Genomic DNA, 55,328 nt, shown 5'->3' with positions numbered 1-55,328 from the left:
TCGCGGACCCGCTCGATCCACACGACCCCGCCGGCGGCGGAGGACGCGCCGCCCGCGTCGGCGATCGCGGCGCGCAGGGCCGCATACGTGGGGTGTGCGTAGATCTCGGCGCCGATGGCGTCGAACATGGGGCCGGCCAGGGCGGGCTGCTGCAGCGCCAGCTTCAGGGCCTCGCGCTCGACGAGGGCCTCGGCGCTGTCGGGCGCCAGCACCTTACGGGCCGGGGTGGGGGGTGCCTCGACGACGCCCTTCGCGGCGGCGCCGACGGCGCGCTGGACCGTCTCGAGCTCCATGCCGAGGTCGCCGGCGAGCTTGCGCGCATACTCGGGGCGCAGGGTGCGGTCCTTGATCTTCGCGACCAGCGGGGCGGTGGCCTTGAGCGCGCCGACGCGGCCCTCGGCGGTGTCGAGGTTGAAGCGCTGGATGACGGAGCGCAGCGCGAAGTCGAGCAGCGGCTGCCGGTCGGCGACGAGGTCGCGCACCGCGACTGGACCCTTGGCCATGCGCAGCTCGCAGGGGTCCATGCCGTCGGGGCCGACGGCGATGAACGTCTGCGCCACGAAGCGCTGGTCGTCCTCGAACGCCCGCAGCGCCGCCTTCTGCCCCGCCGCGTCGCCGTCGAACGTGAAGATGATCTCCCCGCCGTAGCCGTCGGCGTCGAGCAGCAGCCGGCGCAGGACTGCGATGTGGTCGGCGCCGAACGCGGTGCCGCAGGTGGCGACGGCCACGGGCACGTCGGACAGGTGGCAGGCCATGACGTCGGTGTACCCCTCGACGATGACCACCTTGCTCTGCTTCGCGATCTCCCGCTTGGCCTGGTCCACCCCGTACAGGACGTGGGACTTCTTGTAGAGCGGGGTCTCCGGGGTGTTCAGGTACTTCGGGCCGTCGTCGTCGTCGAACAGCTTCCGCGCGCCGAACCCGATCACGTCGCCGGAGATGTCCTTGATGGGCCACAGCAGGCGGCGGCGGAACCGGTCGATGAGGCTGCCGGAGCGCGCCTCCCGCGACAGCCCGGCGGTGATCAGCTCCTGCGCCGTGAACCCCTTGAGCCGCAGGTGCTTGCTCAGCGGGTCCCAGCCCTCGGGCGCGAAGCCGCAGCCATAACGCTCCGCCTCCTCGCGGCCGAAGCCGCGCTGGGCGAGGAACTCCCTGGCCAGCCGGGCACCGGGCGAGCCCAGTTGCTCGGCATAGAAGCGGGCGGCCTCGGCGTGCGCGGCGATCAGCCGCTGCTTCTGCCCCGTCTGGCGGACCGGCGCGCTGCCGCCCTCGACATACTGCAGCTGCAGGCCGGCCCGGCCGGCGAGCCGCTCGACCGACTCGACGAACGTCAGGTGGTCGTGGTCCATCAGGAACTTGATGGCGTCGCCGCCGGCGCCGCAGCCGTGGCAGAAATACACGTTGCGTGCGGGCGACACGTTGAACGAGGCGGTCTTCTCGTCGTGGAACGGGCACAGCCCCTTGAGGTTGCCACCGCCGGCCGACTTGAGCGTCACGTGCTCGGAGATCACGTCCGCGATCGCGGTGCGCTCACGCACCAGGGCGATGTCCTCGTCCCTGATCTTGCCGGCCAACCGAAGCCACCTCCCCTACCCGGGATACATCCTGCCTCGGGCCACCGACAATTTACGACTTCACAGCTCCCACATCACACGGGCACCACCACATCACAACGCCGTGCGATGCTGCCGCCATGCCGAAACTGCGTGACGAGCGCGTCGCCTGGCTCGCCGTCCAGGACCGGTTGCGCCGGCGCAGCCGCCGCCTGGGGCCCCTGGGATGGCTGATGACCTTCGCCACGCTCGGCGCGTGGGCGGTGCTGCGGTCGCGGGGGCGGGGCGCGGCGCGCATGGCGGCGTACTCCCTCGCCGTCGACCACGTCGCCGGCTACCTCGACGACGACGAGCGCGAGACGCTGCGCAGCGACCGGCGGGTGCCGCCGTGGTTCCTGTTCGAGGTCGAGCGGGCCAGGTGGGCGGCGCGGGCCGGGCAGCGGCTGCCGTCCGGGCGGGAGACCCCGCTGGAGCGCCGCCGCCGGATCCTGCTGCGGATCGTGCTCACCGGCAGCGTCGCTGCCGCGCTGGTGCTCGCCCCGACCGCCTGGGTGTGGGCCGGCTCCATGGGCCGGATCGGGCCGGCCGACGGGGCGCCGGCCGCGGACGTGGCGATCGTGTTCGGTGCGCAGGTCGCGCCGGGCGGGCAGGTGCCGATGCCGTTCCTCAAGGGCCGGCTCGACACCGCCGCGCGGCTGCTCACCACCGGCAAGGTCAAGGCGCTGCTCATCTCGGGCGACGCGCAGGGCGGCTCCGGCGACGAGGTCCGGGTCATGCGCGACTACCTCGCCGGGCAGGGCGTCGACCCGGCCAGGATGGTCGTCGACCCGCACGGCCTCGACACCTATGACACGTGCCGCCGCGCCCATGACGTGTACGGCGTGACGAAGGCCCTCCTCGTGAGCCAGGAGCTGCACCTGCACCGTGCGGTCACGCTGTGCCGGCGGCTGGGGGTCGACGCGTACGGGGTACCCGCGCTGTGTGAGGGATGCCAGCGGGTGACGATCTGGTACAACACGGCCAGAGACGTTGCCGCGGGCCCGAAGGCGGCATGGGAGGCGCTGCGGCACCGGCCGGCCACGGTCGTATCGCCGCCGGATCCGTCGCTGCTGGAGGCGACGCGCTGACCCGCCCACCATCGTGGGGTTTTGGGCGTGTCCGACCGGCACCGGCGGCATACTTGACCAGTCCACGGCGCCGGCACCGATCGGCGCTTGTCCATGCTGCGATCCGATAGGTGGTGCGTTTCCGGTGAGTGCCCCGTGCCTGGCGGTGTCCGGCTGATGGTCACCGTGCTGCGCTCCGTCGACGACGTCCTCGCCTGGGCCGGCCTGCTGGTCGAGCCGCCGCTGCGCACCGCCGTGGGCCGCCTGCCGGCACCGTCGCGCGACGTGGCGGAGCTGCAGCTGGGCGGGCTCGACGAGGACCCGCCGGGGGTGCGGACGCGCGCCGCCCTGAGCCTTGTCTGCGCCGGCGCGGTCGGCGGCGACCCGCACGACGCGGTGCCCGGCGCCGTCGCGGTGGAGCTCGTGCACCACTGGTCGGTCCTGCAGCGGGACCTGTTCGACGGCGACCTGACCCGCCGGCACCGCCCGACCGCGTGGAGCGTGGTCGGCCCGCACCCGGCGACCCTGGGCGGGGAGGCGATGCTGGCGCTCGCGTTCGACGTGGCCGCCACCGGCGATCCGACCCGGCGGGTGCCACGCCCGCTGCGCCAGGCGACCCGGGACCGGCAGCAGCCGGGCGGCACCGACGGCACCCGCGCGTTCGACGGCCCCCGCGGTGACGCCGGAGCGCCCGGCGACTGGCCTTCCGGCCCGCTCGGGCACGCCCACCGCAACGACGACCGGGCCACCCGGGACAGGTTCGTCGAGCGGGACGGCCCCGGCGACCCGTGCGCCGACGGCGGGCGGCGGCAGGCCGCGGCGGCACTCGTGGACCGGGCCGGGGTACGCATCCTCGGCGACACCGTCCAGCAGCTGCTGCACGGCCAGCACACCGTGCTCGGCGCGACCCTCGACCCGGACGCGGCCGACCGCTCCGGCAGCGACCTGCTGCGCGACTGCATCACGGCGGTCGAGCAGCGCAGCGGCGCCCTGCTCGGCTGCGCGTGCGCGCTCGGTGCGGTCGCCGGCGGCGGCGACCCGGCGACGGTGGAGCAGCTGCGGCTGTTCGGCGTGCGCCTGGGCCTGGCCGTGCAGTTCGCCGAGGACCTGCTCGGCATCTGGGGCGACCCGGCCGTGACGGGCCGGCCGACGTTTCCGGACCTGCGCCGCCGGCGGCGGTCGCTGCCGGTCGCCGCGGCGCTCGCGGCGGGCGCCGACGAGCTGGCGGACCTGCTGCGCCGCGAGGGCCGGCTCAGCGACGCCGAGCTCGAACGCGCCGCGAAGGTCATCGAACGCTCCGGCGCCCGCTCCTGGTGCGTCCAGCAGGGCGAGGACCTCCTGGCGCAGGCGCTGCTCGCGCTCGACCTGGCGATCCCGGAGCCGGCGGCGGTCGCCGAACTCGTCGCCCTGGCCCGCTGGGCCACCCGCCACCCCGCCTGAACAGCCCGCCCACCGTCCACGCAGACCGCAGACCCGCGGACCGCAGACCCGCGGACCCGCGGGCCGGCGGACCGCAGACCGCCGGTCAGCGAAACCGCGGCCGGCCGGCAACAGCGGCGCGGTCCCGGTCAGGTCAGCGCGCCGACCACCTGCTCCGCGCGCGAGGCGTGCTTCTGGTACGCCCCCGGGAACGCCGAACGCTGCACCGCCTGCGCGGCCGCGGTCACGCTCATCCGCTGCCAGCCCTGCACCCGCGACAGTGCGGAGTAGAACAGCATCGCGGCGTGGGACGGGTCCATCAGCTGCGTCACCGTGCCCCAGCCCTGGCTGGCCCGCTGCTGGAAGAGCCCGACCGAGTCGTGGTCGGACCCGACGCCCTGATGCGGCAGCCGCAGCGAGGCCGGCACGGCGGAGCTGGCGACGTTGTACAGGTCGCTCTCCTGCATGGCGGTCGCGACCGCGATCACGAGGGCCCGGTCGGGCATGCCCTGCGCCCTGCCCTGCTTGACGATCAGCGCCGCGTTGTCCATCTGCTGCTGGTCGAGCCCGGCGACCGGCCGCACGACCGGCGGCGCGGGCGGCACCGGCGGCACGGCCGGCGCCGCGGCGGCGAACGGCCCCGGCGACGACGCGTCCGGCGCGGCGGCGGCACCGGACAGAGCGCCCGGGGAAACGCCCGGGGAAACGCCCGGGGAAACGGTCCGGGAGGCGGCCGCGACGGCGCCCGGCTCGGCGTACGCGGAGCCCGCGAACACCGACGTCGGCGAGTCCGCCGGCACGGTGGCCAGCAGCGTGGCGGACAGCACGGCGACCGAGACGGTGCCGGGTCTCCCGCCGAGCACGAGACGGCGATGTCGCGGCTGGAACTGGCGTGGCAACGGCTTCACTACTGAGAAAGTCCTTCGTGGCAGGCAGCACATGGCATGCGGCATCGGCACGGCGCCGGACGGCGGCGTGCTGGAAGGGGGAACCAGTGGTGAGGCGCTACGACGGCGAGCGGGCGGCCATCATCGGCAGACTCCTTCCGGTGCCGCCTACCGGGTTAGCTGACGGGTTCGGGCGGGAAGTTTCGCCCTACCGTGGCTCGGCCACGGATACACCCCAGAGGACGATGTGGGTCCCCGGCTCGCGAAGTCTCGCGACTCGACGGCGCCTGCCCGGCAGCGCCGATGCGGCGCAGGTCGACCGGAGCAGACATCCCGACCCTACTGGGCGGCTTCCGGGCGGGCCAACCGCAGCACCTGCATACCACCCGGAGCACCCGAACGCTCACCGAACGCTGTCACCCGTCTGGTCACCTCGCCGGCATGACGACTGCCCTTGACCAGGTACATCTCGCGGTCCGCGGCCCGCAGCGCGGCCCCCGCGTCCTCCACCGTGTCATCGATCACGGCCACGCCGACGCTGACCCGTACCCGCATGATGTGCCCCTCGTGCGTGACCGGCGCGGAGACCGACCGCTCGAGGCGGTCGACGAGCGCGCCGAGGTCGGCGACGCTCACGTTGCCGGTCAGGACGACGAACTCGTCGCCGCCGAGCCGCGCGACGGTGTCGGTGGGCCGGACCAGCGACTGCAGCCGGTGCGCGACGGCGACGAGGACCGCGTCGCCGGCGTCGTGGCCGAGGGTGTCGTTGACCACCTTGAAGTCGTCGAGATCGCAGAAGAGCAGCGCGCTGAGCACGCCGTCGGTACGGGCGAGCCGGAGCGCGGCGGTGAGGGCCTCGGTGAACGCCTCGCGGTTGACCAGGCCGGTCAGCGGGTCACGGGAGGCCCGGCGGACCAGGTCCGCCTCGGTCGCCTTGCGGCCGGTGATGTCCTGCACCTGCGTGATCGCGAACGCGGGCGAGCCGGCCACGACGGACATGGTGGCGGAGATCCAGATCGTCTCGCCGTCGCCGCGCACACAGCGGACCTCGTGGTCGCGGACGGACCCGATGCCGCCGGCGAAGACCTCCCGGCTGTGGTCGAGGTCGTCGGGGTGGATGACGTCGCCGAAGCGCATCGAGACGAGCACGTCCTCGTCCCGGCCGAGCAGCTCGCACAGGGCCGGGTTGACCCGCACGATCCGGGCCAGGTCGGTGCCCTCCAGGCCGATCATGCACATGCCGGTGCCGGCGCCGTTGAACGCGAGCCGGAACGCGGCCTCGCTGGCCGCCAGGTGCCGGCGCTCCCGGCGCAGCGCCTCGACCAGATTGGCGTTGTTGATCGCGATGCCGGCCTGCGCGGCGAGCATCTCCAGCAGCTCCCGCTGGAACGCGCCGGGCCGCTTGCCGTCCGTGGGCAGGTCGACGCTGAGGATCCCGACGAGCGAGCCGTCGGGTGCGCGCAGCGGCGCGAACAGGGCGTCGAGGGGGTGCCAGCGCTCCTCGTCGGGGACGCCGTCGGGCAGGTCGGCGGCGTCGGGGACCCACGACTGGATGCCGTCGTTTGGCCGGTCGTGCGGCAGGTACCGCAGCTGCCCCCACTGGTCGGCGGCGGCGAGGTGCGCGTCGAACTCGGCCGCCGGGTACCGCACGCCGAGCAGCTCGGCGCGGGCCTCCTCGGGGCCGGCGATGGCGACGGCCTCGTACACGCCGTCGGGATGCAGGTAGTTGACCACGGCGGCGCCGAACCCGGCGCTCTCGACGACGGCCTCCGCGATGCGCTCCAGGGTCTCGGTGACGGTGTCACCGGTGTTGATCCGTCCCGTGATCGTGTAGACGGAGCGGATGGCGGCCATTGCCATGTCCCGATCTCGATCCACGGCTCGCCTACCCCGATCCGGCCGACCCTGCGTCTGCACATCGACGCATCGGTTCTGATCCTAAGCAAAACGTGCGCTGTCGCACGACCAAGAACCGCAACCCGGGCCCGGTCGCCGGCGGTGGCTATTGTGCAGGCATGTCGGAGCAGGTCAGGCTGGTGATCGCCGATGACCAGGCGATGATCCGGGCGGGCCTGCGGCTGGTCGTGGAGACCGCGGCCGCCGGGTCCATCACGGTCGTCGGGGAGGCGTCCGACGGCGTGGAGGCGGTCGCGGCCGCCCGCCGGCTGCGGCCCGACGTGCTGGTCATGGACATCGCGATGCCGCGGCTGGACGGCCTCGCCGCGGCCCGGCAGATCCTCGCCGACCCGCGGCCGCCGAGGATCGTGCTGCTGACCATGTTCGACACCGACGAGCACCTGCACGCGGCGCTGCGCCTGGGGGTCAGCGGGTTCCTGCTCAAGGTGTCGCCGCCGGAGCAGCTCGTCGACGCGGTCCGCATCGCGGCGGCCGGTGACGCGCTCATCGACCCGGCGGTGACGACCCGGGTCATCGCGTCGTTCGCCGCCAGGCCGGATCCCGCCCCGGCGCCGGAGCTGGACACGCTGACCGTCCGGGAGCGCGAGGTCCTGGAGCACCTGGTGCGGGGGCTGTCCAACGCGGAGATCGGCGAGCGGCTGCACATGGGCGAGGCGACGGTGCGCACCCACGTCGGCCGGATCTTCGTGAAGCTCGACCTGCGCGACCGGGTCCAAGCCGTCGTGTACGGCTACGAGACCGGCCTCGTGCGCCCCGGCGGATGACCAAGGCTGGCGGATGACCAGAACCACGCCCCGGTGGCGGCCGTCCTGGCTGGACGCCGTGCTCGCCCTCGCCGTCGCCGGCGCCGGGGTCGTCGAGGCGTACGGGCGCGCCGGCCCCGGCCCCGGCGAGGTGCACCGGCCCGGGCTGGTCGCCGCCGGTGCGCTCGTCGCCGGGCTGCTCCTGCTGCTGCGCCGCGCGTCGCCGGTCGGTACCCTGGCCGCGCTGACCGCACTGTCGGCCCTACTCCGGGTCGCGGTCATGGACGACGACTACCCCCTCGCCGCGTGGCAGTTCTACTCGAACCTGATCCTGGTGCACACCGTCGGCAGCGAGCCCGCCGGACCGCGGACCCGGGCGGCCGGCATCGGCGTCGTGCTCGCCGCCTACGCGCTGCTGCAGACCCTGCCCGGGCAGGATCTCGCCGAGAGCCTGATCAGCGCCATCTTCATGGGCGTCGCCTACGGCAGCGGCATCCTGCTGCGCCGGCAGACCCGGCGCACGATCCGGATGGCGGAGCGCGCCGCGGTCGCCGCCGCCGAGGAGCGCACGCGCATCGCCCGGGAGCTGCACGACGTCATCTCCCACCACGTCAGCCTCATGACGCTGCAGGCCGCCGGGGTACGGCTGCTGCTGGCCGACGACCCGGCCCGCGAGCGGGAACGCGACCTGCTGCACGGCGTCGAACGGGCCGGCCGCGACACGGTCGAGGAGCTGCGGATGCTGCTCGGCGTCCTGCGCGACGGACGGGCCCCGGCCGGCCTGGGCAGCCTGGACGAGCTGGCCGCTCCCCTGCGGGCCGCGGGGCTCGACGTGCGGGTCGCCACCACGGGCACGCCGCGGCCGCTCCCGCCGTCGCTGGGGTTGGCGGTGTACCGGGTGGTGCAGGAGGCGCTCACCAACACCCTCAAGCACGCGGGGGCGGGCAGCGTCGAGGTGGCGGTCGGCTGGACGGTGCACGCCGTCACCGTCGAGGTCCGCGACGACGGCCGCGGCCCCGGCGACGACAACGGCCGTGGGCCTGCCGGGGGCAGGCACGGGCTGGCCGGCATGCGGGAGCGCGTCGCGCAGCACGGCGGCACCCTGCACGCGGGGGGCGGGCCGGACGGCGGCTACACGGTCGCGGCGACGTTCCCGCTGGGCGCGGGTGCCTGAGCCCAGTCGGCGTCGCTCATCCGCAGCATCCGTACGCCGATGACGCCCGCCCCGGCCAGGTACAGCAGGCTCCCGGCGATCATGCCGACCGGGTACACCGGCGCGGCGAGCATCCCGGCCACCATCGCGGGCGGCGCCCACCAGGGGACCTGCCGGTCGTACGCGAGCGCCAGGCCGAGCAGGAGCACGCCGAGCAGCCCGAGGAACCCCGGCACCTGGAACCCCCACACCGCGCCGCCCGCGGCGAGTGCCGCGTCGGCGAGCCGGTCGCCCTCCGCGGTGCCGAGGTCCGCCTCCAGCCGGGCGTAGAAGTAGTCGCCGAGCATCAGCGCGGAGAAGTTGACCACGCCGAGCAGCGCGACGACGCCGGCGATGTGCCCGAAGAGCACCGCCCGCCGGCGCACCAGGTGGATCATCCCGATGATGCCGGGTACCAGCAGCACCCAGCTCCAGTGCAGCAGCGCGGCGCTCACCGACACCTGCCCGGGGTGCCGCCCGTAGGCGCCGTCGGCGGCGTCACCGGCGCGCAGGGCCGGGTCGACGACCAGCCCGGCCACATAGACCAGCGGCGCGGCGACCAGGCAGCCCCCGGCCAGGAGACGTCGAAACGTGTATGGCATGACGACCTTTCGGCTCGAACGGATGTGTCGAGCCGGAACCGTAGGCCGGGCCCCGCCGCGCCGTCGTCAGCCGCGGCGCTGACGGGGGTCAGCGGCGCGGCTGACCCCGGCACCCGGGCCCGCCTGGTCGACGCCCGCGCCGCGGCGCCGGAGGCGCCCGGTGCTCAGCCGAGCAGCTCGCCCAGCGGCACCTTCGGGTCGGCGAGACGGTCCAGGTCCACCGTGGTGCCCTCCCAGCCGGCGCGGACCAGGGCCTGGATGTCGTCGGTCACGTCCCAGATGTTGACGTTCATGCCGGCGAGGACCCGGCCGTCCTTGACCCAGAAGGCGACGAACCCGTCCGGCACCGACGTGCCGCCGCGGAACACGACCCGGTCGTAGCCGCCCGGCTCGGCGAGGCCGGAGTACTCCATGCCGAGGTCGTACTGGTCGGAGAAGAAGTACGGCACCCGGTCGTACACGACAGCACCGTCGGGCCCTCCGAGCAGCGACTTCGCCACGACCTTGCCGCCGTTGAGGGCGTTGGCCCAGTGCTCGACGCGCACCCGCCGGCGCAGCCCGGGGTGCTCGAGGTTGGCCACGTCGCCGGCGGCGTAGATGTCGGGGTCGGAGGTGCGCAGGGCGGCGTCCACGACGATGCCGTTGTCGACCTCCAGGCCGGCGTCCACGGCGAGCTCGGTGTTGGGCTGGACGCCGATGCCGACGACGGCGACGTCCGCGGGCAGCTCGGTGCCGTCGGCGAGCACGACGCCGGTCAGCGTGCCCTCGATGCCGCGGAACTCGGCGACGGAGGCGCCGAAGCGGAAGTCGACGCCGTTGGCGCGGTGCAGGTCGGCGAAGACCGTGGCGACCTCGTCGCCGAGCACGCGCTGCAGGGGCAGGCCGGCGAGCTCCACGACGGTCACCGTCGCGCCGTGCTTGCGGGCCGCGGCGGCGGTCTCCAGGCCGATCCAGCCGGCGCCGACGACGACCACGTGCGCGGCGGCGCGCAGGTGCGCCAGCAGCGCGTCGGACTCGTCGACGGTGCGCAGGTAGCGGACTCCGGTCAGGTCGGCGCCGGGCACGTCGAGGGTGCGCACCCGCGAGCCGGTGGTCAGCAGCAGCTTGTCGTAGTGCAGCTCGTCGACGCCGTCGAGGGTGACGGTGTGCGCGGCCGGGTCGACGCGGGTGACCCGGGTGGCGAGGCGCAGGTCGACGTCGTGCTCGGCGTACCACGTCTCCGGGTGGACGAAGGCCTTGCCGCGGGCGTCCTCGTCACCCTGCAGGTAGCCCTTGGACAGCGGGGGCCGCTCGTAGGGCCGCTCCGTCTCCTCACCGATCAGCACGATCCGGCCGGTGAAGCCCTCGGCGCGCAGCGTCTCCGCCGCCTTTGCCCCGGCGAGGCTCGCGCCCACGATCACAAATGTCCGCTCGTCAGCCATACGTCCAGCCTTCCCTACCGGTCCGCGATCTGCCACAGGTCATACGCCTGCGGGGGCGCCGGGTTCAGCCGCTGGTGCCACGCCGTCGCGGACAGGTCGGTGAGGCTGGCGACCTGGTCGATGACGACCCGCAGCCGGGCCGCGTCGTCGGGGGCGGCCCGCCACATCGGGGCGAAGACCGCGTCCAGGCCGTCGGGTGCGCGGTCGGCGAGCGCGGCGACGAGCTCCCGCAGGATGGTGATCTCCTGCGCGTAGCGCTGTTCCGAGCCCGGGCGGCGCATCACGTACCGCAGCGCCATGCCTTTCAGCAGCGCGCACTGCGCCCGCACGGCCGGCGGGACGAGCAGGTCCGCCTCGTAGCGGCGCACCAGCGCGCCGCCGTGCACGGCCCTGGTCGCCGACACGGCCGCCGCGGCGAAGCGGCCGGTGAGCACGCTCGTCACCCGCTTGAGGGCGACCTGCGCGGCGTGGCTGCCGTCGTAGTGGTCCAGCGGCGCCAGGACCGGGTCGGCGAGCAGGTCGAGCAGCACCGTCTCCAGGTCCGCGGCGGACTCGGTGGAGTAGGCGGCGGCGACGTCCTCGCACAGCGCGGCCCGCTCGCCGGCGTCGGCGCGCAGCGCGGCCAGGTGGACATAGCCGCCGTGGATGCCGTCCTCGACGTCGTGCACGGAGTACGCCACGTCGTCGGCCCAGTCCATGACCTGCGCCTCCAGGCACCGCGCGTCGTCGGTGCGGCCGTCGCGCAGCCAGGCGAATACGGCGGCGTCGTCGGCGTACACCCCGAACTTGCGGCTGCCGGCGCGGCGCGGCCACGGGTACTTCGACACGGCGTCCAGCGACGCGCGGGTGAGGTTGAGCCCGGCCGAGGTGCCGTCCTCCGCGAGGACCTTCGCCTCCAGGCGGGTGAGCACCCGCAGGGTCTGCGCGTTGCCCTCGAAGCCGCCGCACGGCTGGGCGACCGCGTCGAGCGCGTCCTCGCCGTTGTGCCCGAACGGCGGGTGGCCGAGGTCGTGGGCGAGCCCGGCGGTGTCCACCACGTCGGGGTCGCAGCCGAGCCGGGCGCCCATCTCCCGGCTGAGCTGCGCGACCTCCAGGGAGTGGGTGAGCCGGGTGCGCAGGAACGCGTCGGCGCCCGCAGTGTGCACCTGGGTCTTGGCGGCGAGGCGGCGGAAGCCGGCGGAGTGCAGCACCCGGGCGCGGTCGCGCTGGAACGGGCTGCGACCGTTGTCGGCGCTGGTCGTGGTGCGGTCCTTCTGCGGCTCGTGCACGAAGCGTTCCGCATCCGGGTTCACGCTTCGAGCTTAGAGGTCTCCCCCGGCTCCTGATCCCGTGGCTCGGGAAGATCCCGGGCCGTGCCCGGGATCGGCACCGGCGGCTCGGCGGGCGGGTCCCGCTCGGCGGGTGGCTCGTTGAGCGCCTCGACCATCGGGGTCATCAGCACCTTGATCGCCGCCACCACCGGGATCGCCATGAGGGCGCCGACGACGCCGATGACCGCGCCGCCGACGAGCGCGGCGAGCAGCACTGCGATGGAGGACAGGTTGACGGTGTTGCGCAGCACGCGCGGGGCAATCAGGTAGTTCTCCAGCTGCTGGTACAGCAGGAAGAACGTGGCCACGACGATCGCGCTGGGCCACAGGTCGCCGGTCACCAGCGCCACGACGGTGCAGCCGACGGCGCCGACGGTCGCGCCGATCAGCGGGATGAGGTCGGTGACCGCGACGAAGAACGCCAGGGGCAGCGCGAACGGCACGTCCAGCAGGAAGAGGCAGACGAACGACGACACGCCGGCGAACAGCGAGATGATCAGATTGCCGATCATGTACCCGCCGACTTTGTCGACGACGACGTTGATGGCCTGCGCGGCGCGGGGCCGGCCCTGGCGGGGCACCAGCCGCACGATGCCGCGGCGGATGCGCGGCAGATCGGCCATGAAGTAGATGGTGAGCACGGTGACCAGCAGGACGTTGAGCAGCGCGCTGAAGATGCCGGTGATGACGCCGAGCGCGCCGCCGCCGATCTTGCCCGGCAGGGTTTTGGCGTACTCGGTGAGCTTCTCCGTCAGCCCGTAGCGGTCGGCCACCTCGCGGTAGGCCTGTGAACGCTCGGGCAGCTCCTGCAGGTACTGCGGGATGTTGCGCAGCAGGTCGCTGCCCTGCCCGACCAGCGGCGGGACCATCGACCAGAAGAACCCGACGAGGACCAGCAGCGCGAGGACCACGATCGCGGCGACCGCGACCGAGCGGCGCACCCCGCGGCGGATCAGCAGCCGGACCGCGGGGTCGAGGCTGACCGCGACGAAGACGGCGATGATGACCTGCACGAGAATCTGCCGGACGGTGTAGAGCGCGAACGCGCCGGCGGCCACGGTGAGCAGGCCCAGCCCGGTGGCGACGGCCCAGCGGTACGCCCTACCGAAGTCGGTCATGACGTCACCTCGCTCGCCCCGTTCCCTTCCAGTCCGGTCCGGTCATGCAGGTGTCATCCGCGGATCCGCAGGACGCAGAACTCGTTGCCCTCCGGGTCGGCGAGGACGACCCAGGCGGCGTCCTCGGGCTGGTCGACGTCCACGTGGCGGGCGCCCATGTTGACCAGGCGCTCCAGCTCCGCGTCCAGGTCGTCGGGGCGCAGGTCGAGGTGGAGACGGTTCTTGGCGTACTTGGCGTCGGGGTGGCGCAGGAAGATCAGCCGCGGGTGGCCGTCGAGGCCGGAGCCGACCACGACCTCCTGCGGTGACACGCTTTCGACCCGATGGTCGAGCACCTCGGCCCACCACCGCCCGAGCCGCTCAGGGTCGAGCGCGTCGACGATCAAGGCATCCCACCGGCTCCCCATGCGTACCTCCGTGGTCGGCGTGGGGACTCACCATACGCCGCGTCGTGAGGCGTCGCAGCCACGCCGACGCGCGAGGGGGACGCCACTTTAGCGCTTCTCCAGCGACACCGAGGCGTAAACGTGCATTTTGCAAAAGTCATTGACCAACTAGCTCGCGGTAACCACCCGAACGCACGGAGTGCTTGATCAAGTCGCCCGAGGTAATTTGTCGGAAGCGCATCGTTACGCACGCAGCGCACCGGCAAGACCTCCCGGCAGCAACCGAAGTTCGGCAAGGGCGTCACCCCGGCGAAGGCGCTGGAGCAGCTCGCCGCGCTCGGCGTGACGGGCGCGCTGACCGTCGTCGGCGAGCCCGGAGGCGTCATCTTCCTGCGCGACGGGCTGGTCAACGGCGTCGAGTCGCCGACCGCGCCGAGCGTCGACCGCCTGCTCACCGCGGCCGGGCTGGTCGAGGAGCGGGTGTGGGAGACCATCCCGTCCCGCCCGGCCCGGGCCCTGGTCGAGGGCGGGCACGTCAGCGCCGCCGAGATCGAGCTGTGCGCGCTCAACGCCCTGTACGACGCCGCGTACTTCGTCCTGTCGACCGCGCGGGCCGAGCTGCGCTTCGCCCCGGACATCGAGCACTGGCTCGGTGCCGAGTGCACCGTGACGGCGGACCAGGTGTGCGACCACGTTGCCCGGCAGCGGCGCATCCTCGACGAGGTGCACCCCTCCGACGTCACTGACACCGCCCCGGTCAGGCCGGTCCTGCGACCGGGCCTGGACCGTGTGCTGGTGTCCGGGCTGCAGTGGGAGATCGTGCTGCACGCCGACGGTCAGCGCACCCCGCAGGAGCTGGCCGGCCTGCTGGGACGTTCCGCGTACGCGGTGACCCTCGACGTGCGGCGGCTGGCGGCGGCGGGCCTGATCGAGGCGCCGGTCGCCCCGGTGCCCGCGGAGCCCGAGGCCGCGGCGGGGGTGCAGCACCCGGCCCCGGTGCCGGCCGGGCCCGAGGCCGCCGCGGCGCAGGACCCGGACCCTGCCGTGCACCATGCGGCGCGGGCGAACGGCACCGCGCCGGCCGTGGAGATCCTGCCGCAGCGGGTGCCGGGGACGTTCACGTTCGACGACCCTCCGACCGGCACCCGGCGGCACCTGCCGGCGGGCGTCACCGCCCTCGCGGTGCTGCCGGGCGCGATCGACAAGGCGCCGGACGACTCGCTGCTCAAACGGATCCGCTCGGCGCTGCAGTCCCTGCGTTGAGACCGGCCGGAGAACCCCGCGTCGAACCGGCCGGAAAAGGAGAGGTGAACCACCGATGACCACCGAGACGCAGCTGCGCGGCGAACTGCTCGCGGAGCTGCGCCGGCTGCGCCGGACCGTGCCGGAGCTCACCGGCTGCCTGGTCGCCAGCACGGACGGCCTGCTCATCGTCGACGACGCCGACATGGTCGTCGCCGAGGGGGTCGCGGCGCTGGCGGCGGCCTGCCTCGGCGTCAGCCAGCGCATCGCCGACAGCGCCGGCCACCAGGACTTCCAGGAGGTGTTGATCAGCAGTACCGGTGGGCACGTCGCCATGTACATGGCCGGCAACGGTGCCGTGCTGGTGCTGCTCGCCGACCACCGGGCGAACGTCGCGCGGCTGCACCACGAGGCGCGCCGGGCGATCGCGGTGGTGGCCCGGATCGTGGCCGCCGCGGCGCTTACCTTCTCCCCGGTGATCCCGGAGCCCTCGCCGTCGATCCCGGAGCCGGCCCGATGGTAGGCCGCAACGGCGGGGCCCACCGACGGCCGAGACGAACCAACGACCCTGCCCCGAAACCCAGTGACACTCCCCCCACTCACCAGCTCACGGAGGTAGCCATGGCGGACATGGAAACGGCGCTCAAGGAACTCATGACCATCGACGGCGCGATCGGGGTCGCGCTGGTGGACTACAACAGCGGCATGGCGCTCGGCGTCCTCGGCGGTTCGAAGGACCTGGACCTCACCGTGGCGGCGGCCGGCAACACCGACGTGGTCCGCGCCAAGATGCGCACCATCGAGATGCTCAACCTCAAGGACGGCATCGAGGACATCCTGATCACGCTGAACAACCAGTACCACCTGATCCGGCCGCTCACGGGCCGCTCCGGCAAGGGCCTGTTCCTCTACCTGGCCCTGCTGCGGTCCCGGGCCAACCTCGCGCTGGCCCGGCACCACCTGTCCCGCGTCGAGCAGGAGATGGACGTCTGAGCAACGCCCAGCCTTCGCTTCGCCGGGCGTCCTGTCGGACGGACGCCCGGCGAAAGGAAGGGCCTGGCGGGCGTTGCCTAACGGGTGTCGGAGGTCGACTGCTCGGCCACGGCCGCGCGGCCGGCCTCCAACCGTGCCACGGGCACCCGGAACGGTGAGCACGACACGTAGTCCAGGCCCACCTCGTGGAAGAAGTGCACCGACTCGGGGTCGCCGCCGTGCTCGCCGCAGACGCCGAGGTGCAGCTCCGGCCGGGCCGCCCGGCCCTCGTCCACGGCGATGCGCACCAGCCGGCCGACGCCGTCACGGTCGATGGACTCGAACGGCGACACGCCGAAGATGCCCAGCTCCAGGTACCGCCAGAAGAACGCCCCCTCGACGTCGTCGCGGGAGAAGCCCCAGCCCATCTGGGTCAGGTCGTTGGTCCCGAACGAGAAGAAGTCAGCGGCCTGGGCGATGTCGCCCGCGGTGAGCGCCGCCCGGGGCACCTCGATCATCGTGCCGATCTTCACGTCCACGTCGTGCTCGCCGATGATCTTCTCCGCCTCCGCGCGGATCGTCTCCAGCTCCTGCACCGCGCCGACCAGCGGCACCATGATCTCCGGGTGCGCGCCGTCGACCTGCGCCGCGGCCTCGACGATCGCCCGCACCTGCATCGCGAACAGCCCGGGGATGACCAGCCCGAGGCGCACCCCGCGCAGGCCCAGCATCGGGTTCTCCTCGTGCATGCGGCGTACCGCGTCCAGCAGGTCCTTGTCGTGGCCCGGGTCCTGCCCGCGCTCCTCGGCGACGGCGACCTTCACCGCGAGGTCCTCCAGCGGCGGCAGGAACTCGTGCAGCGGCGGGTCGATCAGCCGCACCGTCACCGGCAGGTCCTGCATCTGGCGGAACAGCTCGACGAAGTCCGCCCGCTGCAGGGGCAGCAGTTCGGCCAGCGCCGCGTCGCGCTCCTGCGGGGTGCCGGCCAGGATCAGCCCCTCGACCAGGGCCCGGCGCTCGCCGAGGAACATGTGCTCGGTGCGGCACAGCCCGATGCCCTGCGCGCCGAACCGGCGGGCCCGCGCCGCGTCCTCACCGGTGTCGGCGTTGGTGCGCACCTTCAGCCGCCTGGTGGCGTCCGCGTGGGTGAGGATCCGGTGCACCGCCGACACGAGCGGGTCCGCCGCCGCGTCGAGGGTGCCTTCGAAGTACTGCACGACCGGCGACGGCTGGACGGGCACCGCGCCGAGGTACACGCGACCGGTGGTGCCGTCCACGGAGATGACGTCGCCCTCGGACACCACGTGACCGTCCACCGTGAACTGTCCCTTGTGGAGGTTCACGTCGAGGTCGTCGGCGCCGCACACGCACGTCTTGCCCATGCCGCGGGCGACCACGGCGGCGTGCGAGGTCTTGCCGCCGCGGCTGGTCAGGATGCCCTGCGCGGCGATCATGCCGGGCAGGTCGTCGGGGTTGGTCTCCCGGCGCACCAGGATGACCTGCTCGCCCTCCTTCGCCATCGCGACGGCGTGCTTCGCGTCGAAGACGGCCTTGCCGACCGCCGCGCCCGGCGATGCGCCGACGCCGCGGGTCAGCTGCTCGGGCTCCTGCGACAGGTCGAACGTCGGGAACATCAGCTGCGCCAGCTGCGCGCCGTTGACCCGCCGCAGCGCCTCGTCCATGTCGATGACGCCCTCGTCGACGAGGTGCGTGGCGATGACGAACGCCGCGGCCGCGGTCCGCTTGCCGACGCGGGTCTGCAGCATCCACAGCTTGCCGCGTTCGATGGTGAACTCGATGTCGCACAGGTCCCGGTAGTGCTCCTCGAGCTTGGCCATGATGGCCAGCAGCTCGTCGTACGAGCGCCGGTCGAGCCGCGCGAGCTCCTGCAGCGGCACTGTGTTGCGGATGCCGGCCACGACGTCCTCGCCCTGGGCGTTGGCGAGGTAGTCGCCGTACACGCCGGGCTCGCCGGTCGCGGGGTCGCGGGTGAACGCCACGCCCGTGCCGGAGTCGGCGCCCAGGTTGCCGAAGACCATGGCCACCACGTTGACGGCGGTGCCGAGGTCCGTCGGGATGCGTTCCTGGCGGCGGTACAGCACGGCGCGGTCGGCGTTCCAGGACCGGAAGACGGCACTGACGGCGAGGTCGAGCTGCTCGCGCGGGTCCTGCGGGAAGTCGCGGCCCGTGTGCTCGCGGAAGATCTCCTTGTACCGGGTGACGAGCTGGCGCAGCGCCGCCGCGTCGAGGCCCAGGTCGTCCCTGGTCCGCGCGGCGAGCTTCGCGTCGTCGAGCGCGTGCTCGAACTCCTCGCCGGGCACGTCGCACACGGTCTTGCCGAACATCTGAATCAGCCGCCGGTAGGAGTCCCAGGCGAACCGCTCGTCCCCGCCGGCCTGCGCGGCGAGGCCGTCGACGCTGCTGTCGGTGAGCCCGACGTTGAGCACGGTCTCCATCATGCCGGGCATCGAGAACTTGGCCCCCGACCGGACCGACACGAGCAGCGGGTCGCCGCTGTCACCGAGCCGGCGGCCCATCTTGGCCTCCAGTGCGGCGAGGTGCTCGCCGACCTGGCGGTCCAGGCCATCTGGCAGTTCGCCGGTGCGCAGGTACTCCCGGCACGCGTCGGTGGTGATGGTGAACCCGGGCGGCACGGGCAGGCCGAGATTGGTCATCTCGGCGAGGTTGGCCCCCTTGCCCCCGAGGAGGTCCTTGAGATCCCGGTTTCCCTCTTCGAAGTCATAGACGAACTTTCGCACTGACGCCTCCACTACCCTTACCTGGTGCGGGCTTAGCCATCGTTAAGGGGGTTCCCGTGTGCGGCACACCGTAAAGCGGCGCGGGGGGCTTTCGCAGTGCGATATGACAAGTCGCACAAGGAACGGCACAAGTGGCTCGTACGGGTGCATTTGGGAGCGCTCCACCGAACACTTTCGCGCATCGTTCTATTTCACGTCCGGTTTGCCGCTTTCCACATTCCCGCAGTTCGGGATGCGTACACCTGCTTCGTCTCGATGTATTTCGAGCACCAATGAGCATCGTTTCTGCGCGCTGCCATTCGCCGCGTCCGGGGTCACGCCCGCGGCATGGCATGCTCAACGGGTGACCCTGAAGCTCGGCCCCTACGTCGTCGACCCGCCCGTCGTGCTCGCCCCGATGGCCGGGATCACCAACGTGGCGTACCGGCAGCTGTGCAGGGAACAGGGCGCCGGCCTTTACGTCTGCGAGATGATCACAACCCGCGCCCTGGTCGAGCGCAACCCGAAGACCATGAGCATGATCCAGTTCGGCGCCGACGAGAAGCCGCGAAGCCTACAGCTGTACGGCGTCGACCCCGCCACCATCCGCAAGGCCGTCGAGATGGTGGTCGACCGGGACCTGGCGGACCACATCGACATGAACTTCGGCTGCAGCGTCCCCAAGGTGACCCGCCGCGGCGGCGGCTCGGCCCTCCCTTGGAAGCGTCGCTTGTTCCGCGACATCGTCACGTCCGCCGTGGAAGGCGCTCAGGGCCTGCCGGTCACCATCAAGATGCGCATCGGCATCGACGACGACCACGTCACCATGCTCGACGCGGGCCGCATCGCCCAGGACGCCGGCGTCGCATGGGTCGCCCTGCACGCCCGCACCGCCGCGCAACGCTACTCCGGAACGGCCTCCTGGGACGCCATCGCCTCGCTGAAGTCCTCTTTGGACATCCCGGTCCTCGGCAACGGCGACATCTGGGAAGCGTCGGACGCCCTGGACATGATGTCCCAGACGGGCTGCGACGGCGTGGTCATCGGCCGCGGCTGCCTCGGCCGCCCCTGGCTCTTCGCCGACCTCGCTGCCGCCTTCGCCGGCCGTTCCGACCGCGTCCTGCCCACCCAGGGCGAGGTCGCGGCTCTCATGCTCCGCCACGCCACACTGCTGGTCGAATGGTGGGGCAAGGAAAAGGAAGGCGTGACGGACTTCCGCAAGCACGTCGCCTGGTACCTGAAGGGCTTCCCCGTCGGCGGCGAACTCCGCGCCGCCATGGCCACGTCTTCCTCCTTGGCCGAACTCGGCGCACTGCTGTCACAACTCGACCCCGACGTGCCCTTCCCCCGCGAGATCCTCGGCCAGCCCAGAGGCCGCACCGGCACCCCGGCCAAGGTCGTCCTCCCCCAGAACTGGCTCGACGACCGCGACGACGACACCATCCCCGAAGGCGCCGAACTCGACGACAGCGGCGGCTGAACAGTTACCCACGACGCTGACAGCAGGCGCGGCCGCAATCTCCGCTCATCAGGATTTGCTGCATGCCACGAACGAATCACCAGGCGCCTTCAAGCGGAGGAAGGCTGATCAATGCGGATCATGGCGATGCCCGGCCGCACCTTGGCGATCGAGTCGAAGTCGGCGTCGACGTGGAGCAGCGTCAGGCGTTGCTCTTGCGCCGTCAACGCGATGATGATGTCCATCGGCGAGGGTCCGCGGTGATGGCCGATCTTGATGAGGTCACGCTGGACGGCGAGGACGTGCCGCCAGGGATCTTCGAGCGTCGGGCACCAGCCGAACGTCCGGCGCAGCACGGCGAAGAACGGCTCGTAATCCCGGTCGGCGCGCACCGAGACCATGAGCTCGGCCTCCACCGGTGGGCAGAGCGCGACGACGCCTTGCGCGACGTACCGTGGCCACGGGTCCGGGATTTGGTTTCTCAGCAGCCGCCACGCAGCGGAGGTGTCCGCCAGATAGGTCATCGCCCGGCCCGCTCGCCATCCTCCAGAACGTCGAAGTCAAGGATGAGCTCCGCGTTGTCCTGAAGCCACGCCAACCCTCGGGCACGGTCGTCCGCGCTCGTGCCGGCCGCGATGGCGAGAGCCCTGTTGATCGTCTCGCGCTTGGTCTTCGTGCCGAGCTGCCGCTGCGCGAACGCCAGCGTCGCTTCGTCCAGATCAATGACGGTGCGCGCCATAACGACCCCCGATATACGCAGATGTGCAGTGATACCAGATCAAGCATACGTACGACCGCCGCCCCTGACCAGCCCGCTTCCGCCGGCATCCCGGTCACCATCAAGATGCGCATCGCCGCCCAGCGCTACTCCGGTACCGCCGGCTGGGCCGCCATCGCTGCGTTGAAGTCGTGCGTGCCGGGCCGGGTCGCAGCCCTTTCACGTTCGCGAGCTTCAGAAGGCACTGCTCAGGGCAGTTGGGTGTCGCTTCGCGGAGCGGTACGCGACGGCGGTGGCCAGGAGGGTGGCCGCGGCCGTCGCGACCGCGAGCCCGATGAGTCTGCCGGCCGTCGGGTGGGGCAGCAACTGGGCGCCGCCGGCGAAGAGGACCGTCGCGGCCCACAGCGGGGCGGACGGCCATCGGGCGCCTGCCGCGATCAGGGCATTGACCAGTACGAACGTGAGGCTGTACAGCGCGCCGGAGGCGGCGAAGAGCGGGGCGTGGGCGCCGAGGCCGGTGTACCCGGCGCCGCCGGCCAGGCGCATGGCCAGGTCTCCGGCGAGGGTCGTGGCGGTCACCAGGACAGCGCCGCAGAGGGCGACGGCGCCGGTGGCGACCCGGATGCTGCCCGCGTCGCCCTTCGCGAAGCGGGGAAGGGCGAGCACGGTGACGACCTGCGGGGCCCAGAGGGCGCCCTTCGTGAGGACGGAGCCGACCGCGTACGCGCCGGCTTCGGCGGCGGGCAGCAGCTGGCGGGCGAGGATGAGGTCGACGTAGGAGACGGCGAGCATCGCCAGGGTCGCGCTGCAGGCGACCGCGACCCGGCGACCGAGCTGCCGGGTGGAGACCGGGGCGGCGGTGTCACCGCCGGACATCGCAGTGCCGGCGGCGAGCCATGCGACGAGCGGCAGCGTCAGCCATGCCACCGCCGCCGCGACGGCCAGCGAGGCGGTGACGCCGGCGCCGGCGGCCAGGCCGGCGACGATCCCGCCGTAGCGGGTGACGCCGAGCAGCGTCATCGCGACCGCGAGCCGGGCGAAGCGCTGGTCGCCCTGCAGGTCGCCGAGGTGCCGGCCGGCCAGGACGACCGCGACGGTGAGCGCGGCGAGCAGGGCCAGCTGACCGTACGGCAGCCGGAGCGCGGCGGCGGCGAAGGGGGCGGCCAGCAGCAGGGCGCCGCCGGAGGCCATGGCGGTGACGAGTGACACCGTGCCGACCGCGGGGGCGGGCCGGCCGCCGGCCTGGGCCCGCTGGACGGCGACGGCGAGCTGCAGGCCGACCCCGGGCACGGTGACGATGGCGCCGATCGCCAGGAGTGCCGCGAGCGCGCCCAGGTCGGCGGCGTCGAGCCGGCGGGCGCCGAGGACGGGCACGGCGTACGCCAGGACGTTGACGGCGAACCCGGCGACGGTCACGAGGAGCCCGGCGCGCCCCAGGGCGGCGATGCCCGCCTTTCCGGTGCGTTCCGGGGCGTCCTGTGGATGCACCGCACTCCTTCTGGTGTCGCCGCCGCCGTGCGTCAGCGGTCGTGGGGCACTCAGGGTAGTGGGAGGTCGGGCGTGCGGGAACGGGTCGCGCCGGCCGCGGCCGTCTGAGGCGCGGTCCCCGCGCCGATCGCGGCGGCGAACTTGTCGCCGGCCGCGCTCCAGGTGAAGCCGTCGGCGTAGATCCGGGCCGCCGCGCCCATCGCGGCCCGGCGCTCGTCGTCGGCGAGCAGCGTCCGGACGTGCGCCACGAACTCCTCCTCGTTGTCGGCGAGCAGCCCGGTGCGACCGTCCATGACGGCCTCCGCGACGCCGCCCGCGCCGCGGAACGCGACCGTCGGGGTGCCCTGGGCGCCGGCCTCCACGATCGTGAGGCCCCAGCCCTCCTTCAGTGACGGTGTCAGCGCCAGCCACGCCGAGGACAGCAGCGCCTGCTTCTCCTCGTCGGACACGAACCCGGCGAAGCGCACGCGGTCGCCGACGCCGAGCTCGGCCGCGTACGCCCGCAGCTTCGGCTCCCACCAGCCCTGGCCGGCGACCACGACCGACAGCGCCGGCCACTGCTGCGACAGCGCGGCGAGCGCCCGCAACGCCACCTCGACCTGCTTGTGCGGCACGAGCCGGCCGAGGACCACGAGCGTCGGCTCGGCGGTCTTCGCGGTGCGGGCCACGGAGACCTCCGGCGTGCCGTTGTGCACCACCGTCACGCGCCGCGGGTCGACGCCGAGGACGGCGAGCTCGTCGCGGGTGGCGGCGGACACCGTCACGTACCGGCAGCGGCGGTAGACCCGGATCGCCAGCGACGACTCGATCCACCAGCCGAACCGTGCGGCCCTGGGCGGCAGGACGACCGGCCACTGCTCCCGGTGGACGTGATGCACCAGCGTGACCACCGGGCGGCGGGACCACAGCGGTGACAGGAACGGCAGGCCGTTGCACACATCGACGATCAGGTCGGGTCGTGCCCGGCCGGCCGCGCCGCGCCGGAGCCGGCCCAGCCCGAACCAGCCGGCGAGGTAGGTCAGCGCGGCCCGGGCGTAGACCGTGTGCCGGCCGCCGCGGCGCAGGATCCTTACACCGGCGGCGTTGACCTCCTCGGCCGGCCCGTTGCCGTGCGCGGCGCACAACAGCGTGGCCTGGTGACCGCGGGCCACGAGTTCTGCGGCGATGCGCTCCACAAACACTTCCGAGCCGCCACCCTCGGGGTTGAGAGTGTCGCGCCAATTGAGGAACAGGACGTGCCGGAGGGCAGGGTTGGGTGTCTTCACGCTCGCTCCTACTCGCGAGTAGCGTTCGCGATCGCGTCACACTACGTTCAGTCGGAGCGTCGTTGCAATGGGCTGGACGAGGAGGCTGCATGCCGGAGTCATCATCGACGGGCTTTGATCCAGCGCCGCCCGGTGCTCAGGCGACCGGCCCCGGTGACCCGCCGGCGCAGGTGCTAGGCCGTCCGCCACGGCCTACACGTACGGCCGGAACAGCAGAAACCCGGTAAGCGGCAAGGACCGCGCCACCCCGGCATCGAACCGCGCGAGCCAGGCGCGGCGGGACAGGCAGATTCGCAGGTACAGACATCGACCATCCAGGGGCTCGCGCTGGATGTGACTGAAGAGTAACCTCCGCCATGCTATGGACGGGGGTGAGCGGTGCAACAGGTCCCCGAGGGAGCTCTTGTGTCAAGGAGGAACGAGTGAAGTTTCGCGTCGGCGCCGCTCTTTTTGGGCTCGGTGTCCTGCTGCTGGTTCTTGCGGCCGGGCTACCGCTGTATGTGAAGCCTTCGGTGAGTCGGCTGCCGTATGACCTGAAGCCGTCCACGTCTGTGGCGGTGGCCCCGAACGCGAAGTTCATGCAGACCAAGGTGGAGGACGGCAAGGTCTCCATCGAGGTCCGCGAGGGCACGCTGCAGTCGACGATCGAGGTGGTCCCGCAGGCGCAGACCACCAAGACCCTGCCTGCCGACCTGCGCGACGAGACCGTCGCATGGGACGTCTTCCAGACGGTGATCTGGAAGGAGCAGAACGAGATCATCAACGGCTACTCCACGGGTATCGCGCTCGACCGGGTCTCCGCGGCCGCCGTCGACTGGGACGAGCAGTGGCTGGACGACTCGGGCCAGCAGTACGACCCGCACGGCGGCAAGGCACGCCCAGCGGCAGTGAACATCAAGTACTCGGGCCAGACGTACAAGTTCCCCTTCGGCACCGAGAAGAAGAACTACGAGTACTACGACCGTGATCTGCGCAAGGCCCTGCCCGTCGAGTTCAAGGGCACGGAGAAGATCCACGGGCTCGAGGTGTACCGCTTCGAACAGGTCATCGACAAGCAGGCCCAGGACGTGCCCGCCGATCGGCTCGCCCTGCTGTTCGACCGGTTCGCCAAGGGCGCCACGAGCGGCCGGATCGAGTACAGCAACACCCGCACCCTGTGGGTGGAGCCGGTCACCGGCCAGTACCTGAAGGTCAGCGAGAAGCAGCGCAAGGAGCTGGTGCCCAACACCGGCGGGCCGACCGTGCTGCTCGACGCGACGTTCACCTACACCGAGGAGACCACGAAGAAGGCGGCCGACACGGCCAGTTCGAACATCGACAAGCTCGCCCTGGTCGGCCTGTACCTCCCGATCGGGCTGGGCGTGCTGGCGCTGCTGTGCATCGCCGGCGGCGTGCTCCTGATCCTGCGCGGCAAGCCCGCCACACCCCGCCACCGCGTCGCCGACACCCCAACGGCCTGACTCGACCGGTCCCCGCCGCCGCCCCCTCGGCGGCGGGGACCGCGTCGGCCCTTTCTGATCCCGCCCGCCTGATCTTGCGTCGTGGTCGTCCGGATGGCCGGAACGCGACTTGGATCATCACGGTGGTCCGGCCTGCGGGCCGCAGAGCTCGGGTGCTCCGGGCGCCGCTCGTCATCGAGCCGCGACGAAGTCGCGGACGCTGGTGGGCACCCGTCCGGTGACGGCCTCGACGTCGTGGGTGAGCCGGTCGTAGCGGCCCTCCCGGTGCAGCCGGGCCATCGTGGCGAGGTGGTTCTGCAGGTGCTCCGGCAGGCCGAGCGGGATGAGGTCCTCGTCGATCCACTGCCGCAGCGGCACGTCGACGTAGGTGATCGGCCGGCCCAGGGCGGCGGAGAAGTCCGCCGCCGTCGCGGTCATGTCCTGCGAGCGCGGGCCGGTGAGCTCGTACACCTTCCCGATGTGCGGCGCCGGGTCGGTGAGCACCGCGGCGACCACCTCGGCGACGTCACGGGCCGCGACCGGTGCGGTGCGCCCGGAGCCGAACGGCAACCGGATCGTGTCGTCGCTCGCGATCGACCTGGCCGCGAGCGTCGTGAAGATCGGGTTGTCGAGGAAGACCGTCGGCCGCACGTGTACGACCGGAAGCCCCGACCAGTCGAGCACCTGCTCGCTGAGCCAGTGCAGGCGGTGCTGCTTCGACTCGGTGGTGCTGGTGAGCGTCATCTGCGACACGGTCATCTGCGACATGTTGACCAGCACCGCCAGGTCGCCCCGCGCCCGGGCGGCGGCCGCCACGGTGACCGTCGCCTGCAGGTACCGCGGCGACACACTCATGCCGAAATACATGCGGCCGCACCCGTCCAGCGCGCGCACGACGTCGCCGGCCTCGGTGAGGTCCCCGGCCACGACCTCGGCACCGGCGGCCCGCAGCGCGTCCGCCCGGTCGTCGTCACGGTGGACGAAGGCCCGCACCGGCACGTCCTGCCGCCGGAGCAGTTCCACGACGGTACGGCCGACCGACCCGACCCCGCCCGCCGCGCCGGTCACGAGCACGGGCCGATCTCGGGCTGCGTCCTGAGGCATGGCCGCAATCCTGGCCCGCCGGGAACGCCGCCGGCGCCACCCGGTCCGGGGTATGGCGACGCGTTGCCCGAGCCACCCGGGAACTTCCCCGGTCGTGGCGGCGACTACCTGTCCGTGGAGTGCATGCGGTACCGGGAGGCGCTGTCCGCCCGGATGGACGGCGAGGACGAGCCGGTCGCGCCGGCGCTGGTCGACGCGCACCTGACGCAGTGCGAGGCGTGCCGGCAGTGGCAGGCACACGCGGTGTCGGCGACGCGGATGGTACGGCTGTGGCCGCTGCACACCGCTCCGCTCCCGGCCGAACGCCTCCTGGCCGGCTTCTCCCCGGCTACCGCGTCACCTGCGGCTTCCGGCACCCGGGCGGCCAGGCGGTGGCTGAGCCGGCCCCGGCTGGTGCTCGGGCTGCGGGCGCTGCTCGGCGGGTTCGGGATGGCGCAGTTCGTGCTCGGCATCGCCCAGGCGGCGAACGCCGCGACCACCCACGTGCACCAGGCCGGTCACCTCTTCCACGAGTCGGCCGCGTGGAACGTGGCGATCGGCGCCGGGTTCGCCTGGATCGCGACCCGGCGGGCCACCCCGGCGGGCGCGCTGCCGATGCTGACGGCGTTCGTGGCGCTGCTCGCGCTGCTGTCCGCCAACGACCTGCTCGCCGGGGCGGTGGAGACCACGCGGCTGGTGAGTCACGGGTTCGTCCTCGCCGGGTACGCGATCGTGGTCGCCCTGTCCCGCCCCGCGCTCGACCCCGGCGGCCCGCCCGCCGACCGGCGGCGCCCGCCGCGCCGGTGGGGCCGCCCGCCGGGCCTCGACCTCGACCCCGCCGCGGAGCCGCCGGCGCCGGCGCCGCTGCGCCTGATCCAGGGCCACGCGCAGGTGAAGCGGGCCGCCTGAACCGCGCGCCGTTCAGACCCTGCGCAGCAGGTACGTGTCCATGATCCAGCCCTTGCGGGCGCGAGCCTCGCGGCGGACGGCCTCGATCTCGTCGATGACCTTGCCGAGCCGGCCGGCGACGAGCAGCTCGTCGGGGGTGCCGAGGTACGCGCCCCAGTAGATGTCGAGATCCTCGTCGCGGTACGCGCGGCAGGCCAGGTCCGCGTCGAGCATGACGACGACGTCGTCGCAGCCCTCGGGCCAGCCGGCGGCGAGGCGGCGCCCGGTGGTGATGTGGACCGCTCCGGCGACCCGGTTCAGCATGATCCGGTGCCGGGCGGTGAGCGCCTGCACGCTGGTGATGCCGGGGATCACCTCGTACGTGACCGGGACCTTGCCCCGGGCGGCGATGGTGTCGAGGATGCGGATGGTGCCGTCGTACAGCGCCGGGTCGCCCCAGGCGAGGATGCCGCCGACGCCGTCCTCGCCCAGCTCGGCGAGCAGCGCCTCCTCGATCAGCCTGGCCCGCTCGTCGCGCCAGTCCCGCACGGCGCCCGGGTAGTCGGCGGCGGTCCGGTCCCGCGGCGGGTCGGCGATGACCACCGTCCTGAACGGCCGCTGCGTGGCGAACCGCTCGCAGATCGCCCGCCGCGCCTCGGTCAGGTCCGCCGTCGTGTCCCCCTTGTCCAGGACGAAGAACACGTCGACCGCGTTCATGGCGTTGACCGCCTGCACGGTGACATGCTCGGGGTCACCCGCGCCGATTCCAATGATCAGTACCTTTCGCACCGGCTCATGATGGCAGGCGCCGGGGCGGTGCCGACCCTCCGTCGGCCGCTTCCGCATGATGGACCGATGACACAGGACCGGTGGAGCGAGGTCATGCACCTGCTCGTCGAGGCGATCCCGGCGGGCCGTGCGACGGTGGTGGTCGACGGCACCGACGAACGGACCGGCCAGGTGGCCGACCGTCTGACGGCCGCGCTGCGGTCCGCCGGCCGCCCATGCACCAGGCCGCCGTCCTCGCCGCCCGGCACGCCCGGCGCCGCGGGTACGTCCGCCGTCACCGGCGCTTCGGGCGCTTCCGGCGGTACCGGCGCGGCCGGCGGTACGGGCGATGCGGTCTTGGTGGCTGACGGGCCGGCCGCGCGGGACCGGGCGCCGGCCGGCGGCTGGGACGTCGTGATCTGGTTGCGCACGTCGCGCCGGCAGCACGCCGCCGACGGTGCCCGGGGCGACACCGCGGACGTCGTCGTTGACCTGCACGACCCCGAGTGGCCGGTGATCCGCCACCTCGCCCCGCGGCTGCTGCCGCACGAGCGGTGGCACCTGGCGGAGTCTCGCGCGTTCTTCGGCGTCCGCGCCGAGACCTGGGACGCGAAGTTCGGCGACGACCTGCCCGCGTACGCCGCCGCCGTCGAGGCCGCCGCCCTCCCGTCCGGCGGCGTGGTCGTCGACGTCGGCTGCGGCACCGGCCGCGCCCTGCCCGCCCTGCGCGCCGCCGTCGGCCCGGCCGGCACGGTGATCGGGCTGGACCACACGCCGCAGATGCTCGCCAAGGCCCGCGAGAAGGGCAACGGCGGTCTGGTCCTCGCCGACGCGAGCCGCCTGCCGTTCACCGACGGTGCGGTCGACGCCGTCTTCGCCGCCGGGCTCGTCATGCACCTGCCCGACCCGGCCGACGGCCTGCGCGAGCTCGCCCGGGTCACCAGGCCCGGCGGCCGGCTCGTGCTCTTCCACCCCACCGGCCGCGCCACGCTCGCGGCCCGCCACGGCCGGGTCCTGCGCCCCGACGAGCCGCTCGCCGAGGGCCCGCTGACGGCGACGACGGCGGGCTCCGGCTGGCGCCTCAGCGTGTACGACGACGGCCCCGACCGCTTCCTCGCCCTCGCCGACCGCACCGACCGCCCGGTCCACTGATCCCTCGCCGACGCCCGCGCCCCGCCACCATGCCCGCCGACCGCCGCGGCCCTGAGACCGACCGCGCGGCGCTGTGGCCAGCGGCCGGTCCGGCCGTCGGATCGGCGGCTGTCCGTCCGGCGGGCCGGGTGGGTCTCAGACCTCCAGGGCCGGCTCGCGCCCGGCGGGCAGCATCCCTCGCGCCACCAGGAACGCCCGCACCTTGGCGATGTCCGCAGGCGGCAGCTGCGTCCACGGCACGACGAGCGGATTGATCCCGGCGACCGTCAGCACCCAGAACTCGGAGGTCTCCCGCACCGCCTGGACCGACTCCCAGCGGTACCCGACGTTCAGGCTCCTGGTGTGCGCCTGCACGTCGGCGTCGGTCAGCTCATACGTGACCGTCTCCCCGAGCAGCCCGGTCCTCGCCTGCGCCGCGGCCCGCGACACCAGCCACGGGAAGCACACCAACCCCGCCCCGAGCGCGACGGGCGCCGCGCCGGACGGGATGTCGTTGACGAACATGACCACCCCGACGGCCGCGACGACGGCCCCGAGAACGTACAGCCGCATCAGCTTCCCACCCATCGTGGTGTGGATGGCTCGACGGGCCCGTGCCGGGTCCGGCTCGACCGTGAAGCTGATGTGCATCGTTCTCCCCCATCGACGCGCACACCGTACACCTCGCTGACGTCCGCCATGGGGCACGGTCGGCCCCACTGCCTGTGGCCCTCCGGCCCGACGAGGTCACACGAGCGACTGGCCGCCCGCGCCCCGGGCACGCCAGAGCCACGGCCTGGGCACGCCACCGCGGGCGCCGGGCCGCAGGCGCAGGTCAGATGCCGTCGGTGGCTGAGCCGACCGTCCAGTACACGCGGTTGTAGTCCTCCAGCTCGAGCTGCTCGCCCGACGCGGCCAGCCGGTAGGTCGTCACGCCGCAGTTGGCGGGGGTCTGACCTTCGGGCCAGCGCTGCGCCCGCTGGTAGTCCCAGCGCTCCAGCAGGAACCTGAAGCAGCGCAGCGTGCCGCCGTGGGTGACGACCATGATCTTCTGGCCGGGCCGGTCGCGGAAGAGCGTGTCGAGGAACGTGTGGACGCGACCGGTCACGTCCGCCAGGCTCTCGCCGCCGGGCGGGCGGGCCATGAAGCCGCCGAACGTGTGCCAGTACTCGTTGAGCCAGGGGAACGCCGCCTCGGCCTCGGCGGTCGTCATGTCATAGGCGAACCCGGGGTCACGCTCACGCACGAAGATGTTGGTGCGCACCCGCATCCGGTCGCGTTCCTGCGACGGATACGCCCCGAGAATGCCCTCGGCGGTCTGCACGGTGCGCGCATAGCCGCTCGTGTAGACGTAGTCGAACACCCCGAACCGTTCCCGGATCGCGTGGCCGGTCTGCGCCGCCTGCTTGTGCCCGTCGGCGGTCAGGTCGATCAGGTGGTCGGGCACACCACGGACCACCTGCCGGGCCGCGTCGTCGGCGAAGTAGACGCTGCCCTTCTTCGCTTGGTTGCGCGCCGACTCGGCGTGCCGGACGAGCACGAGCAGCGCTGGACGTCTGGGCTCCATCTACGACTCGTACTGCTCGGCGGGCACCTCGATCAATGTGATCTCGGCGACTTCGATGAAGGGGATGGTCTCCCCGTTGACGGTGTCCTTCGCCTGCCGGCCCGTGTAGCCGCCGGTGACCCGCAGCCACTGCTCCTCGGCCAGCCCGTCGGGCAGCTGCCCCGCCAGCGCGACCTTGACCGGCCGGGCGTCGGCGGCGCAGCAGCTGACCATCATCCGCGCCAGCAGCCAGGTGCCCTCGGGCCCGCGCATCGCGAACCCGGTCAGCTCGACCCGCCGTTGCCCCAGCGACACCCCGCGGTCGAACACCGCCCGGGACGCGTAGTCCAGCATGGTCAGCTTCACCGGGTCGCCGGCCGGCAGCGGCGCGAAGTCGGACTTCTCGACCAGCGCCGACCCGGCCCGCCCGGCCGCATACGACCCGAGCGCCGGCGGCGCCACCAGCAGCAGCCCGAACACCGGCGCGAGCAGCAGCCACGCCACCCTCGGCCCGCCGTGCCCATGCCCGTGCCCGTCGTCCCCGGCCGCATGCCCGTGCCCGTGCCCGTGCCCGTCGTCCCCGGGCCCGTCGTCGGGCCCGTGCGCACCCGCCGACACGAGCACCTGCCCGTCCCGCGCACCCTCACCGTCCATCACGCCGCCGGCCGCCGGCCCGCCGCCGGCCGCCCCGCCGGACGTGGCGGGCCGGGCCGGGCGAAGTTCATACCACAACGAGAACAGCCCGGCGACCACCAGGATCGCCCCGGCCAGGATCAGATACGGCTGCAGCCCGGGCTTGACGTAGTTGAGGTACTGGTCGGTGAGGCTGGCCCGCAGCACCGCACCCCCGACGAGCAGCAGGATGACCGCCTGCGCCTGCCTGTTCACAACAGCACCGTCCCGACCACAGCGGACACCCCGATCGCGAGCACGAACGTCGCCGGCGCGAACCGCAGCGCGAACCCGCGCCCGAAGATGCCGGCCTGCATGGCGAAGAGCTTGAGGTCGATCATCGGACCGACGACCATGAACGCGAGCCGGGCGGTCATGGAGAACTGGGTCAGCGACGCGGCGACGAACGCGTCGGCCTCGGAGCAGATCGACAGCAGCACCGCGAGCAGGCCCAGCACCAGGATCGCGACGAACGGGTCGGCGGCGAGCTGCGCCAGCCACGACTTCGGCACGACCACGGCGATGACGGCGGCCGACGCGGCACCGATGACCAGGAACCCGCCGGCGTGCAGCACGTCGTGCCGGACGCTCGCCCAGAACGCCGGCCATCTGTCCATCCCGTCGAGGTGCGCCCGCGACGGCATCCTCAGCCAGCTGCCCTTGCCGAACGCCTGCCACAGCCACCCCATGAGGCAGGCGACGACGAGGCTGGCGAGCGCCCGGGCGACCACGACCCGCGGCTGGCCGGGGAACGCGACGGCGGTCGAGACCAGCACGATCGGGTTGACCGCCGGCGAGGCGAGCAGGAACGCGAACGCGGCCGCGGGGGTGACGCCGCGGCGGACGAGGGCGCCGGCGACCGGCACCGACGCGCACTCGCAGCCGGGCAGCACGACCCCGGCGACGCCCGCGGTCGGCACGGCGAGCGCGGGGTGCTTCGGCAGGGCCCTGGCGAAGAAGGACGGCGGCACGAACACCGCGATGACCGCCGACAGCATGACCCCGAACACGAGGAACGGGATCGCCTGGGTCATCACGGACACGAACACCGTCAGCCACGTCTGCAGCGCGGGCGCGGACAGCGACTCGGTCAACGGCCCGCGGAACAGCACCACCATTACGAGCACCGCGGCGAGCACCTCGACGGAGCCGATCCGTCGCCGCGGCTTCGCGGCGACCGGCGAGTCCGGCTGCTGGGTCAACGTCACGCCTGGAGGCTACCGTCCTGGTATGACAGAACGGCGAATCCCATGAGTACGGAATCCGAGGCGTGCGCGCTGGCGCACGGCACCGTCCAGCCGGCCGGCGACGGCCGGGCCCTGGTGGCGGTGTTCGACTCCCCGGTCGCCGCGCACCTGCTGCACTTCGCGGCGGCCCTCGGCTACCGGGTGGCGTTGGCCGACCCGGACCTCGGCCGGACGCCGATCGACGCGCAGACCGACGTGGTGGTCACCGACCATGACCGGCCGGAGCTGGGCGCCGTCCTGCGCGACGCGCTCAACTCACCGGCCCGCTGGATCGGCGTGATGGGCAGCCCGAGGCACGCGGGCCCGCACGTCGAAGCGCTGCGCGCGCTGGGCGTCGCCGAGGACGAGATCACCCGCGTCCACCGCCCGATCGGCCTCAACATCGGCTCGAAGACACCGGCGGAGATCGCCCTCGCGACCCTCGCCGGCCTGCTCGCCGACCGCAACGGCCGACCGGGCGGAACGACGTTCTAAGGAAAGCCGGTCAGCAGCCCGGCAGGCGCTCGATCAGGTAGGTCTCCACCTGGTCGAGCGAAACCCGCTCCTGCGCCATCGTGTCGCGGTCACGCACCGTCACCGCATTGTCATTGAGCGTCTCGAAGTCGACCGTCAGGCAGAACGGCGTGCCGATCTCGTCCTGCCGGCGGTACCGGCGGCCGATGCCCTGCGCGTCGTCGAAGTCGACGGTCCACCGCTTGCGCAGCTGCTTGGCCAGGTCACGCGCCTTCGGCGACAGGTCCGCGTTGCGCGACAGCGGCAGCACCGCCGCCTTGACCGGCGCCAGCCGCTTGTCGAAGCGCATGACCGTGCGCTTGTCGACGCTGCCGCTGGTGTTCGGCGCCTCGTCCTCGTCGTACGCCTCGAGCAGGAACGCCAGCACTGCGCGGGTGAGGCCGGCGGCGGGCTCGATGACGTAGGGGACCCAGCGCTCCTTCTTCTCCTGGTCGAAGTAGGACAGGTCGACACCGGAGTGCTTGGAGTGCGTGGTCAGGTCGAAGTCGGTGCGGTTGGCGATGCCTTCGAGCTCGGAGAACTCCTGGCCACCGAAGCGGAAGCGGTACTCGATGTCGACGGTGCGCTTCGAGTAGTGCGACAGCTTCTCCTTCGGGTGCTCGTAGAAGCGCAGGTTGTCGGCGGACAGGCCGAGGTCCAGGTACCAGTTCCAGCGCTCCTGGAGCCAGTACTCGTGGGCCTCCTCGTCCTTGCCCGGCTCGACGAAGTACTCCATCTCCATCTGCTCGAACTCGCGCGTGCGGAAGATGAAGTTGCCCGGGGTGATCTCGTTGCGGAAGCTCTTGCCGACCTGCGCGATGCCGAACGGCGGCTTCTTGCGCGCCACGCCCTCGATGTTCTTGTAGTTGATGAAGATGCCCTGCGCGGTCTCGGGCCGCAGGTAGTGCAGGCCCTCGTCGTTCTCGACCGCGCCGAGGTAGGTCTTCATGAGGCCGTTGAACATGCGCGGCTCGCTGAACGTGCCCTTGTTGCCGCAGTTGGGGCAGTTGATCTCGCTGAGGACGAACGGCTTGTCCGTGCCGTGCTTCTCGACGAACGCCTCTTCGAGGTGGTCGGCGCGGAACCGCTTGTGGCAGGACGCGCACTCGGTCAGCGGGTCGACGAACGCGTCGACGTGGCCGGAGGCGACCCACACGTCGCGGGACAGGATGACGGCGGAGTCCAGGCCGACGATGTCGTCGCGCTGCTGGACCATGGTGCGCCACCACTGCCGGCGCACGTTGTCCTTGAGCTCGACGCCGAGGGGGCCGTAGTCCCAGGCGGAGCGGGTGCCCCCGTAGATCTCGCTGGACGGGAAGACAAAGCCGCGGCGCTTCGCGAGGCTGACGACGGAATCGATGCGATCGGCGGCCATGGTTCCTCCTCGGCCTCACGGCGACTGGCTGTCGGCAAGGCGGGTATCGGGTACTGAAATGTCGGTCAAGACGGGCAAACCGTCAACGTCCACATCGACGGTACGGTTACGCCCGGGCGAGCCGCACCAGATTATCCGCAGTGCCCGGGGGCAGGGTCAGTCGACCCCTCCGCAGATCACCCACCGGGTCGTCTGCTGCAGCATGGTGAACGTCATCAGCGACTCGCCCTGCCCCCGCCGGGTGACGTCCGCCGGGACCTGCACGAGGTTCACGTCGACCCGGTCCTCGTGCACGGTGAAGGCGGTGACCTCGGATCCGCGGTACTCGTCCTCGTACCAGGCGAGCGTGTGCGTGCGCTGCTGCTCGGGGCACAGCTGCGCGCGGGCCGTCGCGTAGTCCTCGGCCCGCAGCGCGGTCAGGTAGTCGTCGACGACGCTGGCCAGCTGCGAGCGGGCGACGCCCTCCAGGCCGGCGAGCAGGAACCCGCCGCCGAGCGCGCCGCCGACGCAGCACAGCGCCAGCACGAGCCCGCCGACGCCGAGGCCGATCCACAGGCCACGCAGGTCCCGGTCGCGCGGCGGCGCCGCGAACGGCGTCACCACGCCGGGGCCCGGCGGCGGTGCCGGCACCTCGGTCGGCTGGGGCATCATGCCCCCAACAGTAGCCAACTACGCCCGGTCGCTCGCGGTGACCGTGAGCGCCCCGCCGGGTGCCACCTCGGCGAGTTCCTCGAACGCCGAAGGCTCGTCGAGGGACTGGGCGAGCAGCGGGGTGGCGTACATCTTCACGTCGAAGGCCGACAATGCGCGGCGGTACGCCCCCACCGACTGCCACTCCGTGACGATGCTCCAGTGCGCCGGGTCGTCGAACGCGCGGGCGAGGCGCCCGCGGAGATACCCTGGGCAGGCCGCGAGCGCACCAAGCGCGGCGTGCGCGCGCTCCACGAAGCTTTCGTCGGCGTCGTCCAGCACGAACCGTGTCACCACCAGCATGCCGCGAGCATACGGACCCGAGGAGCCCGACCGAGATGACCCAGCGTGTTCTGACCCGGCTGGGACGGGTCAACCCGACGGCGGCGTTCCTCGGCGTCGGCGTGCTCGTGTTCGTGGCGCTGGTACTGCCGGGGCCGGTGGGCGCCCTGGTGCTGCTCGCCCTGGCCGCGGGCGCCGGGTGGCTGCTGGCCCAGACGTGGCGGGCGCACCCGCCGCGGGCCCGCGTGATGCGGCTGGTGATCCTCGGGCTGGTCGTGCTGCTGGCGGTCGTGAAGCTCACCTGAAGTTGACAACGATTCCCATTATCGGGCACGCTCGGCACCGTGGTACTTGAGGTGGACCGGGCCGTCGTCGCCTACGACGGCCGACCCGTGCTCGACGGCGTGTCGCTGCGCGTCGACCCGGCGGAGGTCGTGGCGATCCTCGGCGCCAACGGGTCCGGCAAGTCCACGTTGGTGAAGTCCGCACTGGGTCTGGTACCGCTCGCGCAGGGCGAGGTCCGGCTCTTCGGCACCCCCTTGAAACGCTTCCGCGCCTGGCACCGGCTCGGCTACGTCCCGCAGCGTGTCGGCGCCGGCAGCGGCGTGCCCGCCACGGTCGGCGAGGTCGTGGCGGAGGGCCGGCTCGCCCGCCGGGGGTTCCTGCGCCTGCCGTCGAGCGCCGACCGGCGCGCGGTCGAGGAAGCCCTCACCGCCGTCGGCCTCGCCGACCGGGCCCGCGAGCCGGTGTCGGTGCTGTCCGGCGGGCAGCAGCAGCGGGTCCTCATCGCCCGCGCCCTCGCCGGCGCGCCCGAGCTGCTGGTCCTGGACGAGCCGACGGCCGGCGTGGACGCCGCGAGCCAGGAGGCGTTCGCCGGGTGCCTGGACCGGTTCGTCGGCCAGGGCGGCACGGTGGTCTTCGTCGCGCACGAGCTCGGCCCGCTGCGCCCCCTGATCACCCGCGCGGTCGTCGTGCACCACGGCGAGATCATCCACGACGGCGCACCCCCCGAGCCGGCCGGCCACCACGCCGAGCCCGGCCACGACCACGTCCACCCCCACGCCGCCGTCGAGGCGCCCGGCCTCCTGGGCAACGCATGAGCGGGCCGGAGCGCAGCGGAGGACCGCGAACCATGGGCTCAGGGTGGAGCTCAGGCCGGCGCCGGAGCGCAGCGGAGGTGACGGCATGAGCGGCTCGCAGCGCAGCGGAGGGCCGCGAATCAGCAGCTCAGGGTGGAGCTCAGGCCGACACCGGAGCGCAGCGGAGGTGACGGCATGAGCCTGTTCGCGTACGACTTCATGATCCGCGCCCTGGTCGGCGCGCTGATCACCGGCGCGTCGGCGCCCGCCATCGGCATCTACCTGGTGCAGCGGCGGCTGTCGCTGATCGGCGACGGCCTCGGTCACGTGGCGCTCACCGGCGTCGGCTTCGGCCTGCTGCTGCACCAGTCGCCGGTGCTCATGGCGGTCATCGCCGCCGCGCTCGGCGCCGTCGTCATCGAGCTGGTGCGCGAGCGCGGCAAGACCTCCGGCGACGTCGCCCTCGCCATGCTGTTCTACGGCGGCATCTCCGGCGGCGTGATCCTGGTCAACCTGTCCGACGAGCAGAGCAACCGCAGCCTCGTCACGTACCTCTTCGGCTCACCGCTCACGACGAGCCGGCAGGACCTGACGGTGATGCTCATCCTCGGCTGCGCGGTGCTGGCGGTGGCGGTCCTGCTCCGCCCGTGGCTCTTCGCGGTCTGCCACGACGAGGAGTACGCGCGGGTCTCCGGCCTGCCGGTCCGCGCCCTCAACCTCGTCCTCGCCGTGACGACCGCGGTCACGGTCACGGTCGCCATGCGCGCCGTCGGCCTGCTGCTGGTCAGCGCCCTCATGGTGGTGCCCGTCGCGACCGCGCAGCAGATCACCCGCGGTTTCCGCACCACGATGCTGGTGGCGGTCCTGCTCGGCCTGGCCGCCTCCGGCGGCGGCATCTGGGTCTCGACGGCCGCCGACACCGGCCCCGGCGCCACCGTGGTCCTGCTCGCCATCAGCGGCTTCTTCGTCGTCACCGTCGGTGGGTCGGCGTGGCGGGCGGTGCGCCGGCGCACCAGACCCAGCCCGCCGGCCGCGGAACGGACCACGCCAGAGGTGGTGCTCGACCGTGTGGACCATGGTTACTGACAACGGTTACCGTTGCGCATATGTCGAGCATTGAGGGATACGAGGCGGCCGGCGAGCTGTTGCGTGCCCTCGCCGCCCCGTTGCGCATCCGCATCGTGACCGAGCTCGCCGGCGGCCCCCGCTGCGTGCACGAGCTCGTCGACACCCTCGGCGCCCCGCAGCCGCTCGTGTCGCAGCACCTGCGCGTCCTGCGCGGCGCCGGTGTCGTGCGCGGCTCCCGGCGGGGGCGGGAGATCGCGTACGCGCTGACCGACGACCACATCGCCCACATCGTCGCCGACGCCGTGTCCCACGCCCGCGAGACCGGCGGCTCCTGACCCGCATTCCGGCGCATGGTCACAGTGCGCCCACAGCGTCGGTACGTCAGGCTTGACTCGTGAAGCTCTATGCCGACCGTGCCCCCACCGCCCTGCGGCAGCTCCTCACCGACGTGTTCGTGGTCGCCTGGATCTACGTCTGGGTCAAGCTGGGCATGGCGCTGTTCGATGCCATCCAGGGGCTGGCGGCGCCCGGCAGGAAGCTCGAAGGCGCCGGCACGGGCCTCGCCGACAACCTCCAGGGCGCCGGCGACAAGATCAACGGTGTGCCGGGTGTACCGGACTCGGTCGCGGCCCCCTTCGCGAGCGCGGCGAACGCGGCCCGCTCCCTCGCCGACGCCGGCCGCGAGCAGCAGCAGATCGTCAACGACCTGGCCTGGATCATGTCGGTACTGGTGATCGCGGTGCCGGTCGCGCTGGTCGTGCTGCTGTGGCTGCCGCTGCGGATCCGGTGGATGCGGCGGGCCGGCTCGGCGGCGCGGCTGCGCGACGCGACGGCCGGCCGCGACCTGCTCGCCCTGCGGGCCCTGGCGACCCAGCCGCTCGGCAAGCTGGTGAAGATCGACCCCGACATCGCGGCACTGTGGCGCAAGGGCGACAAGCAGGCGGTCGAGGCCCTCGCCACCCTGGAGCTGCGCAGCCTCGGCCTGCGCTGACCGGCGACCATCAAAAGCGCAGCGCCCACAAGGACAACACGGCGACCGCGGTGCGAGGACACGCAACGGCCGCCGGCGCGGACGCCGGCGGCCGTGGTTGTTCAGAAGCGGCGCCGCACGTCCTCGGCGGCCGACTCGCCCGGCTCCCACGAGGCGAGCCACGGCCCCGACGCGTCCGGCGGGACGATGCCCTCCTCCAGCGACAGGTACCGCCCGGCGATGACCCGCTTCGCGGCGGCCGACTCGATCGCGTCGGCGTTGTCCCACAGGTCGCGGAACAGGGCCTCGGCGCGCAGGGTCGCCTGCCGGCAGAACAGGTCCGCGAGCTCGACGCCCTCAGGGCGTTCGGCCTGCTCGCTGCGGGCCTTGACGCAGGCGGCGGACATCGCGAACAGCTCGGCGCCGATGTCGACGATCCGGCCGAGGAAGCCCTGCTTGTGCTCCAGCCGGCCCTGCCAGCGGGCCATGCCGTAGAAGGTCTCCCGGGCCAGCCGGCGCGAGGAGCGCTCGACGTACCGCAGATGCTGCGCGAGCGGGCCGAAGTCGCTGAAGCCGGCCGGGAGCTGGCCCTTGCCGGCGACCAGGGTCGGCAGCCACCTGGCGTAGAAGCCGCCGGCCTTGCCGGCCGCCTTGGCCTTCGCGCCGAGGCCGGCGTCGGGGTCGATGATGTCGCCGGCGACGGAGAGGTGCGCGTCGACGGCCTCGCGGGCGATGGCCAGGTGCATGATCTCGGTCGAGCCCTCGAAGATCCGGTTGATCCGCAGGTCGCGCAGGATCTGCTCGGCGGGGATCGGGCGTTCGCCACGGGCGGCGAGGGAGTCGGCGGTCTCGTAGCCGCGCCCGCCGCGGATCTGGATCAGCTCGTCGGCGACCTTCCAGGCCAGCTCGCTGGCGTACAACTTCACGAGCGCCGCCTCGATGCGGATGTCGTTGCGGTCGTCGTCGGCGAGGCGGCAGGACAGCTCCAGCATCGCCTCCATGCCGTACGTGGAGCCCGCGATGAACGCGATCTTCTTCGCGATGGCCTCGTACCTGCCGATCGGGCGGCCCATCTGGACGCGTTCGGCGGCCCATTCGCGGGCCACGTTGAGGCACCACTTGCCGGCGCCGACGCACATCGCGGGCAGCGACAGCCGGCCGGTGTTGAGGGTGCTGAGCGCGATGCGCAGGCCCTGCCCCTCGCCGCCGATGACGTTGGCGGCGGGCACCCGCACGTTGTGGAAACGGGTCACGCTGTTCTCCAGCCCGCGCAGGCCCATGAACGCGTTGCGCCGCTCGATCGTCACGCCCGGCGCGTCGCCCTCGACCACGAACGCGGTGATGCCGCCGCGGTGGCCCTCGCTCTTCGGTACCAGCGCCATCACCACGAACAGGGTGGCCAGGGTGCCGTTGGTGGCCCACAGCTTCACGCCGTTGAGCAGGTAGTCGCCGTCCTCGGTGGGCACGGCAGAGGTGCGCAGGTTCGCCGGGTACGAGCCGACCTCGGGCTCGGTGAGCAGGAACGCGGACACCTCCCCACCGGCCAGCCGGGGCAGGAACTGCTGCTTCTGCTCATCGGTGCCGACGAGCTTCAGCGGCTGCGGCACGCCGATCGACTGGTGCGCCGACAGCAGCGCGCCGATCGACGGGTTGACCGACCCGACGAGGGCGAGGGCCCGGCAGTAGTCGAGGTTGGACAGGCCGAGCCCACCGTACTTCGTGTCGATCTTCATCCCGAACGCGCCGAGCCCGCCCAGGTCGCGGAGCACGTCGTCGGGGATCCGGGCGTCGCGCTCGATCTGCTGGCCGTCGACGCCGCTGATGTACGCCCGCAGCTTCGCGAGGAACTCCTGCCCGGCCTCGGCCTCCTTGTCGGCCGGCGGCGGGTCGATCAGGTCGAGCCGGAAGCGGCCCAGGAACAGCTCCTTGCCGAAGCTCGGTTTGCGCCATTCCGTCTCGCGGCTGGCCTCGATGACCTTCCGCGCCTGCTTCTCGGCGTGCGTGCCGGTCTTGGCCTCCGTGTTCACGCTCTGGTTGGCGTTCTGCTCCGTGTTCTGGTTCGCGTTCTCGTTCGTGTGAGCTGAGCTGTCGGCGACCTGCGTCATTGCGGCACCCCCAGGTGTCAGTCCAGTACCGACCAGGCTATTACCCGTGAGTAGCGAAGGCCATGCCCCGCGGGGAAGGATCAAGCGCCGTGATTTTGGCGACCGGGGGCTTCGAGTGAAGTTCGTTCACTGTTACCGTCGGGAAACAACTGCACATCCGACAGGGGAGCGCACAGCGCTGAGAGTGCGGCGGCCGGGCCAGGCCGACGCAGACCCTCGAACCTGATCTGGGTAATGCCAGCGCAGGGAGCTCGGTCACCTCACGCCACGCGCCACGTCCGGCCCCCCGGGCGTGGCGTCGCGTCTCCTTCTGGCTCACCCCCGAACCAGGAGGCACTGCAATGGAAACCCGTTGGCGGACCGTCGACATCATCGTCGCCTCGGTCATCGCGGTGGCGTTCGCCGCCGTGTTCTACGCATGGAACAACCTGTGGAACGCCATGGAGAGCGTCGCGCTGCCGTGGCGCGCGTTCATCTACGGCGTCTGGCTCGTCCCGGGCGTGCTCGGCCCGCTGGTGATCCGCAAACCGGGCGCCGGGCTCTACACCGAGTTCGTCGCGGCGCTGGTGTCGGCCCTGTTCGGCTCGACCTGGGGCCTCGGCGTGCTGCTGTCGGGCCTGTTGCAGGGGGTCGGCGGCGAGTTCGGGTTCGCGCTCACCGGGTACCGCAGCTACAGGCTCGGCAACGCGATCGTCGCCGGGGCGCTCGCCGGCGGCGGTGCGGCGCTGCTGGACCTCAACATGTACTACGGCGCCTTCAGCAACACCGACAAGGCCCTGTACGCGGCGATCGTCGTGGCGAGCGGCGCGGTCATCGCCGGCGCCGGCTCGTGGGCGCTGCAGCGGTCCCTCGCCACCACCGGCGTGCTGGACCGCTTCCCCTCGGGCCGCGAACGGGCCGCCGTTTAACGTTCTGTGAGCGGTCCGGAGCGCAGCGGAGGAGCCGCGAACCATGGGCGCAGTCTCGGCTCACGTCGGCGCCGGAGCGCAGCGGAGGTGACGGCGTGAGCACTGTCGAGTTCAAGGGGTTCGGGTGGCGGCACGCCGGGCGCAAGGCCTGGGCGGTCCGCCACTTCGACCTGCGGATCGAGCACGGCGAGCGGGTCCTGCTCGCGGGCGCCTCCGGCGCCGGCAAGAGCACCCTGCTCGCCGCCCTCGCCGGCCTGCTCGCCGAGGACTCCGGCGAGCAGGAGGGTGAGGTCCTGGTCGACGGCCGGCCGGCCCGGGAGCACCGGGCCGGCACGGGCATCGTGTTCCAGGACCCGCAGACGCAGCTGGTGATGAGCCGCAGCGGCGACGACGTCGCGTTCGGCCTGGAGAACCGGGGGGTGCCGCGCGCCGAGATCTGGCCGCGGGTGGACGCCGCCCTGGCCGCCGTCGGGTTCCCGTACGGCCGGGACCGCGACACCGCCGCCCTGTCCGGCGGCGAGCAGCAGCGCCTCGCGATCGCCGGCGTGCTCGTGTCGCGGCCCGGGCTGCTGCTGCTCGACGAGCCGACCGCGAACCTGGATCCCGAGGGTGCACAGCTGGTACGGGCGGCGCTCGGCAAGGCGCTGTACGACGTCGACGCGACAATGATCCTGGTCGAGCACCGGCTCGAGGAGGCGCTGACCCTGGTCGACCGGGTGGTGACCCTCGGTGATCAGCAGCCGACGCTGGTCGTGCCCGACCGCCGGGCCCGCACCGCCCCCGGCGACGTGCTGCTCACCGCGGAACGGCTCGCCCTGCGGCACACCGGCAACGTGGTCGACGAGGTGGTCCGCGCCGGTGAGGCCCTCGCGGTCGAAGGCCCCAACGGGGCCGGCAAGTCGACCCTGGCGCTGCTGCTCGGCGGCCTGACGAAGCCGGCGGCGCCGGGCCGGGTCGTGGCGCCCGGCGAGCGGCACCCGCCGCACCGGTGGAGGGCGGCGAAGCTCGCGGGCAGGATCGGCTCGGTGTTCCAGAACCCGGAGCACCAGTTCGTCACCGCGACCGTCCGTGACGAACTGCTCCTCGGCGGGCGCGACCCGAAGCTCGTCGACGAGCTGCTGACCCGGCTCCGCCTCGACAGGTTGGCGCTTGCCAACCCGTACACCTTGAGCGGCGGCGAACAGCGGAGGCTGAGCGTGGCGACGGCCCTGGCGGCCGCCCCCGGGCTGCTGGTGCTGGACGAGCCGACGTTCGGCCAGGACCCGCTGACGTGGCGGGAGCTGGTCGAACTGCTCGCGGACCTGCGCGACGAAGGGCGTGGCCTGGTGATCGTCACTCACGACCAGCAGCTCGTCGAGGCGCTCGGCGACCGCCGGCTCAGGCTGGACCGCCGATGAGCCAGCATTCCAGTGGGGTTTCCGGCTCGCATACCGTCGGGGTTTCCGGCGGGTCTCACGGCGGGCTTTCCGGCGAACCTCACGGCGGGCTTTCCGGCGGGCCTCACGGCGGGCTTTCCGGCGGGCGGGTCACGGGGTGGATCCGCGACCGGGACGCGACCGCGAAGCTGCTCGCCGCGGCACTGCTGACGGCCGCCGTGCTCAGCACCGTCGACCCGTTCGTCACCGCCGTCGCCATCGCCGTGGAGCTGGCGCTGCTGCCGCTGACCGGCCTGGGCGGGGCGGCCCTCTGGCGGCGCGGCTGGCCGCTGCTGCTGTCCGCGGCCGTGGTACTGGTCTTCACGGTCCTGCTCGGCGCGAAGGAGGGCCCGGTCGTCGGCACCGTCGCCGGGTTCGAGGTGCACGAGCCCGCGCTCGGGTACGCGCTGCGCCTCATCGCGATCGGTCTGCCCGGATTCGTGGTGTTCGCGACGATCGACCCGACGGACCTCGCCGACTCGCTCATCGCGCACCTGAAGGTGCCGCCACGGTTCGCGATCGGCGCGCTCGCCGCGTTCCGGCTGGTGCCGCTGCTCACCGACGAGTACCGGCTGATCCGGCTCGCCCGCCGCGCCCGCGGCATCGACGGCGGCTGGAACCCGGCCCGCCACCTGCGGCTGGCGGTGTCCGCGACGTTCGGGCTGCTGGTCGGGGCGATCCGGCGCGGGATCCGGCTGGCGACCGCGATGGAGGCCCGCGGCTTCGACCGCGGCCTGCCGCGCACCAGCGCCCGCGAGACCCGTTTCGGCTGGTCCGACGCGTCCGTGGTGGCCATCGGCGCGGTCCTCGCGGCGGCATTGATCTTGCTGAAGTTCGTGCACACATAGTCACGTCGCTACCTGCTTCGGGCGGCTGCCGCCGCGGCCGGCCGGGGGATTCCCACCCCGGAGCCCCCCATGCTCGCTGCGCTCGCACTGCCTGCGCTGCGCGCGGCAGCCTCACGCGCGTGCGCGCGGCATCCGGTGGTCGCCGTCCTGCCAGCCGGACCACCGTCGTGATCCAAGTCGCGCCCCGGCCACCTGGACGACCACGACACGACTTCGATCAACGGGCGAGATCAACGGGCGAGATCAAGCGGGCGAGATCACACGTGGGGCGGGCTCAGGTGGTCAGTGTCGGCACGACCGGGTTGGGGATCGCCCCGCCGAAGCGGCGGTCGCGTTTGGCGTACACCTCGCAGGCGTACCAGAGATGCCGGCGGTCGAAGTCGGGCCACAGGGTGTCGACCGAGACGAACTCGGCGTAGGCCGCCTGCCAGATCATGAAGTTGCTGGTCCGCATCTCGCCGGAGCTGCGGATCAGCAGGTCGACGTCGGGCAGGTCAGGCTCGTCGAGGTACCTGGCGAACGTCTTCTCCGTGATCCGGTCCGGCTTCAGGCGCCCGGCCTGCACGTCGGCGGCGATGCGGGCGGCCGCGTCGGCGACCTCGGCCCGGCCGCCGTAGTTGACGCACATGGTGAAGGTGAGCTTGGTGTTGCGCTTGGTGAGCTCCTCGGCGTACTCGAGCTCGTTGATGACGCTGCGCCACAGGCGGGGGCGGCGGCCCGCCCAGCGGACGCGGATGCCCATCTCGTGGAACTCGTCGCGGCGGCGGTGGATGGTGTCGCGGTTGAAGTTCATGAGGAAGCGGACCTCGTCGGGGGAACGCTTCCAGTTCTCGGTGGAGAAGGCGTAGGCGCTGACGTACTTGACGCCGAGTTCGAGCGCGCCCTCGATGACGTCGAACAGGGCGGCCTCGCCGGCGGTGTGCCCGGCGGTGCGGGGCAGGCCGCGCTGCTTGGCCCAGCGGCCGTTGCCGTCCATGATGATCGCCACGTGCTGCGGCACGGCCTCCTTCGGCAGTGCCGGCGGGCGGGCGCCGGTGGGGTGCTGCGACGGCGGACGGAAGTTGCTCACGAGCTTTCCTTTCGGCCCCGGGCGGTGTCGTCCCGGTCTACGAGCGGGAGCGAGCGCAGCGCCCGCTCCATGTGCCACTGCAGATGCGCCGCGACCAGCCCGCTGGCCTCGCGCCGGTGGTTGGGTTCGCTGGCGTCGGCGACCACCCAGTCCGATTCCGCGAGCGCCACCATGAGCTCGATCGTCGCAGGCGCCGGGTGCGACGCGCCGGGCGGGCGGCAGTCGGGGCAGACCACGCCGCCGGCGGCGAGGGAGAAGCCGCGGTGCGGTCCGGCGGTGCCGCACACCGCGCACTCGCGCAGCGCCAGGGCCAGGCCGGACACGCCCATCGCGCGCAGCAGGTACGCGTCGAGGATCAGGCTGCTGGCATGCTCGCGGTTGGCCAGGGCGCGCATGCCGCCGAGAGTGAGGTGGAACAGCCGCAGCGCCGGCTCCTCCTCGATCGGGGTCAGCCGGATCGCGGTCTCGGCGATGGCGGACGCGACCGTGTACCGGGGGTAGTCGTCGAGGAACCGGCGGCCGTACAGGTCGATGCCCTCGACCTGGCTGACGACGTCGAGGGTACGGCCCTCCAGCAGCTGCACGTCGACGTGGCCGAACGGCTCGAGGCGCGCGCCGAACTTCGACATGGTGCGCCGGACACCCTTCGCGACCGCGCGGACGCGGCCGTGCCGGCGGGTGAACAGGGTGATGATCCGGTCGGACTCGCCCAGTTTCTGCACCTGCAGCACGATCGCGTCGTCGCGGTACAGCTTGCCCTTGAACCCGACGCCGGACATGTCACAACCCTTCAGAAGCCCAGGCGGCGCAGCTGCTTCGGGTCGCGCTGCCAGTCCTTGGCGACGCGGACGTGCAGGTCGAGGTAGACGCGGCCGCCGATGAGGTCCTCGATCTCGCGGCGGGCCCGGGTGCCGACGTCCTTGAGGCGGCTCGCCTGGTGCCCGATGACGATCGCCTTCTGGCTGGAGCGCTCCACGTAGATGTCGGCGAAGATCCTGGTCAGGCCGTCCTCGGGGATGACCTCCTCGACGAGGACGGCGATCGAGTGCGGCAGCTCGTCGCGGACGCCTTCGAGGGCGGCCTCGCGGATCAGCTCGGCCATCAGGATGTGCTCGGGCTCGTCGGTGAGCATGCCGTCGGGGTACAGCTGCGGCGACTTGGGCAGGTGGCCGATCATGACGTCGACGAGGGTCTGGACCTGCGACCCGGACACCGCGCTGACGGGCACGATGTCGGCGAACTCGCCGAGGTCCTGCACGGCGAGGAGCCGCTCGGCGAGCTTGCCGCGGTCGACGAGGTCGGTCTTGGTGACGACGGCGACGACGGTCGCCTTCAGCGCGGCGATCTCCCCGGTGATGAACCGGTCACCGCGCCCGATCTCCTCGTCGGCGGGCAGGCACAGCCCGATGACGTCGACCTCGCTCCAGGTGGCGCGGACCAGGTCGTTGAGCCGCTCGCCGAGCAGGGTCCGCGGCCGGTGCAGCCCCGGCGTGTCGACCAGGACGAGTTGCGCGTCCGGCCGGTGCACGACACCGCGCACGGTGTGCCGGGTGGTCTGCGGCTTCGCCGACGTGATCGCGATCTTCTGCCCGACGATCGCGTTGGTGAGCGTCGACTTGCCCGCGTTGGGCCGGCCGACGAAACACGCGAAGCCTGCGTGGTAGTTGTGCTGCACGGTGGTTCAGCGTACTCAGACCTCGAGCTGCAACTGGCGGGGGCGTTGTGCAGGAGTTGTGTGGACCGGCGCGCTGAGCGCGACCTGCAGCTCGATCGTGCCCTCGACGAGGCCCCGGCCGGCGTTGCGCAGCACGATCCGGCCCGGCATGAGCCGGGACAGGGCGGTGGGCACGGCACTGCGCTGCTCGGTGGCGAGCACGACGTGGACGCCGACGGCCTTGCCGCCGCTGGCCAGGCGGATCAGCGGGTCGTTGAGGCGCACGTCGTGGCCGTCGACGAGGACGAGGACGCGGGCGCCGTCGTGCTCGGCGAGCGCGGCACGCTCCACGACGATCTTCTCGATCGTGGCGAGCAGCGCCTCGGCGGCCTCCACGGCGGTGCCGTCGACGCGGTACACGCGCAGCCGGGTGCCGTCGAAGCGGGCGCCGAACGACGCGGCGATCGTGTCGAGCAGGGTGCTCTTGCCGGCGCCGGTGGGGCCGAAGACCAGCAGGTGGCCGAGCTCGTCGAGGTCGAGCTGCCAGACCTGGCGGGCCTGCGAGTTGGGCAGGTCGACCATGCCGATCGCGGCGGCGAACGCGGCCGTCTCCGGCTGGGCCAGCTCCTGCAGCTGATACGTGGCGGTGAGCGGCGGCTGCCACGGCCGCGGCTGGTCGGGCACGCGCGCCTCGCGGTGCGCGGCGGTGATCGCCTCGACGAGACGCTGCAGGTCCGTCGGAGCGGAGTCGTCGCCGCCGACGGGAGCGTCGAGCGTCTCCCGGTCGATGAGCCCCGACTCGAAGTGGACCTCGGTGACGGTCGTCGGGGTGGCGCGGCGGCCGGCCGGTGACCGGAACCCGCCGTAGGCGACCTGGACGGCCTGGAAGCCGCCGTCGACGGTACGCACGAAGGCCCGGCCGGCCAGCAGCGGCGACAGGTGCGCCGCGTCGGGCCGCTCGAGGACCTCGAGGCTGTCGGCCTCCTCCTCGACCCGCAGGGCGATGCGCAGGCCGGCCTCGGCGCGCAGCTCGTCGTCGACGGCGCCGTGCGGCTTCTCGGTGGCGAGCAGCAGGTGCACGCCGGCGTGCCGGCCACGGCGGGCGAGCTCGCGCAGCCCCGGTACGAAGTCCGCGGGGGCGTCGACGAACTCGGCGACGACGATGAGCAGGTTCGCCGGCGCGGCCGCCGGGAACCTGCGCTCCATCTCCACGATGTCCTTGACCGAGTGCCGGCGCAGGACCGCCTCGCGGCGGCGCAGCTCGGCGTTGAGCGAGACGAGGACCCGGCGGACCTGGTGCGGGTCGGTGTCGGTGAACACCCCGACGGTGTGCGGCAGCGCGGCACACTCGGCGAACGTGCCCGCCGCCGGCGCCCCGCCCCCGGAGTCCCCGCCGGAGGCCGCGGTGGCGGCCCAGTCGACGAGGACGAACGTGAGCCGGTTCGCAGGGTACGTCGCGGCCAGCGCCGCCAGGTACGACCGCAGCAGCCACGACCGCCCAGAGCCGCCGATCCCGGCGATGAGCCCGTGCGGCCCGTCGCGGCGCAGGTCGACGGTGACTGGCCCGACCCCGCCGGGGGCCGTGCCGCCGAGGCCGATCGGCGCGGCGAGGCCCCGGTCGCGGGTCGAGGGCACCCAGCGTTTCACGATGGCGCTGGGGCTCAGGTCGGTGAGGTTCAGCACCTCGGCGAGGGGCGCGACCCGCGGCGCGGCGCCGCCGGCGGCGTCCGGGGTGGCGGCGAGCGCGTGCGCGACCCGGGACGCGACGTCGGCGGCGAGCGGCTCGCCGTCCTGCACCCGCACGCCGGGCGGCAGCTCACCGGGGGTCCGGGCGCCGACCAGCAGGCTGATGCCGCAGCGTGGCCCCTCCTCGACGAACCGGGTCAGCGACGCGGGCGGCACCAGCGACGGATCGGGCAGCACGAAGACGACGTGCGGCACGAACGACTCCGCGATGGCGTGCCGGCCGCGGCGGCGCTGCCGCAGCAGCGCCTCGACGAGCGCCAGGACCTGCATGCGGTCCTCCTCGCCGGCGGCGACGGTGCGCGCGCCGGGGGCGATCGCCGCGGTCAGCGTCCGGGTGTGCGGCAGCCAGCCGGTCCACGTCCACTGCGGCGCGTCGCTGAGCACGACGACGGCGAGGTCGGTGGGGTTGGCGAGGGTCGCGAGCTGCACCAGCCAGGAGCGCAGGACCCCGTCGGTGACCTCGGCGGGCCCGGCGACCCCGAGGGCGCCGAGGACCCGCAGGTCGGCCTCGACGGGCACGTCCCGGTCGACGGCGTGCCGCTCGCGCAGCGCGTCGGTGCGTTCGATGTGCGCGGGGTCGGCGCCGGGGCCGGCGGGCGGCTGCTCGAAACGCAGCCGGCCCGGCAGGTCCGCGGTCCGTAACCGCAGCGTGAGGAAGTCCCGGTCGTCGGGGCGGCGGATCCACAGGCCGCTGCCGCCGCCCGGTCCTCGGTGCTCGGCCCGGTCGGACCGGTCGGACCGGTCGGCGTCGGTGGCCTGTGCCGTTTCGGCGGCTGCGGCGGTACGGCCGGAGCGCGGCTCGGCGTCGACCCCGGCCGCGTACCGCTCGGCGGCCCGGGCGAGGTGGGCCAGGCTCGGCGCCGCCGACCGGCGGGTGCGCAGCACCGCCCGGTGCTTGACGGCGGCGTCGGCCTCGGCCCGTTCGACGGCGGCGGCGAACTCGACGACCGGGTCGACCACCGAGCGGCGGAACTGCAGGCGCCGCTTCTTCGCCGGCTGCGGCACCGCCGGCAGCCATACCGCGGGCGGCGGGCCGGGCGGCGGGCCCGGCTCGGCGGGGACCTCCTCGACGGTGACGAGGGTGGCGCCGAGGCGCAGCAGCTGGGCGCCGGTGAGGGTCACCGTGCCGTGCAGCGGCTGGCCGTCGATCGTGGTGCCGGCCGGGGAGCGCAGGTCGGTCGCGGCGACCTCGTGGCTGCCGATGCCCAGGTGCAGGTGGCGGCGGCCCGCGGCCGGGTCGGCGAGGCGCAGGTCGCAGGCCGGGTCGGTGCCGATGACGAACTCGCCCGCCGGCAGCGGCAGCCACCGGCCGGCGTCGGGTCCGGCGACGACGAGCAGCTCGAAGCGGTGCCCGGGCGGCGCGACCGACGCGTCGGGGGCCTGCTCGGGCGGGCCGAGCACGATCGTGTCGCCGCAGCGCAGCCCCTGCGCGCCGAGCGGCCGGGCCGGGTCGAGCCGGCGGCCGGTGCGCAGGTTCCACGCCCAGGTGGCCTGCTGCGGCCGGTCGGCGGGGTCGAGGCCGCCGAGGAGGGCGGCGATGAGGTCGGTGACCGTGCCGGTGTGGTCGGCCCGGAGGCGGACCGTGCGGTCCCCGGCACCGGCCTCGGCCGGCCCGGCGGACATCGTGGAATCTCGTCGCGCCACGCGCACGTCGATCAGCAGGTCCATCGACCGGCCCCTTCCTTCCCGCGCAGTGCTGTGGTTCGGCTACCCGTCGGTGTTTCCAGTAGGCCTGGTGGCGGGGCGGGCGCACTGCAGGGCTCCGCATCCGACAGTAGGCGCCGGAAGCCCCAGTGGATCGCATCGACGCGCGCCAGGATTCCGCCACATACAGGAGTAAAACTGGCTGAATGCCACGTCGGTTACCCTCGTTGCCCATGACGGTACGAGTGGCGATGTGGTCCGGCCCCCGCAACATCTCCACGGCGATGATGCGCAGCTTCGGCGCGAGGGCCGACACGGTCGTCGTCGACGAGCCGCTGTACGCGCATTACCTTGCCGCCACCGGCCTGGAGCACCCCGGCCGCGAGGAGATCCTCGCCTCGCAGCCGGTGGGCTGGCAGGAGGCGACGGACGCGCTGCTCGCGCCGGTGCCGGCGGCGGTGTTCTACCAGAAGCACATGACGCACCACCTGCTGCCGCAGGTCGGCCGGGAGTGGCTCGGCGCGGTGCGCAACGCGTTCCTGATCCGGGATCCGGCGTATGTGGTCGCCTCGTACGCGAAGGTCCGCGGCGAGCCGACCCTCGCCGATCTGGGCTACGAGCAGCAGGTCGAGATCTTCCGCGCGCACGGCGGTCCGGTCGTCGACGCCGCCGGCGTGCTGCGCGACCCGGCGGGCACGCTGCAGCGGCTGTGCGGCGCCCTCGGCATCCCCTGGAACCCGGCGATGCTGGCCTGGCCCGCCGGGCGGCGCGACACCGACGGGGTGTGGGCGCCGCACTGGTACGCCGCCGTCGAGGCCTCGACGGGGTTCGCCGCGTACGACCCGCGCCCCGCCGACGTGCCGCCGCGCCTGCGGTGGCTGGTCGAGGCGGCGACGCCCCTCTACACGGAACTGTCGGCCCACAGCCTCTGAGCGTGCTCGCGGGCGTGCCGCTGGTAGACCCGCGCGAGCCGGGAGGTGACCGGGCCGACGGTGCCCTCGCCGATCGGGCGGCCGTCGATCTCGACCACGCCGGCGATCTCGCCCATGGTGCCGGTGCAGAAGACCTCGTCGGCGGTGTACATCTCGACCTGCGACACGTCGCGGACCTCGACCGGCAGGCCCTCCCCCGGCGCGAGCCGCAGCACCGTGTCGCGGGTGATGCCCTCCGGACAGGCGACCGCGCGCGGTGTGACCAGGCCGCCGCCGGCGACGGCGAACAGGTGCGTCGCGTTGGTCTCGGCGACGAACCCGCGGCCGTCGAGCATCATCGCGTCGTCGGCCCCGGCGAGGTTCGCCTCCATCTTCGCCAGGATCGAGTTGATCAGGTTGTTGTGGTGGATCCTCGGGTCGAGCACGTCCGGCCCGGGCCGCCGCACGCTGGAGGTGACCAGGCGCAGCCCGCTCGTGTCGTACACCGGCGGCTTGTGCTCGGCGAGCACGATCAGCGTGCAGCCGGCCTGGTTGAGGCGCGGGTCCATGCCGCTGGTGAGCTTGACCCCGCGGGTCAGGGTCAGCCGCACGTGCACGCCGTCGCGCATGTCGTTGGCCTCCAGGGTGGCCCGGACCGCGGCGACGATGTCGGCGTCGGCCGGCACCCGCTCGAAGCCGAGGGCCCGCGCCGAGCGGCGCAGCCTGGCCAGGTGCTCGTCGAGGCCGTAGACACCGCCGTCGTAGACCCGCAGGCCCTCCCACACCGCGTCGCCGCCCTGCACGACCGAGTCGAACGGGGAGATGCCCGGCTCGTTCCGGTGCCGCAGCACCCCGTCGACCCAGTAGCGGATGTCGGAGTTGCGCGGGTCGTAGCGTTGCAGCACGGTTGGCTCAGACTCCCTCTTGGACGGCCTCGTCGCCGAGCTCGATCAGCAGCTGCCGCAGGTCGCCGATGGCGGCGCGCTGCAGGTCCTCCGGCACCGGCGCGAAGAGTCGCGCCTGCGCCCTCGTGACCGCCCGCACCACCCGCTCGGCGGCGGTGACCCCGCGCGGCGTCAGCTTCACCCAGGCGACCCGGGCGTCGGCGGTGTCGGCCTCCCGCTCGATCACGCCGTCCTGCTGGAGCCTGCGCAGCACGTTGCTGATCCCGCCGGACGTCAGCAGCAGGCCGCTGGCCAGGTCGGAGGGCTTCAGCGCGTACGGCTCGCCGGCCCGCCGCAGCGCCGACAGCACGTCGAACTCCGCCGGTGTCAGCCCGACGGCGGCCGTCTCGGCGCGCACGACCTCCTGCAGCCGGCCGGCCAGGCGGTGGATCCGTTTGCCGAGCTCCATCGCGGGTCCGACCGTGTCGGGCAGCTGGACCCGCCACTCGTCGACGACCTCGTCGACCCGGTCCCTGCGCACGGGGGTCAGTCCGTGACGGTGGCGAAGACGGTGGCGTCGGGGGCGGCCAGGTGGATCGGGGCCGACGGGGAGACGTCCCGGACGGCGGCCCGGCCGAGGGTGTCCAGGGACGACGCCTCCGTCACCACCGCGGCCGCCTCGAGCTTGCCGGCGCCCGACGCGACCGCGCTCGCCACCGCCAGCTGCAACGCCGTCAGCGACAGCGACGGCAGCGCGACGGACGCGGCGTTGTAGGTGCGGCCGTCGCCGTCGCGGACCGCGGCGCCCTCGACGGCGCCGATGCGGGCGCGGGCGGCGCGGGCCAGGGTGACCAGCTTGGCGTCCTCCGCCGACAGGGGCGCGGGGGGCTGGGACTCAGGCATCGGCGTGCTGCCTTTCGCTGTCGTGGCTGGCCTGCTCCTCGTCCTCGGGCTCGGCCCGCCGGACGAGGAGGGTGTCGATACGGTTGCGGCGGCCGGTGGTGCCCTCGGCGAGCAGGACCAGGCCGTCGACGACGGCGGTGGCGCCGGGGATCGGCACCCGGCCGAGGGCCTGGGCGAGCAGGCCGGCGACGGTCTCGACCTCGTCGCCGGGCAGCTCCACGTCGAACAGCTCGCCGAGGTCCTCGACCGGCAGCCGGCTGGTGACGCGGTACGCGCCGTCGGGCAGCTCCTCGATCGGGGGCCGCTCGGCGACGTCGTACTCGTCGGTGATCTCGCCGACGATCTCCTCGAGGATGTCCTCGATGGTGACCAGGCCGGCGGTGCCGCCGTACTCGTCGATGATGACGGCCATGTGGGTGCGGGCGGCCTGCATCTCGCGGAGCAGGTCGTCGACGGGCTTCGACTCCGGCACGAACGTGGCCTCGCGCATGACCTGGGCGACGGGCATGTCCCCGGCGGCCGCGTCGCCGCCGGCGGTGCGCCGGACCAGGTCCTTGAGGTAGGCGATGCCGAGGACGTCGTCGACGTTCTCCCCGACGACGGGGATGCGGGAGAAGCCGCTGCGCATGGCGAGCATGAGGGCCTGGCGGACGGTCTTGTGCGTCTCGATCCAGACCATCTCGGTGCGCGGGACCATGACCTCGCGGGCGATCGTGGTGCCCAGGGCGAACACCGAGTGGATCATGTCGCGCTCGCCGTGCTCGACGACGCCGCGCTGCTCGGCGAGGTCGACGAGCTCGCGCAGCTCGATCGTGGTGGCGAAGGGGCCCTCGCGGTAGCCCTTGCCCGGGGTCACCGCGTTGCCGATGAGGATCAGCAGGCTGGTCAGCGGGCCGAGCACCGTGCCGAGCCAGCGCACCGGCGGCGCGGCGATCCGGGCCACCGCGTAGGCGTGCTGGCGGCCGATGGTGCGCGGGCCGACGCCGACGACGACGAAGCTGACCACCGTCATCGAGCCGGCGGTGATCAGCGCGGCGAGCCAGTCCCGGTCGCCGCCCACGGCGGCCGCGGTGACCAGGGCGACCAGGGTCGTCGCGGTCAGCTCGCACAGCAGCCGCAGCAGCAGGAGCAGGTTGATGTAGCGGGCCGGGTCGGCCGCGATGACCTGCAGGGCGTTGGCGCCCGGCTTGCCCTCGCGGGCCAGCTCGTGGGCGCGGGCCGGCGACACCACGTTGAGCGCGGCGTCGGACATCGCGAACAACCCTGCCAGCACGACCAGCCCGGCGGCGGTCGTCAGCAAGGTCACGTCACTCACTTGCGCCAGCTCTCCAGGAGCCGCGCCTGCAGGCCGAACATCTCGGCCTCCTCCTCGGGCTCGGCGTGGTCGTAGCCCAGCAGGTGCAGGGTGCCGTGCACGGTGAGCAGCGCCAGCTCGTCGATCGTGGCGTGCCCGGCGGTCGCGGCCTGCTTCGCCGCCACCTCCGGGCACAGCACGATGTCGCCGAGCAGCGCGGGCTCGCCGCCACCCTCGCCGGGGCCGTGGTCGACGCTGCCCTCGTCCATCGGGAAGGCCAGCACGTCGGTCGGGCCGTCGCCGTCCATCCAGCGGTGGTTGAGCTCGGTCATGTACTCGACGTCGACGAGCAGGATCGACAGCTCGGCGAGCGGGTTGACCCCCATCTCGTCGAGGGCATGCCGGGCCACCGCGAGAATGGTGTCGGAGTTGACGTCGACGCCGGACTCGTTGGCGATCTCGATGGACAACAACTGCTCCTGGTTGAAGGGGGTTACCTGCGTCGTCCGCGGTCGTGGACGGCGCGCACCGGAGGCTTCTGGGCCCCCTGTGCTTCCTGTGCCTCGTCCCACTTGGCGTAGGCGTCGACGATCTCACTCACCAGCCGGTGGCGCACGACGTCGGCGCTGCCGAGCTGGGCGAAGTGGACGTCTTCGACCCCGTCGAGGATCTCACGGACGACCCGGAGGCCGCTGCGGGTGCCCCCGGGAAGGTCGATCTGCGTCACGTCGCCGGTGACCACGATGCGTGAGCCGAAGCCGAGCCTGGTCAGGAACATCTTCATCTGCTCGGGCGTGGTGTTCTGCGCCTCGTCCAGGATGATGAAGGCGTCGTTGAGCGTCCGGCCGCGCATGTACGCCAGCGGCGCGACCTCGATCGTCCCGGCGGCCATCAGCTTGGGGATGGACTCCGGGTCGATCATGTCGTGCAGGGCGTCGTAGAGCGGGCGCAGGTAGGGGTCGATCTTGTCGTAGAGCGTGCCGGGCAGGAAGCCCAGCCGCTCGCCCGCCTCGACCGCCGGCCGGGTCAGGATGATCCGGTTGACCTGCTTGGCCTGCAGCGACTGGACCGCCTTCGCCATGGCGAGGTAGGTCTTGCCGGTGCCGGCCGGGCCGATGCCGAACACGATCGTGTGCTGGTCGATCGAGTCGACGTAGCGCTTCTGGCCCAGGGTCTTCGGCCGGATGGTGCGGCCGCGGCGGGACAGGATGTTGAGGGTCAGCACCTCGGCGGGGCGCTCGGCGGAGTTCTGCTGGAGCATGCCGACGGTGCGCCGGACATTGTCGGGGGTCAGGGTCTCCCCCTTGCGCACCAGCTCGATGAGTTCGCTGAAGATGCGTTCGGCCAGGGCGTTGTCCGAGGCCGCGCCGGTGATGGTGATCTCGTTGCCCCGCACGTGCACGTCACTGCTGACGGCCCGCTCGACGAGCTTGAGGATCTCGTCTCCCGCGCCGAGCAGCCTGACCATCGTGTGCGGGTCGGGGACCGTGATCTTGGTGATGGCCCGCACGGGCGGCTCCGACGACACTGCCGGTGCGGGGGTTGGGGTCTCGGTCATACGTCGGCCACGTGGGGCCTCAAGCACCTGCTTCCGGGGCTCGCTCCTGCTGGCTTCATGTCTGGGTCATCTCCAGGCTCTTCATGGTATCGGCTGACCGGCCCGCAAGCCGTTCCCATTTCT

At 72.9% G+C, this 55,328-nt stretch carries 54 protein-coding genes and 2 riboswitches (1 of these 56 cut by a window edge); of the genes, 21 read left to right on the top strand and 33 right to left on the bottom strand.

The window, feature by feature from the left end:
- On the bottom strand, positions 1 to 1,574 hold the 5' portion of the coding sequence (gene dnaG, locus AB0H83_RS06100) for a DNA primase (RefSeq protein ID WP_360087632.1). Its footprint begins 274 nt before the window's first position; only the first 1,574 of its 1,848 coding nucleotides appear in the window; it begins with the start codon at positions 1,572 to 1,574; its stop codon lies off the left edge, out of view.
- Between the two features lie 119 nt (positions 1,575 to 1,693).
- Here dnaG and AB0H83_RS06095 point away from each other — a divergent pair, with 119 nt between their 5' ends.
- Positions 1,694 to 2,680, top strand: a complete 987-nt coding sequence (locus AB0H83_RS06095) for an ElyC/SanA/YdcF family protein (protein WP_360087629.1) — start codon at positions 1,694 to 1,696, stop codon at positions 2,678 to 2,680.
- A gap of 135 nt (positions 2,681 to 2,815) precedes the next feature.
- Entirely contained in the window at positions 2,816 to 4,099 is a 1,284-nt protein-coding gene (locus AB0H83_RS06090; RefSeq protein WP_360087626.1) for a polyprenyl synthetase family protein, read from the top strand.
- Between the two features lie 128 nt (positions 4,100 to 4,227).
- Here AB0H83_RS06090 and AB0H83_RS06085 read toward each other — a convergent pair whose 3' ends face one another.
- Complete coding sequence (locus tag AB0H83_RS06085; protein ID WP_360087623.1) at positions 4,228 to 4,986, bottom strand: hypothetical protein; 759 nt, start codon at positions 4,984 to 4,986, stop codon at positions 4,228 to 4,230.
- 129 nt (positions 4,987 to 5,115) lie between these two features.
- A riboswitch (cyclic di-AMP (ydaO/yuaA leader) is annotated at positions 5,116 to 5,258 on the bottom strand.
- Positions 5,259 to 5,304: 46 nt separating this feature from the next.
- Positions 5,305 to 6,825 (bottom strand): diguanylate cyclase, encoded by a 1,521-nt coding sequence (locus tag AB0H83_RS06080; protein ID WP_360087620.1) that lies wholly within the window; start codon positions 6,823 to 6,825, stop codon positions 5,305 to 5,307.
- A 155-nt stretch (positions 6,826 to 6,980) separates the two neighbouring features.
- Between AB0H83_RS06080 and AB0H83_RS06075 the strand changes: the two genes are divergently transcribed.
- Both AB0H83_RS06075 and AB0H83_RS06070 read left to right on the top strand, forming a co-directional pair.
- Complete coding sequence (locus AB0H83_RS06075) at positions 6,981 to 7,646, top strand: response regulator transcription factor (RefSeq protein WP_360087617.1); 666 nt, start codon at positions 6,981 to 6,983, stop codon at positions 7,644 to 7,646.
- A gap of 13 nt (positions 7,647 to 7,659) precedes the next feature.
- Entirely contained in the window at positions 7,660 to 8,799 is a 1,140-nt protein-coding gene (locus AB0H83_RS06070) for a histidine kinase (RefSeq protein WP_360087614.1), read from the top strand.
- Here the strand turns inward: AB0H83_RS06070 and AB0H83_RS06065 are convergent.
- The 5 genes from AB0H83_RS06065 to AB0H83_RS06045 all read right to left on the bottom strand — a co-directional run bounded on the left by AB0H83_RS06065 (position 8,757) and on the right by AB0H83_RS06045 (position 13,675).
- The gene (locus tag AB0H83_RS06065; RefSeq protein WP_360087611.1) at positions 8,757 to 9,419 is read right to left on the bottom strand and encodes a hypothetical protein; all 663 of its coding nucleotides are present in this window, start codon (positions 9,417 to 9,419) and stop codon (positions 8,757 to 8,759) included. The genes AB0H83_RS06070 and AB0H83_RS06065 overlap by 43 nt on opposite strands.
- A 164-nt stretch (positions 9,420 to 9,583) precedes the next feature.
- Positions 9,584 to 10,840, bottom strand: a complete 1,257-nt coding sequence (locus AB0H83_RS06060; RefSeq protein WP_360087608.1) for an FAD-dependent oxidoreductase — start codon at positions 10,838 to 10,840, stop codon at positions 9,584 to 9,586.
- Between the two features lie 14 nt (positions 10,841 to 10,854).
- Positions 10,855 to 12,132, bottom strand: coding sequence for a deoxyguanosinetriphosphate triphosphohydrolase (locus AB0H83_RS06055; RefSeq protein ID WP_360087605.1), 1,278 nt, complete (start codon positions 12,130 to 12,132; stop codon positions 10,855 to 10,857).
- Positions 12,129 to 13,268 (bottom strand): AI-2E family transporter, encoded by a 1,140-nt coding sequence (locus AB0H83_RS06050; RefSeq protein ID WP_360087602.1) that lies wholly within the window; start codon positions 13,266 to 13,268, stop codon positions 12,129 to 12,131. The genes AB0H83_RS06055 and AB0H83_RS06050 overlap by 4 nt, the downstream gene beginning before the upstream one ends.
- A 53-nt stretch (positions 13,269 to 13,321) precedes the next feature.
- Positions 13,322 to 13,675, bottom strand: a complete 354-nt coding sequence (locus AB0H83_RS06045) for a VOC family protein (protein WP_360087599.1) — start codon at positions 13,673 to 13,675, stop codon at positions 13,322 to 13,324.
- 321 nt (positions 13,676 to 13,996) lie between these two features.
- Between AB0H83_RS06045 and AB0H83_RS06040 the strand changes: the two genes are divergently transcribed.
- The 3 genes from AB0H83_RS06040 (at position 13,997) to AB0H83_RS06030 (ending at position 15,889) form a co-directional block, all read left to right on the top strand.
- On the top strand, positions 13,997 to 14,917 hold the full coding sequence (locus AB0H83_RS06040) for an ADAM 12 protein (protein ID WP_360087596.1): 921 nt from the start codon (positions 13,997 to 13,999) through the stop codon (positions 14,915 to 14,917).
- 55 nt (positions 14,918 to 14,972) lie between these two features.
- The gene (locus AB0H83_RS06035) at positions 14,973 to 15,419 is read left to right on the top strand and encodes a roadblock/LC7 domain-containing protein (RefSeq protein WP_360087593.1); all 447 of its coding nucleotides are present in this window, start codon (positions 14,973 to 14,975) and stop codon (positions 15,417 to 15,419) included.
- Between the two features lie 98 nt (positions 15,420 to 15,517).
- Entirely contained in the window at positions 15,518 to 15,889 is a 372-nt protein-coding gene (locus AB0H83_RS06030) for a hypothetical protein (RefSeq protein WP_360087590.1), read from the top strand.
- Between the two features lie 77 nt (positions 15,890 to 15,966).
- Here the strand turns inward: AB0H83_RS06030 and ppdK are convergent, their stop codons facing one another.
- Positions 15,967 to 18,627 (bottom strand): pyruvate, phosphate dikinase, encoded by a 2,661-nt coding sequence (ppdK, locus tag AB0H83_RS06025; RefSeq protein ID WP_360087587.1) that lies wholly within the window; start codon positions 18,625 to 18,627, stop codon positions 15,967 to 15,969.
- Positions 18,628 to 18,970: 343 nt separating this feature from the next.
- Between ppdK and dusB the strand changes: the two genes are divergently transcribed.
- The gene (gene dusB, locus AB0H83_RS06020; RefSeq protein ID WP_360088086.1) at positions 18,971 to 20,086 is read left to right on the top strand and encodes a tRNA dihydrouridine synthase DusB; all 1,116 of its coding nucleotides are present in this window, start codon (positions 18,971 to 18,973) and stop codon (positions 20,084 to 20,086) included.
- Positions 20,087 to 20,175: 89 nt separating this feature from the next.
- Here dusB and AB0H83_RS06015 read toward each other — a convergent pair whose 3' ends face one another.
- From AB0H83_RS06015 to AB0H83_RS06000, 4 genes are all read right to left on the bottom strand, one after another.
- Positions 20,176 to 20,589 carry a PIN domain nuclease gene (locus AB0H83_RS06015; protein WP_360087584.1) on the bottom strand — a complete coding sequence of 138 codons (414 nt, stop codon included), beginning with the start codon at positions 20,587 to 20,589 and terminating at the stop codon, positions 20,176 to 20,178.
- Positions 20,586 to 20,804, bottom strand: a complete 219-nt coding sequence (locus tag AB0H83_RS06010) for a type II toxin-antitoxin system VapB family antitoxin (RefSeq protein ID WP_360087581.1) — start codon at positions 20,802 to 20,804, stop codon at positions 20,586 to 20,588. The genes AB0H83_RS06015 and AB0H83_RS06010 overlap by 4 nt, the downstream gene beginning before the upstream one ends.
- 213 nt (positions 20,805 to 21,017) lie before the next feature.
- The gene (locus tag AB0H83_RS06005) at positions 21,018 to 22,271 is read right to left on the bottom strand and encodes a polysaccharide biosynthesis protein (protein WP_360087578.1); all 1,254 of its coding nucleotides are present in this window, start codon (positions 22,269 to 22,271) and stop codon (positions 21,018 to 21,020) included.
- Between the two features lie 50 nt (positions 22,272 to 22,321).
- Complete coding sequence (locus AB0H83_RS06000; protein WP_360087575.1) at positions 22,322 to 23,536, bottom strand: glycosyltransferase family 4 protein; 1,215 nt, start codon at positions 23,534 to 23,536, stop codon at positions 22,322 to 22,324.
- Positions 23,537 to 23,958: 422 nt separating this feature from the next.
- Between AB0H83_RS06000 and AB0H83_RS05995 the strand changes: the two genes are divergently transcribed.
- Positions 23,959 to 24,996: a DUF3068 domain-containing protein gene (locus AB0H83_RS05995; protein WP_360087572.1), complete on the top strand. Its 1,038-nt coding sequence runs from the start codon at positions 23,959 to 23,961 to the stop codon at positions 24,994 to 24,996.
- A gap of 171 nt (positions 24,997 to 25,167) precedes the next feature.
- Here the strand turns inward: AB0H83_RS05995 and AB0H83_RS05990 are convergent, their stop codons facing one another.
- Positions 25,168 to 26,079: an NAD(P)H-binding protein gene (locus tag AB0H83_RS05990; protein ID WP_360087569.1), complete on the bottom strand. Its 912-nt coding sequence runs from the start codon at positions 26,077 to 26,079 to the stop codon at positions 25,168 to 25,170.
- Between the two features lie 63 nt (positions 26,080 to 26,142).
- Between AB0H83_RS05990 and AB0H83_RS05985 the strand changes: the two genes are divergently transcribed.
- Positions 26,143 to 26,967, top strand: a complete 825-nt coding sequence (locus AB0H83_RS05985) for a zf-HC2 domain-containing protein (protein ID WP_360087566.1) — start codon at positions 26,143 to 26,145, stop codon at positions 26,965 to 26,967.
- Positions 26,968 to 26,979: 12 nt separating this feature from the next.
- On the opposite strand, the gene cobF is transcribed toward AB0H83_RS05985, so the two are convergent.
- Complete coding sequence (cobF, locus tag AB0H83_RS05980; protein WP_360087563.1) at positions 26,980 to 27,735, bottom strand: precorrin-6A synthase (deacetylating); 756 nt, start codon at positions 27,733 to 27,735, stop codon at positions 26,980 to 26,982.
- Between the two features lie 66 nt (positions 27,736 to 27,801).
- On the opposite strand from cobF, the gene AB0H83_RS05975 reads away from it, so the two are divergent.
- Positions 27,802 to 28,866, top strand: a complete 1,065-nt coding sequence (locus tag AB0H83_RS05975; protein WP_360087560.1) for a methyltransferase domain-containing protein — start codon at positions 27,802 to 27,804, stop codon at positions 28,864 to 28,866.
- 135 nt (positions 28,867 to 29,001) lie between these two features.
- Here AB0H83_RS05975 and AB0H83_RS05970 read toward each other — a convergent pair whose 3' ends face one another.
- From AB0H83_RS05970 to AB0H83_RS05955, 4 genes are all read right to left on the bottom strand, one after another.
- Positions 29,002 to 29,496, bottom strand: a complete 495-nt coding sequence (locus AB0H83_RS05970; RefSeq protein WP_360087557.1) for a YcxB family protein — start codon at positions 29,494 to 29,496, stop codon at positions 29,002 to 29,004.
- A gap of 184 nt (positions 29,497 to 29,680) precedes the next feature.
- On the bottom strand, positions 29,681 to 30,412 hold the full coding sequence (locus AB0H83_RS05965) for a histidine phosphatase family protein (RefSeq protein ID WP_360087554.1): 732 nt from the start codon (positions 30,410 to 30,412) through the stop codon (positions 29,681 to 29,683).
- The gene (locus tag AB0H83_RS05960) at positions 30,413 to 31,279 is read right to left on the bottom strand and encodes a TIGR03943 family protein (protein ID WP_360087551.1); all 867 of its coding nucleotides are present in this window, start codon (positions 31,277 to 31,279) and stop codon (positions 30,413 to 30,415) included.
- Positions 31,276 to 32,271, bottom strand: a complete 996-nt coding sequence (locus AB0H83_RS05955) for a permease (RefSeq protein ID WP_360087548.1) — start codon at positions 32,269 to 32,271, stop codon at positions 31,276 to 31,278. The genes AB0H83_RS05960 and AB0H83_RS05955 overlap by 4 nt, the downstream gene beginning before the upstream one ends.
- Before the next feature lie 42 nt (positions 32,272 to 32,313).
- Between AB0H83_RS05955 and AB0H83_RS05950 the strand changes: the two genes are divergently transcribed.
- A complete protein-coding gene (locus AB0H83_RS05950) occupies positions 32,314 to 32,784 on the top strand; it encodes an XdhC family protein (protein ID WP_360087545.1) in 471 nt (156 codons plus the stop codon).
- A 10-nt stretch (positions 32,785 to 32,794) separates the two neighbouring features.
- On the opposite strand, the gene AB0H83_RS05945 is transcribed toward AB0H83_RS05950, so the two are convergent.
- The 3 genes from AB0H83_RS05945 to AB0H83_RS05935 form a co-directional block, all read right to left on the bottom strand.
- Positions 32,795 to 34,177, bottom strand: a complete 1,383-nt coding sequence (locus AB0H83_RS05945) for a glycine--tRNA ligase (protein WP_360087542.1) — start codon at positions 34,175 to 34,177, stop codon at positions 32,795 to 32,797.
- Between the two features lie 156 nt (positions 34,178 to 34,333).
- The gene (locus AB0H83_RS05940; RefSeq protein ID WP_360087539.1) at positions 34,334 to 34,828 is read right to left on the bottom strand and encodes a hypothetical protein; all 495 of its coding nucleotides are present in this window, start codon (positions 34,826 to 34,828) and stop codon (positions 34,334 to 34,336) included.
- Between the two features lie 18 nt (positions 34,829 to 34,846).
- Positions 34,847 to 35,170 (bottom strand): antibiotic biosynthesis monooxygenase, encoded by a 324-nt coding sequence (locus tag AB0H83_RS05935; RefSeq protein WP_360087536.1) that lies wholly within the window; start codon positions 35,168 to 35,170, stop codon positions 34,847 to 34,849.
- 35 nt (positions 35,171 to 35,205) lie between these two features.
- On the opposite strand from AB0H83_RS05935, the gene AB0H83_RS05930 reads away from it, so the two are divergent.
- From AB0H83_RS05930 to AB0H83_RS05910, 5 genes are all read left to right on the top strand, one after another.
- A complete protein-coding gene (locus tag AB0H83_RS05930; protein ID WP_360087533.1) occupies positions 35,206 to 35,454 on the top strand; it encodes a DUF6703 family protein in 249 nt (82 codons plus the stop codon).
- A 39-nt stretch (positions 35,455 to 35,493) separates the two neighbouring features.
- Entirely contained in the window at positions 35,494 to 36,249 is a 756-nt protein-coding gene (locus AB0H83_RS05925) for a metal ABC transporter ATP-binding protein (protein WP_360087530.1), read from the top strand.
- Positions 36,250 to 36,423: 174 nt separating this feature from the next.
- A complete protein-coding gene (locus AB0H83_RS05920) occupies positions 36,424 to 37,314 on the top strand; it encodes a metal ABC transporter permease (protein ID WP_360087523.1) in 891 nt (296 codons plus the stop codon).
- 20 nt (positions 37,315 to 37,334) lie between these two features.
- Positions 37,335 to 37,631: a metalloregulator ArsR/SmtB family transcription factor gene (locus AB0H83_RS05915; protein WP_360087520.1), complete on the top strand. Its 297-nt coding sequence runs from the start codon at positions 37,335 to 37,337 to the stop codon at positions 37,629 to 37,631.
- Between the two features lie 59 nt (positions 37,632 to 37,690).
- Positions 37,691 to 38,287: a hypothetical protein gene (locus AB0H83_RS05910; protein WP_360087517.1), complete on the top strand. Its 597-nt coding sequence runs from the start codon at positions 37,691 to 37,693 to the stop codon at positions 38,285 to 38,287.
- Positions 38,288 to 38,388: 101 nt separating this feature from the next.
- On the opposite strand, the gene AB0H83_RS05905 is transcribed toward AB0H83_RS05910, so the two are convergent.
- Positions 38,389 to 40,371, bottom strand: coding sequence for an acyl-CoA dehydrogenase family protein (locus tag AB0H83_RS05905; protein ID WP_360087514.1), 1,983 nt, complete (start codon positions 40,369 to 40,371; stop codon positions 38,389 to 38,391).
- A gap of 152 nt (positions 40,372 to 40,523) precedes the next feature.
- A riboswitch (TPP riboswitch) is annotated at positions 40,524 to 40,638 on the top strand.
- Between the two features lie 74 nt (positions 40,639 to 40,712).
- Here AB0H83_RS05905 and AB0H83_RS05900 point away from each other — a divergent pair.
- The 3 genes from AB0H83_RS05900 (at position 40,713) to AB0H83_RS05890 (ending at position 43,542) form a co-directional block, all read left to right on the top strand.
- Entirely contained in the window at positions 40,713 to 41,279 is a 567-nt protein-coding gene (locus AB0H83_RS05900) for an ECF transporter S component (protein WP_360087511.1), read from the top strand.
- 95 nt (positions 41,280 to 41,374) lie between these two features.
- Positions 41,375 to 42,676 carry an ABC transporter ATP-binding protein gene (locus AB0H83_RS05895; RefSeq protein WP_360087508.1) on the top strand — a complete coding sequence of 434 codons (1,302 nt, stop codon included), beginning with the start codon at positions 41,375 to 41,377 and terminating at the stop codon, positions 42,674 to 42,676.
- Positions 42,673 to 43,542, top strand: a complete 870-nt coding sequence (locus AB0H83_RS05890) for an energy-coupling factor transporter transmembrane component T (RefSeq protein WP_360087505.1) — start codon at positions 42,673 to 42,675, stop codon at positions 43,540 to 43,542. Before AB0H83_RS05895 ends, AB0H83_RS05890 begins: the two co-directional genes overlap by 4 nt.
- Positions 43,543 to 43,816: 274 nt before the next feature.
- Here AB0H83_RS05890 and AB0H83_RS05885 read toward each other — a convergent pair whose 3' ends face one another.
- Genes AB0H83_RS05885 through AB0H83_RS05870 form a run of 4 tightly spaced genes read right to left on the bottom strand, consistent with a single transcriptional unit; the run spans position 43,817 to position 49,679 of the window.
- Entirely contained in the window at positions 43,817 to 44,611 is a 795-nt protein-coding gene (locus tag AB0H83_RS05885) for an isoprenyl transferase (protein WP_360087502.1), read from the bottom strand.
- Positions 44,608 to 45,390, bottom strand: coding sequence for a DNA repair protein RecO (gene recO / locus AB0H83_RS05880; RefSeq protein WP_360087499.1), 783 nt, complete (start codon positions 45,388 to 45,390; stop codon positions 44,608 to 44,610). The genes AB0H83_RS05885 and recO overlap by 4 nt, the downstream gene beginning before the upstream one ends.
- 11 nt (positions 45,391 to 45,401) lie before the next feature.
- Complete coding sequence (era, locus tag AB0H83_RS05875; RefSeq protein WP_360087496.1) at positions 45,402 to 46,286, bottom strand: GTPase Era; 885 nt, start codon at positions 46,284 to 46,286, stop codon at positions 45,402 to 45,404.
- Between the two features lie 15 nt (positions 46,287 to 46,301).
- Complete coding sequence (locus AB0H83_RS05870) at positions 46,302 to 49,679, bottom strand: FtsK/SpoIIIE domain-containing protein (protein ID WP_360087493.1); 3,378 nt, start codon at positions 49,677 to 49,679, stop codon at positions 46,302 to 46,304.
- A gap of 209 nt (positions 49,680 to 49,888) precedes the next feature.
- Here AB0H83_RS05870 and AB0H83_RS05865 point away from each other — a divergent pair, with 209 nt between their 5' ends.
- Positions 49,889 to 50,587, top strand: coding sequence for an HAD family hydrolase (locus AB0H83_RS05865; RefSeq protein WP_360087490.1), 699 nt, complete (start codon positions 49,889 to 49,891; stop codon positions 50,585 to 50,587).
- Here AB0H83_RS05865 and AB0H83_RS05860 read toward each other — a convergent pair.
- The 6 genes from AB0H83_RS05860 to AB0H83_RS05835 are packed head-to-tail and all read right to left on the bottom strand — an operon-like array spanning position 50,557 to position 55,205.
- Positions 50,557 to 51,471 carry an aminotransferase class IV gene (locus AB0H83_RS05860; protein WP_360087487.1) on the bottom strand — a complete coding sequence of 305 codons (915 nt, stop codon included), beginning with the start codon at positions 51,469 to 51,471 and terminating at the stop codon, positions 50,557 to 50,559. The two genes, AB0H83_RS05865 and AB0H83_RS05860, sit on opposite strands and share 31 nt — an antisense overlap.
- A 7-nt stretch (positions 51,472 to 51,478) precedes the next feature.
- Positions 51,479 to 51,991: a MarR family transcriptional regulator gene (locus tag AB0H83_RS05855; protein ID WP_360087484.1), complete on the bottom strand. Its 513-nt coding sequence runs from the start codon at positions 51,989 to 51,991 to the stop codon at positions 51,479 to 51,481.
- Positions 51,992 to 51,996: 5 nt separating this feature from the next.
- Complete coding sequence (locus AB0H83_RS05850; RefSeq protein ID WP_360087481.1) at positions 51,997 to 52,353, bottom strand: cytidine deaminase; 357 nt, start codon at positions 52,351 to 52,353, stop codon at positions 51,997 to 51,999.
- Positions 52,346 to 53,677: a hemolysin family protein gene (locus AB0H83_RS05845; RefSeq protein ID WP_360088083.1), complete on the bottom strand. Its 1,332-nt coding sequence runs from the start codon at positions 53,675 to 53,677 to the stop codon at positions 52,346 to 52,348. Before AB0H83_RS05845 ends, AB0H83_RS05850 begins: the two co-directional genes overlap by 8 nt.
- A complete protein-coding gene (gene ybeY / locus AB0H83_RS05840; RefSeq protein WP_033364073.1) occupies positions 53,665 to 54,117 on the bottom strand; it encodes an rRNA maturation RNase YbeY in 453 nt (150 codons plus the stop codon). Before ybeY ends, AB0H83_RS05845 begins: the two co-directional genes overlap by 13 nt.
- A 23-nt stretch (positions 54,118 to 54,140) precedes the next feature.
- Positions 54,141 to 55,205, bottom strand: a complete 1,065-nt coding sequence (locus tag AB0H83_RS05835) for a PhoH family protein (RefSeq protein WP_360087476.1) — start codon at positions 55,203 to 55,205, stop codon at positions 54,141 to 54,143.
- Positions 55,206 to 55,328: the final 123 nt, after the last annotated feature.

It is taken from the genome of Dactylosporangium sp. NPDC050688 (assembly GCF_040654515.1).
Taxonomy (GTDB): Bacteria; Actinomycetota; Actinomycetes; order Mycobacteriales; family Micromonosporaceae; genus Dactylosporangium.
The sequence above is the reverse complement of the archived record's forward strand: the minus strand, read 5'-3'. Positions and strand labels throughout refer to the sequence as shown.

Excerpts from the sequence above, each read along its gene's own strand:
- AB0H83_RS05905 (WP_360087514.1), bottom strand. The coding sequence starts at position 40,371 with ATGACGCAGGTCGCCGACAGCTCAGCTCACACGAACGAGAACGCGAAC.
- AB0H83_RS06070 (WP_360087614.1), top strand. The coding sequence starts at position 7,660 with ATGACCAGAACCACGCCCCGGTGGCGGCCGTCCTGGCTGGACGCCGTG.
- recO (WP_360087499.1), bottom strand. The coding sequence starts at position 45,390 with ATGTCCGGCGTCGGGTTCAAGGGCAAGCTGTACCGCGACGACGCGATC.
- AB0H83_RS05900 (WP_360087511.1), top strand. The coding sequence starts at position 40,713 with ATGGAAACCCGTTGGCGGACCGTCGACATCATCGTCGCCTCGGTCATC.
- AB0H83_RS05970 (WP_360087557.1), bottom strand. The coding sequence starts at position 29,496 with ATGCACATCAGCTTCACGGTCGAGCCGGACCCGGCACGGGCCCGTCGA.
- AB0H83_RS05930 (WP_360087533.1), top strand. The coding sequence starts at position 35,206 with ATGACCCAGCGTGTTCTGACCCGGCTGGGACGGGTCAACCCGACGGCG.
- AB0H83_RS05850 (WP_360087481.1), bottom strand. The coding sequence starts at position 52,353 with ATGCCTGAGTCCCAGCCCCCCGCGCCCCTGTCGGCGGAGGACGCCAAG.
- AB0H83_RS06015 (WP_360087584.1), bottom strand. The coding sequence starts at position 20,589 with ATGACCTATCTGGCGGACACCTCCGCTGCGTGGCGGCTGCTGAGAAAC.
- AB0H83_RS05940 (WP_360087539.1), bottom strand. The coding sequence starts at position 34,828 with ATGATGCCCCAGCCGACCGAGGTGCCGGCACCGCCGCCGGGCCCCGGC.
- AB0H83_RS06075 (WP_360087617.1), top strand. The coding sequence starts at position 6,981 with ATGTCGGAGCAGGTCAGGCTGGTGATCGCCGATGACCAGGCGATGATC.
- AB0H83_RS05990 (WP_360087569.1), bottom strand. The coding sequence starts at position 26,079 with ATGCCTCAGGACGCAGCCCGAGATCGGCCCGTGCTCGTGACCGGCGCG.
- AB0H83_RS05890 (WP_360087505.1), top strand. The coding sequence starts at position 42,673 with ATGAGCCAGCATTCCAGTGGGGTTTCCGGCTCGCATACCGTCGGGGTT.
- AB0H83_RS06060 (WP_360087608.1), bottom strand. The coding sequence starts at position 10,840 with ATGGCTGACGAGCGGACATTTGTGATCGTGGGCGCGAGCCTCGCCGGG.
- AB0H83_RS06035 (WP_360087593.1), top strand. The coding sequence starts at position 14,973 with ATGACCACCGAGACGCAGCTGCGCGGCGAACTGCTCGCGGAGCTGCGC.
- AB0H83_RS06010 (WP_360087581.1), bottom strand. The coding sequence starts at position 20,804 with ATGGCGCGCACCGTCATTGATCTGGACGAAGCGACGCTGGCGTTCGCG.
- AB0H83_RS06050 (WP_360087602.1), bottom strand. The coding sequence starts at position 13,268 with ATGACCGACTTCGGTAGGGCGTACCGCTGGGCCGTCGCCACCGGGCTG.
- AB0H83_RS05945 (WP_360087542.1), bottom strand. The coding sequence starts at position 34,177 with ATGGCCGCCGATCGCATCGATTCCGTCGTCAGCCTCGCGAAGCGCCGC.
- AB0H83_RS06045 (WP_360087599.1), bottom strand. The coding sequence starts at position 13,675 with ATGGGGAGCCGGTGGGATGCCTTGATCGTCGACGCGCTCGACCCTGAG.
- AB0H83_RS05950 (WP_360087545.1), top strand. The coding sequence starts at position 32,314 with ATGAGTACGGAATCCGAGGCGTGCGCGCTGGCGCACGGCACCGTCCAG.
- AB0H83_RS05965 (WP_360087554.1), bottom strand. The coding sequence starts at position 30,412 with ATGGAGCCCAGACGTCCAGCGCTGCTCGTGCTCGTCCGGCACGCCGAG.
- AB0H83_RS05915 (WP_360087520.1), top strand. The coding sequence starts at position 37,335 with ATGTCGAGCATTGAGGGATACGAGGCGGCCGGCGAGCTGTTGCGTGCC.
- AB0H83_RS05975 (WP_360087560.1), top strand. The coding sequence starts at position 27,802 with ATGACACAGGACCGGTGGAGCGAGGTCATGCACCTGCTCGTCGAGGCG.
- AB0H83_RS05865 (WP_360087490.1), top strand. The coding sequence starts at position 49,889 with ATGACGGTACGAGTGGCGATGTGGTCCGGCCCCCGCAACATCTCCACG.
- AB0H83_RS06065 (WP_360087611.1), bottom strand. The coding sequence starts at position 9,419 with ATGCCATACACGTTTCGACGTCTCCTGGCCGGGGGCTGCCTGGTCGCC.
- AB0H83_RS06030 (WP_360087590.1), top strand. The coding sequence starts at position 15,518 with ATGGCGGACATGGAAACGGCGCTCAAGGAACTCATGACCATCGACGGC.
- AB0H83_RS06095 (WP_360087629.1), top strand. The coding sequence starts at position 1,694 with ATGCCGAAACTGCGTGACGAGCGCGTCGCCTGGCTCGCCGTCCAGGAC.
- AB0H83_RS05835 (WP_360087476.1), bottom strand. The coding sequence starts at position 55,205 with ATGACCGAGACCCCAACCCCCGCACCGGCAGTGTCGTCGGAGCCGCCC.
- AB0H83_RS05935 (WP_360087536.1), bottom strand. The coding sequence starts at position 35,170 with ATGCTGGTGGTGACACGGTTCGTGCTGGACGACGCCGACGAAAGCTTC.
- AB0H83_RS05870 (WP_360087493.1), bottom strand. The coding sequence starts at position 49,679 with ATGGACCTGCTGATCGACGTGCGCGTGGCGCGACGAGATTCCACGATG.
- AB0H83_RS05920 (WP_360087523.1), top strand. The coding sequence starts at position 36,424 with ATGAGCCTGTTCGCGTACGACTTCATGATCCGCGCCCTGGTCGGCGCG.
- AB0H83_RS06080 (WP_360087620.1), bottom strand. The coding sequence starts at position 6,825 with ATGGCAATGGCCGCCATCCGCTCCGTCTACACGATCACGGGACGGATC.